The organism is Streptococcus alactolyticus, assembly GCF_042649785.1.
Taxonomy (GTDB): domain Bacteria; phylum Bacillota; class Bacilli; order Lactobacillales; family Streptococcaceae; genus Streptococcus; species Streptococcus alactolyticus.
In genome coordinates this window covers 1-42,624 of sequence record NZ_JBHRZX010000038.1, presented here as the reverse complement: position 1 = coordinate 42,624, position 42,624 = coordinate 1, and the positions used below count along the sequence as shown (strand labels likewise).

General features: G+C 40.5%; 52 protein-coding genes. All 52 read left to right on the top strand.

Features of this window, described 5'->3' with window-relative positions; translation table 11 throughout:
- Positions 1–187: 187 nt before the first annotated feature.
- Positions 188–1,156, top strand: a complete 969-nt coding sequence (locus ACFORE_RS08110; RefSeq protein ID WP_154454863.1) for a ribose-phosphate diphosphokinase — start codon at positions 188–190, stop codon at positions 1,154–1,156.
- Between the two features lie 120 nt (positions 1,157–1,276).
- The gene (locus ACFORE_RS08105; protein ID WP_154454864.1) at positions 1,277–2,452 is read left to right on the top strand and encodes a pyridoxal phosphate-dependent aminotransferase; all 1,176 of its coding nucleotides are present in this window, start codon (positions 1,277–1,279) and stop codon (positions 2,450–2,452) included.
- Complete coding sequence (gene recO / locus ACFORE_RS08100) at positions 2,442–3,197, top strand: DNA repair protein RecO (protein WP_154454865.1); 756 nt, start codon at positions 2,442–2,444, stop codon at positions 3,195–3,197. Before ACFORE_RS08105 ends, recO begins: the two co-directional genes overlap by 11 nt.
- A 141-nt stretch (positions 3,198–3,338) precedes the next feature.
- Positions 3,339–4,334, top strand: a complete 996-nt coding sequence (gene plsX / locus ACFORE_RS08095) for a phosphate acyltransferase PlsX (RefSeq protein ID WP_154454866.1) — start codon at positions 3,339–3,341, stop codon at positions 4,332–4,334.
- Between the two features lie 17 nt (positions 4,335–4,351).
- Entirely contained in the window at positions 4,352–4,582 is a 231-nt protein-coding gene (locus ACFORE_RS08090; protein ID WP_167510361.1) for a phosphopantetheine-binding protein, read from the top strand.
- A 124-nt stretch (positions 4,583–4,706) separates the two neighbouring features.
- Positions 4,707–5,417 carry a phosphoribosylaminoimidazolesuccinocarboxamide synthase gene (purC, locus tag ACFORE_RS08085; RefSeq protein WP_154454868.1) on the top strand — a complete coding sequence of 237 codons (711 nt, stop codon included), beginning with the start codon at positions 4,707–4,709 and terminating at the stop codon, positions 5,415–5,417.
- 60 nt (positions 5,418–5,477) lie between these two features.
- Positions 5,478–9,203: a phosphoribosylformylglycinamidine synthase gene (locus ACFORE_RS08080; protein WP_154454869.1), complete on the top strand. Its 3,726-nt coding sequence runs from the start codon at positions 5,478–5,480 to the stop codon at positions 9,201–9,203.
- A gap of 106 nt (positions 9,204–9,309) precedes the next feature.
- Positions 9,310–10,758, top strand: a complete 1,449-nt coding sequence (purF, locus tag ACFORE_RS08075) for an amidophosphoribosyltransferase (RefSeq protein ID WP_154454870.1) — start codon at positions 9,310–9,312, stop codon at positions 10,756–10,758.
- Between the two features lie 60 nt (positions 10,759–10,818).
- Positions 10,819–11,838 carry a phosphoribosylformylglycinamidine cyclo-ligase gene (gene purM, locus ACFORE_RS08070; RefSeq protein WP_154454871.1) on the top strand — a complete coding sequence of 340 codons (1,020 nt, stop codon included), beginning with the start codon at positions 10,819–10,821 and terminating at the stop codon, positions 11,836–11,838.
- Positions 11,838–12,389: a phosphoribosylglycinamide formyltransferase gene (gene purN, locus ACFORE_RS08065; RefSeq protein WP_380435088.1), complete on the top strand. Its 552-nt coding sequence runs from the start codon at positions 11,838–11,840 to the stop codon at positions 12,387–12,389. Before purM ends, purN begins: the two co-directional genes overlap by 1 nt.
- A 34-nt stretch (positions 12,390–12,423) precedes the next feature.
- The gene (purH, locus tag ACFORE_RS08060) at positions 12,424–13,971 is read left to right on the top strand and encodes a bifunctional phosphoribosylaminoimidazolecarboxamide formyltransferase/IMP cyclohydrolase (RefSeq protein ID WP_154454873.1); all 1,548 of its coding nucleotides are present in this window, start codon (positions 12,424–12,426) and stop codon (positions 13,969–13,971) included.
- A gap of 376 nt (positions 13,972–14,347) precedes the next feature.
- A complete protein-coding gene (gene purD, locus ACFORE_RS08055) occupies positions 14,348–15,610 on the top strand; it encodes a phosphoribosylamine--glycine ligase (RefSeq protein WP_154454874.1) in 1,263 nt (420 codons plus the stop codon).
- On the top strand, positions 15,579–16,052 hold the full coding sequence (locus ACFORE_RS08050; RefSeq protein WP_167510362.1) for a 2-thiouracil desulfurase family protein: 474 nt from the start codon (positions 15,579–15,581) through the stop codon (positions 16,050–16,052). The genes purD and ACFORE_RS08050 overlap by 32 nt, the downstream gene beginning before the upstream one ends.
- On the top strand, positions 16,049–16,537 hold the full coding sequence (gene purE / locus ACFORE_RS08045; RefSeq protein ID WP_154454876.1) for a 5-(carboxyamino)imidazole ribonucleotide mutase: 489 nt from the start codon (positions 16,049–16,051) through the stop codon (positions 16,535–16,537). The genes ACFORE_RS08050 and purE overlap by 4 nt, the downstream gene beginning before the upstream one ends.
- Positions 16,524–17,621, top strand: coding sequence for a 5-(carboxyamino)imidazole ribonucleotide synthase (purK, locus tag ACFORE_RS08040; protein ID WP_154454877.1), 1,098 nt, complete (start codon positions 16,524–16,526; stop codon positions 17,619–17,621). The genes purE and purK overlap by 14 nt, the downstream gene beginning before the upstream one ends.
- A 19-nt stretch (positions 17,622–17,640) precedes the next feature.
- On the top strand, positions 17,641–17,865 hold the full coding sequence (locus ACFORE_RS08035) for a phosphoribosylaminoimidazole carboxylase (RefSeq protein ID WP_154454878.1): 225 nt from the start codon (positions 17,641–17,643) through the stop codon (positions 17,863–17,865).
- Between the two features lie 89 nt (positions 17,866–17,954).
- Entirely contained in the window at positions 17,955–19,253 is a 1,299-nt protein-coding gene (gene purB / locus ACFORE_RS08030) for an adenylosuccinate lyase (RefSeq protein ID WP_154454879.1), read from the top strand.
- Between the two features lie 143 nt (positions 19,254–19,396).
- Complete coding sequence (locus ACFORE_RS08025) at positions 19,397–20,308, top strand: helix-turn-helix domain-containing protein (RefSeq protein WP_235280823.1); 912 nt, start codon at positions 19,397–19,399, stop codon at positions 20,306–20,308.
- 206 nt (positions 20,309–20,514) lie between these two features.
- Positions 20,515–21,513 carry a Holliday junction branch migration DNA helicase RuvB gene (ruvB, locus tag ACFORE_RS08020; protein WP_154454881.1) on the top strand — a complete coding sequence of 333 codons (999 nt, stop codon included), beginning with the start codon at positions 20,515–20,517 and terminating at the stop codon, positions 21,511–21,513.
- Between the two features lie 250 nt (positions 21,514–21,763).
- Positions 21,764–22,144, top strand: a complete 381-nt coding sequence (locus tag ACFORE_RS08015) for an MORN repeat-containing protein (RefSeq protein ID WP_154454882.1) — start codon at positions 21,764–21,766, stop codon at positions 22,142–22,144.
- Complete coding sequence (locus ACFORE_RS08010; protein ID WP_264879687.1) at positions 22,141–23,922, top strand: acyltransferase family protein; 1,782 nt, start codon at positions 22,141–22,143, stop codon at positions 23,920–23,922. Before ACFORE_RS08015 ends, ACFORE_RS08010 begins: the two co-directional genes overlap by 4 nt.
- 384 nt (positions 23,923–24,306) lie before the next feature.
- The gene (thrC, locus tag ACFORE_RS08005) at positions 24,307–25,791 is read left to right on the top strand and encodes a threonine synthase (RefSeq protein ID WP_154454884.1); all 1,485 of its coding nucleotides are present in this window, start codon (positions 24,307–24,309) and stop codon (positions 25,789–25,791) included.
- Between the two features lie 54 nt (positions 25,792–25,845).
- A complete protein-coding gene (locus ACFORE_RS08000; RefSeq protein ID WP_154454885.1) occupies positions 25,846–27,144 on the top strand; it encodes an MATE family efflux transporter in 1,299 nt (432 codons plus the stop codon).
- A gap of 254 nt (positions 27,145–27,398) precedes the next feature.
- Entirely contained in the window at positions 27,399–27,707 is a 309-nt protein-coding gene (gene rpsJ, locus ACFORE_RS07995) for a 30S ribosomal protein S10 (protein ID WP_002885653.1), read from the top strand.
- A gap of 76 nt (positions 27,708–27,783) precedes the next feature.
- A complete protein-coding gene (gene rplC, locus ACFORE_RS07990) occupies positions 27,784–28,410 on the top strand; it encodes a 50S ribosomal protein L3 (protein ID WP_154454886.1) in 627 nt (208 codons plus the stop codon).
- Positions 28,411–28,432: 22 nt separating this feature from the next.
- A complete protein-coding gene (gene rplD / locus ACFORE_RS07985) occupies positions 28,433–29,056 on the top strand; it encodes a 50S ribosomal protein L4 (RefSeq protein ID WP_154454887.1) in 624 nt (207 codons plus the stop codon).
- Positions 29,056–29,352, top strand: a complete 297-nt coding sequence (locus tag ACFORE_RS07980) for a 50S ribosomal protein L23 (RefSeq protein WP_154454888.1) — start codon at positions 29,056–29,058, stop codon at positions 29,350–29,352. Before rplD ends, ACFORE_RS07980 begins: the two co-directional genes overlap by 1 nt.
- A gap of 17 nt (positions 29,353–29,369) precedes the next feature.
- Complete coding sequence (gene rplB, locus ACFORE_RS07975; RefSeq protein WP_003062844.1) at positions 29,370–30,203, top strand: 50S ribosomal protein L2; 834 nt, start codon at positions 29,370–29,372, stop codon at positions 30,201–30,203.
- 104 nt (positions 30,204–30,307) lie between these two features.
- Positions 30,308–30,586 carry a 30S ribosomal protein S19 gene (rpsS, locus tag ACFORE_RS07970; protein WP_000533765.1) on the top strand — a complete coding sequence of 93 codons (279 nt, stop codon included), beginning with the start codon at positions 30,308–30,310 and terminating at the stop codon, positions 30,584–30,586.
- A 16-nt stretch (positions 30,587–30,602) separates the two neighbouring features.
- Positions 30,603–30,947 carry a 50S ribosomal protein L22 gene (gene rplV / locus ACFORE_RS07965; protein WP_003062848.1) on the top strand — a complete coding sequence of 115 codons (345 nt, stop codon included), beginning with the start codon at positions 30,603–30,605 and terminating at the stop codon, positions 30,945–30,947.
- 12 nt (positions 30,948–30,959) lie between these two features.
- Positions 30,960–31,613, top strand: a complete 654-nt coding sequence (gene rpsC / locus ACFORE_RS07960) for a 30S ribosomal protein S3 (protein WP_167829287.1) — start codon at positions 30,960–30,962, stop codon at positions 31,611–31,613.
- Positions 31,614–31,616: 3 nt separating this feature from the next.
- Positions 31,617–32,030 carry a 50S ribosomal protein L16 gene (rplP, locus tag ACFORE_RS07955; RefSeq protein ID WP_003062852.1) on the top strand — a complete coding sequence of 138 codons (414 nt, stop codon included), beginning with the start codon at positions 31,617–31,619 and terminating at the stop codon, positions 32,028–32,030.
- Positions 32,031–32,039: 9 nt separating this feature from the next.
- Entirely contained in the window at positions 32,040–32,246 is a 207-nt protein-coding gene (gene rpmC, locus ACFORE_RS07950) for a 50S ribosomal protein L29 (RefSeq protein ID WP_003062854.1), read from the top strand.
- 27 nt (positions 32,247–32,273) lie between these two features.
- The gene (rpsQ, locus tag ACFORE_RS07945; protein ID WP_027972220.1) at positions 32,274–32,534 is read left to right on the top strand and encodes a 30S ribosomal protein S17; all 261 of its coding nucleotides are present in this window, start codon (positions 32,274–32,276) and stop codon (positions 32,532–32,534) included.
- Between the two features lie 24 nt (positions 32,535–32,558).
- Positions 32,559–32,927 (top strand): 50S ribosomal protein L14, encoded by a 369-nt coding sequence (gene rplN / locus ACFORE_RS07940; protein WP_154454889.1) that lies wholly within the window; start codon positions 32,559–32,561, stop codon positions 32,925–32,927.
- 79 nt (positions 32,928–33,006) lie between these two features.
- A complete protein-coding gene (rplX, locus tag ACFORE_RS07935) occupies positions 33,007–33,312 on the top strand; it encodes a 50S ribosomal protein L24 (RefSeq protein ID WP_154454890.1) in 306 nt (101 codons plus the stop codon).
- 27 nt (positions 33,313–33,339) lie between these two features.
- Positions 33,340–33,882, top strand: a complete 543-nt coding sequence (rplE, locus tag ACFORE_RS07930; protein ID WP_154454891.1) for a 50S ribosomal protein L5 — start codon at positions 33,340–33,342, stop codon at positions 33,880–33,882.
- A 17-nt stretch (positions 33,883–33,899) separates the two neighbouring features.
- The gene (locus ACFORE_RS07925) at positions 33,900–34,085 is read left to right on the top strand and encodes a type Z 30S ribosomal protein S14 (protein ID WP_003062863.1); all 186 of its coding nucleotides are present in this window, start codon (positions 33,900–33,902) and stop codon (positions 34,083–34,085) included.
- Positions 34,086–34,184: 99 nt separating this feature from the next.
- On the top strand, positions 34,185–34,583 hold the full coding sequence (rpsH, locus tag ACFORE_RS07920; protein ID WP_154454892.1) for a 30S ribosomal protein S8: 399 nt from the start codon (positions 34,185–34,187) through the stop codon (positions 34,581–34,583).
- A 113-nt stretch (positions 34,584–34,696) separates the two neighbouring features.
- A complete protein-coding gene (rplF, locus tag ACFORE_RS07915) occupies positions 34,697–35,233 on the top strand; it encodes a 50S ribosomal protein L6 (RefSeq protein WP_154454893.1) in 537 nt (178 codons plus the stop codon).
- Between the two features lie 103 nt (positions 35,234–35,336).
- The gene (gene rplR, locus ACFORE_RS07910) at positions 35,337–35,693 is read left to right on the top strand and encodes a 50S ribosomal protein L18 (protein ID WP_167829288.1); all 357 of its coding nucleotides are present in this window, start codon (positions 35,337–35,339) and stop codon (positions 35,691–35,693) included.
- Between the two features lie 18 nt (positions 35,694–35,711).
- Positions 35,712–36,206 (top strand): 30S ribosomal protein S5, encoded by a 495-nt coding sequence (rpsE, locus tag ACFORE_RS07905; protein WP_154454894.1) that lies wholly within the window; start codon positions 35,712–35,714, stop codon positions 36,204–36,206.
- A gap of 14 nt (positions 36,207–36,220) precedes the next feature.
- Positions 36,221–36,403 (top strand): 50S ribosomal protein L30, encoded by a 183-nt coding sequence (rpmD, locus tag ACFORE_RS07900; protein WP_154454895.1) that lies wholly within the window; start codon positions 36,221–36,223, stop codon positions 36,401–36,403.
- Positions 36,404–36,546: 143 nt separating this feature from the next.
- Positions 36,547–36,987 carry a 50S ribosomal protein L15 gene (gene rplO, locus ACFORE_RS07895; RefSeq protein ID WP_168261044.1) on the top strand — a complete coding sequence of 147 codons (441 nt, stop codon included), beginning with the start codon at positions 36,547–36,549 and terminating at the stop codon, positions 36,985–36,987.
- Positions 36,988–37,003: 16 nt separating this feature from the next.
- Positions 37,004–38,308: a preprotein translocase subunit SecY gene (gene secY / locus ACFORE_RS07890; protein ID WP_154454897.1), complete on the top strand. Its 1,305-nt coding sequence runs from the start codon at positions 37,004–37,006 to the stop codon at positions 38,306–38,308.
- 96 nt (positions 38,309–38,404) lie between these two features.
- Positions 38,405–39,046: an adenylate kinase gene (locus tag ACFORE_RS07885; protein WP_154454898.1), complete on the top strand. Its 642-nt coding sequence runs from the start codon at positions 38,405–38,407 to the stop codon at positions 39,044–39,046.
- A 117-nt stretch (positions 39,047–39,163) separates the two neighbouring features.
- A complete protein-coding gene (infA, locus tag ACFORE_RS07880; protein ID WP_001040189.1) occupies positions 39,164–39,382 on the top strand; it encodes a translation initiation factor IF-1 in 219 nt (72 codons plus the stop codon).
- A gap of 25 nt (positions 39,383–39,407) precedes the next feature.
- Entirely contained in the window at positions 39,408–39,524 is a 117-nt protein-coding gene (gene rpmJ, locus ACFORE_RS07875; RefSeq protein WP_002959355.1) for a 50S ribosomal protein L36, read from the top strand.
- Between the two features lie 17 nt (positions 39,525–39,541).
- Positions 39,542–39,907: a 30S ribosomal protein S13 gene (gene rpsM, locus ACFORE_RS07870; RefSeq protein WP_003062883.1), complete on the top strand. Its 366-nt coding sequence runs from the start codon at positions 39,542–39,544 to the stop codon at positions 39,905–39,907.
- A gap of 17 nt (positions 39,908–39,924) precedes the next feature.
- Positions 39,925–40,308, top strand: coding sequence for a 30S ribosomal protein S11 (rpsK, locus tag ACFORE_RS07865; RefSeq protein ID WP_003062885.1), 384 nt, complete (start codon positions 39,925–39,927; stop codon positions 40,306–40,308).
- A 48-nt stretch (positions 40,309–40,356) separates the two neighbouring features.
- Positions 40,357–41,295 (top strand): DNA-directed RNA polymerase subunit alpha, encoded by a 939-nt coding sequence (locus tag ACFORE_RS07860; protein WP_154454900.1) that lies wholly within the window; start codon positions 40,357–40,359, stop codon positions 41,293–41,295.
- A 22-nt stretch (positions 41,296–41,317) separates the two neighbouring features.
- Entirely contained in the window at positions 41,318–41,704 is a 387-nt protein-coding gene (gene rplQ, locus ACFORE_RS07855) for a 50S ribosomal protein L17 (RefSeq protein WP_154454901.1), read from the top strand.
- Positions 41,705–42,624 lie beyond the last annotated feature (920 nt).

The window sequence follows — 42,624 nt, the reverse complement described above, 5'->3', positions numbered from 1 at the left end:
GACACCACTACTTTAACATAAAAGAAAAAGTAGAGAGTACTTTCTCCCGTCGGAGATTTTCTCGCTACTAATCTTAGTATGTTTTTGATGCTTCCTTTTTAAAGGCAAGGTAATCCTTTCTTTTATTTGTTGAAAAATAGAGAGAAAAACGGTAAAATATTAGAGGATAAAAACTTTGGAGGAAATCATGTCTTATTCTGATTTAAAACTGTTTGCATTATCGTCAAACAAGGAATTGGCAGAAAAAGTGGCTTCGGCTATGGGAATTGAGCTTGGAAAATCATCAGTTCGTCAGTTCTCTGATGGTGAGATTCAAGTTAATATCGAAGAGTCAATTCGTGGGCGTCATGTCTTTATTTTACAATCAACAAGTTCACCTGTTAATGACAATTTGATGGAAATCTTGATTATGGTTGACGCATTGAAACGAGCTAGTGCTGAAACCATCAGTGTTGTCATGCCTTATTATGGCTACGCACGTCAAGACCGCAAAGCAAGATCACGTGAACCAATTACGTCTAAATTGGTTGCAGATATGCTTGAAGTAGCAGGAGTTGATCGTTTGTTGACGGTTGATTTGCACGCTGCTCAGATCCAAGGTTTCTTTGATATTCCAGTGGATCACTTGATGGGTGCACCTCTTATTGCGGATTACTTTGACCGTCATGGTTTAGTTGGTGAAGATGTCGTTGTTGTTAGTCCTGACCATGGTGGTGTGACACGAGCTCGTAAGTTGGCACAATTCCTCCAAACACCGATTGCTATTATTGATAAACGTCGTAGTGTCACTAAAATGAACACAAGTGAAGTGATGAATATCATTGGTAACGTTAAAGGTAAGAAATGTATCTTGATTGATGACATGATTGATACTGCGGGTACCATTTGTCATGCGGCTGATGCACTTGCTGAAGCGGGTGCGACTGCTGTGTATGCGTCATGTACTCACCCTGTCTTATCTGGTCCTGCACTTGAAAATATCGAAAAATCAGCGATTGAAAAACTCGTTGTTTTAGACACGATTTACCTTCCAGAAGAACGTTTAATTGATAAGATTGAGCAAATTTCAATTGCTGAACTAATTGGTGAAGCTATTACTCGTATTCATGAAAAACGTCCGTTATCGCCTTTATTTGGAATGGACACGGCAAAATAAGTCGAAATGTGGAGAGAACACTTTGGTTCTCTCTTTTTATGTTGGTCTAGTCTGAAAGGTTCTGGCTTTTATTAGAATTTTATGTATAATAGATATAATTAAACATAAAGGGAGATTGTTATGGGCTTGACTAATCGTTTTAATAAGTATTTAGATAAAATCGAAGTATCTTTGATTCGTCAGTTTGACCAATCCATTTCGGATGTGCCAGGGATTATGAAGTTGACTCTGGGGGAACCAGATTTTACAACGCCTGAGCATGTTAAAGAGGCTGCTAAGGCGGCTATTGATGCCAACCAATCCCATTATACAGGAATGGCTGGTTTGATGGCTCTGCGTCAAGCTGCGGCTGATTTTGTTAAAGACAAGTACCATTTGACCTATAATCCAGATAATGAAATCTTGGTGACTATCGGGGCAACGGAAGCCTTGTCTGCGACTTTGACTGCTATTTTAGAGCCTGGGGATACGGTTCTTTTGCCAGCACCAGCTTATCCTGGATACGAACCAATTGTCAATCTTGTTGGGGCTGATATTGTGGAGATTGATACAACAGGGAATGACTTTGTGTTGACGCCAGAGGTATTGGAACAAGCTATTTTAGAGCAAGGAGATTCGCTCAAGGCTGTTTTGCTTAATTATCCAACCAATCCAACTGGTGTGACGTATTCGCGTGAGCAAATTAAGGCTTTGGCGGATGTTCTTAGAAAATACGATGTTTTTGTTATTTCAGATGAGGTGTACTCAGAATTGACCTACACGGATGAGCCACACGTTTCAATTGCAGAATATTTGCCAGAACAAACCATTTTAATCAATGGCTTGTCAAAATCGCACGCCATGACAGGTTGGCGAATTGGTTTGATTTTTGCACCTGCTGTTTTTACGGCACAATTGATTAAGAGTCACCAATATTTGGTGACAGCTGCGACAACGATGGCACAATTTGCAGCTATTGAAGCTCTTTCTGCCGGCAAGGACGATGCGCTACCAATGAAAGCTGAGTACGTGAAACGTCGTGATTACATTATAGACAAGATGTCTGCACTTGGCTTTAAGATTATCAAACCTGATGGGGCATTCTACATTTTTGCTAAGATTCCAGAGGGTTATGAGCAAGATTCGTTTAAATTTTGTCAGGATTTTGCTCGTGAAAAAGCTGTTGCCTTTATCCCAGGGGTTGCTTTTGGAAAATACGGTGAAGGTTACCTTCGTTTGTCTTATGCTGCTAGCATGGAAACCATCACAACTGCGATGGAGCGCTTGAAAGAATTTATGGAAGAACATGCAAACTAAGGAAACTTATGGGCTTGTTCTCTACAACCGCAATTATCGTGAGGATGACAAGCTGGTCAAACTCTTTACCGAAACGGATGGCAAGTATATGTTTTTTGTCAGACATGCTAGCAAGTCTAAGTTAGCAGCGGTTCTCCAGCCTTTGACCATTGCAAAATTCATTTTAAAATTGAATGATGAGGGCTTGTCTTTCATCGAGGATTATAAGGAAGTGGAAACCTTTAAGGCCATCAACGCAGATTTGTTTAAACTGTCTTATGCGTCCTATGTCACAGCTTTGGCAGATGCGGCTTTGAGCGACCATGTGGCAGATGCTCCTTTATTTGCCTTTTTACAAAAGACTCTTTCTTTAATGGAAGAAGGTCTTGATTACGCTATTTTGACCAATATCTTTGAAATTCAGATTTTAGAGCGATTTGGTGTACGCCTTAATTTTCATGAATGTATTTTTTGTCATCGTGTGGGTTTGCCTTTTGATTTTTCGCATCGGTATTCGGGCTTGCTTTGCCCAGAGCATTACCACAAAGATAATCATCGTAGCCACCTCGACCCCAATATGCTTTATTTGGTGGACCGTTTTCAAGCTATTCATTTTGATGATTTAAGAACCATTTCCATTAAACCTGAGATGAAGCAAAAATTGCGTTTGTTCATTGATGACCTGTATCAGACTTATGTGGGTTTACATTTGAAAAGTAAGCAATTTATCGATGATTTGGGAACGTGGGGAGATATTATGACCTAAAAGTTGTTGGTGGTACCTTGTTTTCAAGGATTGCCGACAGTTTTTTATTTTTTTCTGAAAATCCCTTGTTGTTTTTATAAAACTGAAAAAAATGCTAAATCGTGTTATAATGGGGTGATTATATTTTGTGAGGAGATGACTATGAAAACAATTGCAATTGATGCTATGGGTGGTGATAACGCCCCTGAAGCTATTGTCGAAGGAGTGAATCAAGCTCTCGCTGAATTTTCAGATATTGAAGTGCAACTTTATGGTGATGAAAGCAAGATAAAACAATATTTGAAAGCAACTGAACGTGTGACAATCGTGCATACGGAAGAAAAGATTAATTCAGATGATGAGCCTGTCAAAGCCATTCGCCGTAAGAAAAAAGCGAGCATGGTACTAGCTGCTCAGGCAGTTAAAGACACGAAAGCAGATGCCGTGATTTCTGCGGGAAATACAGGGGCGCTTTTAGCGGCTGGTTTGTTTGTGATTGGTCGCATTAAAGGCGTTGATCGTCCAGGTTTGATGTCTACGCTACCAACGACTGATGGCAAGGGCTATGATATGTTGGATTTGGGAGCAAATGCGGAGAATACGCCAAAACATTTGCATCAGTATGCAACGCTTGGTTCTTTTTATGCTAAAAATGTGCGTGGCATTGCCAATCCGCGTGTAGGCTTGCTCAATAACGGTACGGAAGCGACTAAGGGTGACCCACTTCATAAGGACACTTATGCCTTGTTAGAAGAAGATAAAAGCTTGCATTTTGTTGGCAATGTGGAAGCGCGTGATTTGATGAATGGCGTAGCTGACGTTGTGGTGACCGATGGTTTCACGGGAAACGCTGTGCTTAAAACCATGGAAGGAACAGCTCTTAACATCATGGGTAGCTTGAAATCATCTATTCAATCAGGTGGTTTCAGAGCAAAATTAGGTGCCCTTTTATTGAAAAATAGCTTGTACCAATTGAAAGATACGATGGATTATACGCGTGCAGGCGGTGCGGTTCTCTTTGGTTTGAAAGCTCCTGTGGTTAAATGCCACGGTTCAAGTGATGCCCAAGCTGTTTTCTACACCATCAAACAAGTACGCACCATGCTAGAAACAAAAGTTGTTGAGCAGCTGGTCGATGCTTTTACTGTTAAGGATTAAAGCATATGACAAGAGAAATGATTTTTAATAAAATGGCGGAAGTGGTTCGAGGACAAGTGAAAAATCCAGACCTAACCTTAACCACTTCAATGGATATTCAAAAAGACCTGGGGCTTGATTCTATCGAGTTAGTGGAACTTATTATTGATTTGGAAGAAGCTTTTCAACTCAGTATTCCCGATGAAGATGTGGAAGATTTGGCCTCTCTTGGTGAATTGTCAGATTATTTAAATAATCGGATAAATTAGAAAGAAACGTTCGCGTAAGGTGAACGTTTTTGTTTTTGAATTCTCAAAAAGTCTGTTAAATGTTGAAAAAAATGACATCGTATGTTAAAATCTAGTTGAATAAAGGTGAAAGGCGAACAAATAAATGTCAAGAAAACTGATTTATACGGGAAAAGCCAAAGATATCTACACAACTTCAGATGATGAAGATGTGATTATTTCAGTTTATAAAGATCAAGCAACCATGCTTAATGGTGCTCGTAAGGAAACCATCAAAGGGAAAGGGGTGCTTAACAACCAGATTTCGTCTTTAATTTTCACGAAATTAAATGAAGCAGGTATTGCAACCCACTTTGTTAAACAATTGTCAGAAAACGAACAATTGAACAAAAAAGTTGATATTATTCCGCTTGAAGTTGTTTTGCGTAATGTGACTGCAGGATCATTTTCAAAACGATTTGGTGTGGAAGAAGGCATTCAGCTAGAAACACCGATTGTTGAATTTTACTATAAAAACGATGACTTGGACGACCCATTCATCAACGATGAACACGTGAAATTCCTTGGTATTGCAAGTGATGAGGGTATTGCTTACATCAAGGCTGAAACACGTCGTATCAACGAATTGTTGAAAGATTGGTTCAACCAAATTGGACTTCAATTGATTGATTTTAAATTGGAATTTGGTAAGGATAAGGATGGTCATATCATCCTTGCGGACGAATTTTCACCTGATAACTGCCGTCTTTGGGATGCGGAAGGTCACCATATGGATAAAGATGTTTTCCGTCGTGACTTGGGTAACCTAACAGATGTTTACGAAGTGGTTCTTGAAAAATTGCAAGGACTTGGATAAAAAAGCTCGGTACGGTGTACTGGTAAGCTACTAGAAAGAAAATTCTTAAAAGGATAGGGAATGGATAAACGCATTTTTGTTGAGAAAAAATCACATTTTAACGTTAAAGCGCAAGCACTTATCAAAGAGCTTAAGCACAATCTTCAGTTAAACAGTTTGACTGATTTACGCATCATTCAAGTGTATGATGTTTTTCAGCTAGACGAAGCGCTTTTTGCGCGTGCAGAAAAGCATATTTTTTCTGAACCAGTAACGGATAATATTTTGGCAGAAAGTGATGTGGTTGCGGCCTTGTCAGACTATGCTTTCTTTGCGATTGAATCACTTCCAGGCCAATTTGACCAACGTGCGGCGTCATCTCAAGAAGCCTTGCTTTTATTGGGTAGTGGCAACGATGTAACGGTTAATACCGCTCAACTTTACTTGGTAAATAAAGATATCGAAGCGTCTGAATTGGAAGCTGTTAAGCATTATTTGTTGAATCCAGTAGATTCTCGCTTCAAAGATATCACGACAGGAATTGCTCCACAAGCATTCTCAGAATCTGATAAAACTATTCCGAACCTTGACTTTTTCAAGACTTATACAGCAGCTGATTTTGCCAAATATAAGGCAGAGCAAGGCTTGGCAATGGAAGTGGATGACCTTGTCTTTATCCAAGATTACTTCAAATCAATTGGACGTGTGCCAACTGAAACAGAATTGAAAGTTTTGGATACTTATTGGTCAGACCACTGCCGTCACACTACTTTTGAAACCGAACTAAAACACCTTGATTTTTCAGCTTCTAAATTCCAAGAGCAATTGCAAGCAACTTATGATAAATACCTTGCGATGCGCGATGAATTGGGGCGTTCTGAAAAACCACAAACGCTTATGGACATGGCGACTATTTTTGGACGCTATGAGCGTGCCAATGGCCGTTTGGACGACATGGAAGTATCTGACGAAATCAACGCTTGCTCTGTCGAGATTGAAGTGGACGTTGATGGTGTCAAAGAACCATGGTTGTTGATGTTCAAAAATGAAACTCATAACCACCCAACTGAAATTGAACCGTTTGGTGGCGCTGCGACCTGTATCGGTGGGGCTATCCGTGACCCATTGTCAGGGCGTTCTTATGTTTACCAAGCCATGCGTATCTCAGGTGCTGGTGATATTACCATGCCAATTGCTGACACACGCGTTGGGAAATTGCCCCAACAAGTGATTTCAAAAACAGCGGCTCATGGTTATTCATCATACGGTAACCAAATTGGCCTTGCAACGACTTATGTTAAAGAATATTTCCACCCTGGATTTGTAGCCAAACGCATGGAACTTGGTGCGGTTGTCGGTGCAGCACCTAAGGAAAATGTGGTGCGTGAAAAACCAGAAGCAGGTGACGTGGTTATCCTTCTTGGTGGTAAAACAGGGCGTGATGGTGTCGGTGGTGCGACAGGTTCTTCTAAGGTTCAAACCGTTGAATCTGTTGAAACAGCTGGTGCTGAAGTTCAAAAAGGGAATGCCATTGAAGAACGTAAAATCCAACGTCTTTTCCGTAATGGCGATGTGACACGCCTTATCAAGAAATCAAATGACTTTGGTGCTGGTGGTGTCTGTGTTGCGATTGGTGAATTGGCTGATGGTCTTGAAATTGACTTGAACAAAGTGCCATTGAAATACCAAGGGCTTAACGGAACAGAAATTGCCATTTCAGAATCGCAAGAACGTATGGCCGTTGTGGTGCGTCCAAAAGACATCGATGCTTTTGTTGCTGCTTGTCATAAGGAAAATATCGATGCGGTTGTAGTGGCAACTGTGACTGAAAAACCAAATCTTGTTATGACATGGAATGGGCAAACGATTGTAGATATTGAGCGCCGTTTCCTTGATACAAACGGTGTGCGCGTGGTTGTCGATGCTAACGTGGTTGATAGCCAAGTTGATGTGCCAGAACAACGCACAACTTCAGCTGAAACCTTGGAAGCTGATACTGTAACAGTTCTTTCAGACCTTAACCATGCCAGCCAAAAAGGGCTTCAAACTATTTTTGATAGCTCAGTTGGTCGCTCAACCGTTAACCACCCAATCGGTGGTCGTTATCAAATCACACCAACAGAAAGTTCTGTTCAAAAATTACCTGTTCAAAATGGTGTGACAACAACAGCTTCTGTCATGGCACAAGGTTTCAACCCTTACATTGCAGAATGGTCACCGTATCACGGTGCTGCCTATGCCGTTATCGAAGCGACAGCACGTTTGGTGGCGACAGGTGCAAACTGGTCTAAAGCACGTTTCTCTTACCAAGAATACTTCCAACGTATGGACAAACAAGCTGACCGCTTTGGTCAACCTGTTTCAGCCCTTCTTGGTTCTATCGAAGCACAGTTACAACTTAGCTTGCCATCAATTGGTGGTAAGGACTCAATGTCAGGGACATTTGAAGAATTAACAGTACCGCCAACATTGGTTGCCTTTGGTGTGACAACGGCAGATAGTCGCAAAGTGCTTTCGCCAGAATTTAAGGCAGCTGGTGAGTACGTTTATTACCTTCCTGGTCAAGCTATTTCACAAGATATTGATTTTGATTTGATTAAGTCAAACTTTACAAGGTTTGAAGCGATTCAAAAAGCACACCATATCACATCAGCATCTGCTGTTAAATACGGTGGTGTGATGGAAAGCTTGGCTTTGGCTACATTTGGAAATCACATCGGTGCGACAGTTGAATTAGCTGATCTTGACACAAGCTTGACAGCTCAACTCGGTGGCTTTATCTTTACATCTGCTGAAGAAATTGCTGACGCTGTGAAAATTGGTAAGACAAGTGCTGACTTTACGTTGACAGTCAACGGCGTTGCCCTTTCTGGAGAAACCTTGTTAGCAGCCTTTGAAGGTACGCTTGAAGAGGTTTATCCAACAGAATTTGAGCAAAGCCAAGTTATCGAAGATGTGCCAGCTGTGGCTTCAGATGCCGTTATCAAAGCCAGCGAAAAAGTGGCTGAACCATTGGTTTACATCCCTGTTTTCCCAGGAACAAACTCAGAGTACGATTCGGCTAAGGCCTTTGAACAAGCAGGTGCCAAAGTGAACTTGGTTCCGTTTGTAACGCTTGACGAAGCAGCTATTGAAGCTTCTGTTGACACGATGGTTGACAATATCGCAAAAGCAAACATCATCTTCTTTGCAGGTGGTTTCTCAGCAGCGGACGAGCCAGACGGTTCTGCAAAATTCATCGTGAACATCTTGTTGAACCAAAAAGTTCGTGCGGCTATTGACAGTTTTATCGAAAAAGGTGGGCTTATCATTGGTATCTGTAATGGATTCCAAGCCTTGGTTAAATCAGGATTGCTTCCATACGGTAACTTTGAAGATGCCACAGAAACAAGTCCAACCTTGTTCTACAACGATGCTAACCAACACATGGCGAAAATGGTTGAAACACGTATCGCCAACACAAATTCACCATGGCTTGCTGGTGTTGAAGTGGGAGATATCCACGCTATTCCAGTATCACACGGTGAAGGGAAATTCGTTGTCAATGCTGCTGAATTTGAAGAACTCCGTGATAACGGTCAAATCTTTAGCCAATACGTTGATTTCAACGGTCAACCAAGCATGGATTCTAAATACAATCCAAATGGTTCTGTCAACGCTATTGAAGGTATTACAAGTAAAAATGGTCAAATCATTGGTAAAATGGGACACTCAGAACGTTACGAAGATGGTCTTTTCCAAAATATTCCAGGAAACAAGGACCAACACTTATTCCGTAGCGCCGTTGAGTATTTTACAAAAGGTTAGACCTTGCTAAATAAACAACAAGAGGACAAGATAAGGTACAAGGGTGCCTTATCTTGTCAACTAATCAAGAAAATTTCTTATTAACAAGAATCTAGGTAAAAAAATAATGACATATGAAGTAAAATCTCTTAATGAAGAATGTGGCGTTTTTGGCATTTGGGGCCACCCTCAAGCAGCTCATGTTGCTTACTTTGGCCTTCATAGCCTCCAACACCGCGGTCAAGAAGGGGCTGGTATCGTCACAAATGATAACGGTAAGTTGCTTCAACACCGTGATACAGGTCTTCTTTCAGAAGTGTTTAAAAATCCTGCTGATTTGGAAAAATTAACAGGGACCGCTGCTATTGGTCACGTGCGTTACGCGACAGCAGGTTCAGCTTCTATCAATAATATCCAACCGTTTCTTTACAACTTCACTGACGAGCAATTTGGTTTGTGCCACAATGGGAATTTGACAAATGCTTTGTCATTGAAAAAAGAGTTGGAGGACCAAGGTGCTATCTTTAACGCCTCATCAGATACTGAAATCTTGATGCACTTGATTCGCCGTAGTCACAATCCTGAATTTATCGGAAAAGTCAAAGAAGCACTCAATACTGTAAAAGGTGGTTTTGCTTACCTTTTGATGACAGAAGATAAATTGATTGCAGCGCTTGACCCAAATGGTTTCCGTCCTTTGTCAATCGGTCAAATGAAAAATGGAGCTTGGGTAGTTTCAAGTGAAACATGTGCCTTTGAAGTTATCGGTGCCAAATGGGTTCGTGATGTGAAGCCAGGTGAAATCGTGATTATCGATGACAACGGTATCCAGTACGACACTTACACAACAGATACGCAATTGGCTATTTGTTCAATGGAATACGTGTATTTTGCACGTCCAGATAGTGATATCTACGGTGTCAATGTCCACACTGCTCGTAAGAATATGGGGAAACGTTTGGCACAAGAATTCCAACACGAAGCAGATATCGTAGTTGGGGTGCCTAATTCATCGCTTTCAGCAGCTATGGGATTTGCGGAAGAATCAGGCCTTCCAAATGAAATGGGATTGGTCAAAAACCAATACACTCAACGTACCTTTATCCAACCGACACAGGAATTGCGTGAAGAAGGGGTTCGTATGAAACTTTCGGCGGTTTCAGGGGTTGTTAAAGGCAAGCGCGTGGTGATGGTTGACGATTCTATCGTGCGTGGAACCACTTCTCGTCGTATCGTGAATCTCTTGCGTGAAGCTGGTGCCACAGAAGTTCACGTGGCTATTGGTAGCCCTGAATTGAAATACCCATGTTTCTACGGTATTGACATTCAAAATCGTCGTGAGTTGATTTCAGCTAACCATACGAAAGAAGAAGTTTGTGAGATTATTGGTGCGGACAGTTTGACTTACTTGTCGATTGATGGCTTGATTGAGTCTATCGGTATTGACACAGATGCTCCAAATGGTGGTCTTTGTGTTGCTTACTTTGACGGCAAATACCCAACACCACTGTACGATTACGAAGAACCTTACCTCAAGAGTTTAGAGGAAAAAACCAGCTTTTATTTGGAAAAATAAGGCTTTTAGAGAATTAGTTTTATAATAGCTCAGCTATTTCCCAAAAAGGAGAATTTATTTATGACAAAAAATGCTTACGCTCAATCTGGTGTTGATGTTGAAGCGGGTTATGAAGTTGTTGCTCGTATCAAAAAACACGTTGCACGTACAGAACGTGCGGGCGTTATGGGCGCTCTTGGTGGTTTTGGTGGGATGTTTGACCTGTCTAAAACTGGTGTGAAAGAACCTGTCTTGATTTCAGGAACGGACGGTGTGGGAACAAAACTCATGCTTGCCATCAAATACGACAAACACGATACGATTGGTCAAGACTGTGTTGCCATGTGTGTCAACGACATCATCGCAGCGGGTGCAGAGCCACTTTACTTTCTAGATTACATTGCGACTGGTAAAAACGAACCAGCTAAATTGGAACAAGTGGTTGCGGGTGTTGCGGAAGGTTGTGTGCAATCTGGTGCAGCGCTTATTGGTGGTGAAACCGCTGAAATGCCTGGTATGTACGGTGAAGACGACTATGACTTGGCTGGTTTTGCCGTAGGTGTTGCGGAAAAATCACAAATTATCGACGGTTCAAAAGTATCTGAAGGTGATGTTCTTCTTGGACTTGCTTCAAGCGGTATCCACTCAAACGGTTACTCACTTGTGCGTCGTGTCTTTGCTGATTATACAGGTGATGAAGTGCTTCCAGAACTTGAAGGCAAACCGTTGAAAGAAGTGCTTCTTGAACCAACTCGTATCTATGTTAAAGCGGTACTACCCCTTATCAAAGAAGAATTGGTAAACGGTATTGCCCACATCACAGGTGGTGGTTTCATCGAAAATGTGCCACGTATGTTCTCAGATGACTTGGCTGCTGAAATTGAAGAGGATAAAGTGCCTGTTCTTCCTATCTTCAAAGCCCTTGAAAAATACGGAGAGCTCAAACACGATGAAATGTTTGAAATCTTCAACATGGGGATTGGTTTGATGTTGGCAGTTAGTCCTGACAAGGTTGAGCGCGTGAAAGAATTGTTCGATGAACCTGTTTATGAACTTGGTCGTATTGTCAAAAAAGCAGATGCAAGTGTGGTGATTAAATAATGAAAAAGATCGCCGTTTTTGCGAGTGGTAACGGGTCAAATTTTCAAGTTATTGCAGAGCAATTTCCCGTTGCCTTTGTCTTTTCAGACCACCGAGATGCTTATGTTTTAGAGCGTGCTGAAAAGCTTGGTGTGCCTGCCCATGCTTTTGAATTAAAGGAATTTGACAATAAAGCTGCTTACGAAGATGCTATTGTTGCCTTGCTGGAGCAATATGACATTGATTTGGTGTGCTTGGCAGGCTACATGAAAATTGTTGGCCCAACTTTGCTAAAAGCTTACGAGGGACGTATCATCAACATTCATCCAGCTTATTTGCCTGAATTTCCAGGGGCTCATGGCATTGAGGATGCTTGGGAAGCTGGTGTCAGCCAGTCAGGTGTGACCATTCACTGGGTTGATAGTGGTGTTGACACAGGAAAAGTCATCAAGCAAGTCCGTGTGCCACGTCTAGCTGATGATACCATTGACAGTTTTGAAGCTCGCATTCATGACCATGAATACCAACTCTATCCAGAAGTTTTGGAGAGTTTGGGTGTTGAGAGAAAATAAGGATAAGCGAAAATTCGTTTTAAAAGGAGAAAAAATGACAAAACGTGCACTGATTAGTGTTTCTGATAAAGCGGGTATTGTAGAATTTGCCCAAGAATTGAAACAATTAGGTTGGGATATCATCTCAACTGGGGGAACAAAAGTAGCACTTGATAAAGCAGGTGTTGACACAATCGCAATTGACGATGTGACTGGTTTTCCTGAAATGATGGATGGACGTGTGAAGACCCTTCACCCAAACATTCACGGTGGTCTTTTGGCTCGTCGTGACCTTGACAGCCACCTTGAAGCAGCTAAGAAAAATCACATTGAGCTGATTGACCTTGTTGTGGTAAACCTTTACCCATTTAAAGAAACGATTCTGAAACCAGACGTGACTTACGCAGATGCCGTTGAAAACATTGACATCGGTGGTCCGTCAATGCTTCGTTCAGCAGCGAAAAATCATGCCAGCGTGACCGTTCTTGTTGACCCAGCAGACTACGCTGTTGTGTTAGATGAATTGAAAGCTACTGGTGAAACAAGTGTGGAAACACGTAAACGTTTGGCAGCTAAAGTCTTCCGTCACACAGCAGCTTACGATGCTTTGATTGCGGATTACTTTACTAAACAAGTGGGTGAAGAAAAACCTGAAAAACTCACTTTGACTTATGACTTGAAACAACCAATGCGTTACGGGGAAAATCCTCAACAAGACGCTGATTTCTATCAAAATGCCTTGCCTACGGCTTATTCAATTGCGTCAGCGAAACAATTGAACGGTAAAGAATTGTCATTTAACAATATCCGTGATGCTGATGCGGCTATCCGCATTATCCGTGATTTCAAAGACCGTCCAACTGTTGTGGCGCTTAAACACATGAACCCATGTGGTATTGGGCAAGCAGACGACATTGAAACAGCTTGGGATTATGCTTACGAATCAGACCCAGTGTCAATCTTTGGTGGTATTGTCGTGCTTAACCGTGAAGTGGACGCAGCAACAGCTAAGAAAATGCACGCTATTTTCCTTGAAATTATCATCGCACCAAGCTATTCAGAAGAAGCGCTTGAAATCTTGACAACGAAGAAGAAAAACTTGCGTATTCTTCAATTGCCATTTGAAGCGCAAGAAGCGAGCGAAGTGGAAAAAGAATACACTGGTGTTGTAGGTGGCCTTTTGGTGCAAAACCAAGACGTTATCAAAGAAAATCCAGCTGACTGGAAAGTCGTGACAAAACGTCAACCAAGCGAACAAGAACAAACAGCCCTTGAATTTGCTTGGAAAGCGATCAAGTATGTCAAATCAAATGGTATTATCGTGACAAATGACCACATGACGCTTGGTGTTGGTCCTGGTCAAACCAACCGTGTGGCATCTGTTCGTATCGCTCTTGACCAAGCTAAAGACCGCTTTGACGGTGCGGTACTTGCTAGTGACGCTTTCTTCCCATTTGCAGACAACGTGGAAGAAATTGCTGCCGCTGGTGTTAAAGCCATTATCCAACCTGGTGGTTCTGTTCGTGACCAAGAATCAATTGATATGGCTGATAAATACGGACTTACTATGATCTTTACAGGTGTCCGTCACTTCCGTCACTAAGATCATATAACTACCTCCCTTTTATTTAAATAACATAGTAACAATAATAGCCTCAACCTCAGGGTTGAGGTTTTTAAGTTTTCTGAAAGGCTTTTTTTAGTTTTCATTAAGTCACCCCAACTATACTAAAGACACTCCTAAAAAAACTTTTTTCATGACCAAGCAAATCCCAATCCCCCAGATTGGGATTTTTGGTTGTGGTCTGAATGGTTGCCAAAAGGAAAATGTTATAAAGTTGTTACATGAATCGTTATAATTTCCGAACAAATATGGTATAATATTTTTGTATAATTCGTTAAAACGTGTAGTGTTTGACGAAAGTTTTGATTCTGGAGCTTAGGCTCTGTTAATGGTTTGTATTGAGGTATAGTAACTTATGAAACTTTTAGTTGTTGGATCAGGCGGGCGTGAACACGCTATTGCTAAGAAATTGTTAGAATCTCCTCAAGTTAGTCAGGTTTTTGTTGCTCCTGGAAATGATGGCATGACGCTTGACGGACTTGAATTGGTAAATATCGGTATTTCCGAACATTCTGAACTGATTGCATTTGCAAAGGAGAATGGCATTGATTGGACTTTCATCGGACCTGATGATGCTTTAGCAGCCGGGATTGTGGATGATTTCAATGCAGCTGGTCTGAAAGCCTTTGGTCCAAGTAAAGCAGCAGCGGAGCTTGAGTGGTCTAAAGATTTTGCCAAATCAATCATGGCTAAATATAAGGTTCCAACAGCAGCTTATCGCACGTTTTCAGATTTTGAAGAAGCAAAACGCTACATCGAAGAACAAGGTGCTCCAATCGTTGTCAAAGCAGATGGTTTAGCGCTTGGAAAAGGCGTTGTGGTGGCAGAAACAGTTGAGCAAGCTATCGAAGCAGCTCAAGATATGTTGTTGGACAATAAATTTGGTGATTCTGGTGCGCGTGTGGTTATTGAAGAATTTCTTGACGGCGAAGAATTTTCATTGTTTGCTTTCGTGAATGGGGATACTTTTTACATTATGCCAACGGCTCAAGACCACAAACGTGCATTTGATGGTGACAAAGGTCCAAACACAGGCGGTATGGGAGCTTATGCACCAGTCCCTCATTTGCCTCAGAGTGTTGTGGATACGGCTGTTGAAACCATTGTTAAACCAGTCCTTAACGGCATGATTGCAGAAGGTCATCCTTACCTTGGTGTGCTTTACGCTGGTTTGATTTTGACAGCAGATGGTCCAAAGGTCATCGAGTTTAACTCTCGTTTTGGTGACCCTGAAACTCAGGTTATCTTGCCACGTTTGACCTCTGATTTTGCTCAAAATATCACGGATATTTTAGATGGGAAAAAGGCAGAGTTGACTTGGACAGATGAGGGTGTAACCTTGGGCGTGGTTGTTGCTTCAGAAGGTTACCCATTGGCTTATGAAAAAGGCGTTCGCTTACCTGAAAAAACAAGTGGCGATATTATCACTTATTATGCAGGTGCAGCATTTGCCAAAGACGGAGCTCTTTTGTCAAATGGTGGCCGTGTCTATATGCTAGTCACAACAAAAGAAGATGTGAAAACAGCAAAAGACACCATCTACGCTCAATTATCAAAACAAGATACCAGCGGTCTTTTCTACCGACATGACATTGGAAGTAAGGCCATTGGACGCTAAAACTCGATGTGTGTTAGTGAGCGCCTGCCTCTTGGGTGAACGTTGTAAATACAACGGTGGTCACAATTACAATCAAGCTCTTGTGGATTATGTGGCTGATAAAGAAGTAATTGCCGTTTGCCCTGAGGTGCTCGCTGGCTTGCCTGTGCCTAGACCGCCAGTCGAATTAGCCGCGGGTCATGTTGTGGATGCGACAGGTCAACGTTACGATGCTCTTTTTGAAAAAGGAATCGAGCGTTCTTTGGCAGCTATTTCTGGCAAAAAAGTTGATTTAGCCATTTTGCAATCACGTAGCCCTTCATGTGGGGTCAATCAAGTTTACGACGGTAGTTTTTCAGGCCGAAAAATAGCTGGTAGCGGGCGTTTTGCTCAAAAACTCAAAACATTAGGTTATCGCGTTCTTGATGTTGAAGATATCAATCAATTGGAAGGAAAATCATGAAACCATTAATTTCAGTAATCATGGGAAGCAAATCAGATTGGGCTACCATGAAAAAAACAGCAGAAGTACTTGACCAATTTGGTGTGGCATATGAAAAGAAAGTCGTGTCTGCTCACCGTACGCCAGATTTGATGTTCAAACACGCTGAAGAAGCCAAAGGTCGTGGCATCAAGGTCATTATTGCTGGTGCGGGTGGAGCTGCGCATTTACCTGGTATGGTTGCCGCTAAGACGACACTTCCTGTTATCGGTGTGCCAGTCAAATCACGAGCTCTTAGCGGACTTGACTCTCTTTATTCAATCGTTCAAATGCCTGGTGGCGTGCCTGTTGCAACCATGGCAATTGGTGAAGCAGGAGCAACCAATGCGGCTTTGACAGCTCTTCGTATTTTGGCAATTGAAGATGCGACATTAGCAGAAAAATTAGAAAACTTTGCTTTAGAACAAGGCAAGGTAGCAGAGGAATCAACAGATGAGCTCGACTAAAGCAAAAATGATTGGGATTATTGGCGGAGGTCAATTGGGGCAAATGATGGCTATCTCAGCTATTTATATGGGGCACAAAGTGGTTACTTTGGACCCAACAGCAGATTGCCCAGCGTCGCGCGTGAGTGACATGATTGTGGCGGCTTATGATGATGTGGAAGCCTTGCGCGAATTAGCAGAACGTTGCGATGTCTTGACCTATGAGTTTGAAAATGTTGACGCAGATGGCTTGGATGCCGTTGTCAAAGACCATCAATTGCCTCAAGGGACAGACTTGTTACGCATTTCGCAAAACCGTATTTTTGAGAAAAACTTTTTGGCTAAAAAAGCTGGCGTACAAGTGGCACCTTATAAAGTGGTTACATCAAGCCTTGATATTGAGAACCTTGATTTTAGCAAGACCCACGTTTTAAAAACGGCAACAGGCGGCTATGATGGGCACGGTCAAGTGGTCATTACCTCTGCTGCTGACTTAGAAAAAGCCAACCAACTGGCAAATTCTTGTGAATGTGTTTTGGAAGAATTTGTGGATTTTGACCTTGAAATTTCAGTCATTGTTTCAGGAAATGGTCAAGATATCACAGTATTCCCAGTTCAAGAAAACATTCACCGCAATAACATTCTTTCAAAAACCATCGTCCCAGCCCGTATTTCAGACGAATTAGCCAAAAAAGCACAAACCATGGCCGTTCAAATTGCGAAAAAGCTAGACCTATCTGGTACGCTTTGTGTGGAAATGTTTGCGACAGCTGATGATATTATCGTCAATGAAATTGCGCCACGCCCACACAATTCAGGACACTATTCTATCGAAGCTTGTGATTTCTCACAATTTGATACGCATATTTTGGGCATTCTTGGCTTGCCCCTGCCTGATATTCACCTGCACCAACCTGCCGTTATGCTAAATGTCCTCGGACAACACATGGAAAAAGCGCAGGCTTATATGCAAGAAAACCCTAGCGCGCACCTCCACCTTTATGGTAAACTAGAGGCAAAACATAACCGTAAAATGGGACACATTACTTTGTTTAGTGATGAACCAGATACCATTGCGGAAATGGGGGAAGGAATGGATTTTTAAAGTGTTAATCGGAGGAAATATGCTGAAAATCATTGTTCATGCTTATATTGATAATACTAAGAAAGCTATCGTTGAAGTCGTTTTTGCTTCTTCTGATAAGTCTCGTATTTCTGAAAAAATGGCAGAACTGACAAATAAGTACCCCAATGATTACCTTGCTGTTTATGATTTACCACTCGATACAGATTTAACAACTTTACCTCACTATCCATCTGTTGAAATTGGTAAGGAAGATTTTAATTAATTGTGTTAGTTGTTTTATTGATATAACTAAAAAAAGGAAAGGAGTTAGGGTGTTAACCGTATTCGCTTAACGCCCTTAATATCTTAAACATGATCGATCGTTATTCACGCCCTGAAATGGCGGCAATTTGGAGTGAAGAAAATAAATACCGTGCTTGGCTTGAAGTGGAAATCTTAGCCGATGAAGCATGGGCAGAATTAGGTGAAATTCCTAAAGAAGATGTGGCTAAAATCCGTGAAAATGCGGACTTTGACATTGACCGTATTCTTGAAATTGAACAAGAAACACGTCACGATGTGGTGGCTTTCACGCGTGCCGTTTCTGAAACACTTGGCGAAGAACGCAAATGGGTTCACTACGGTTTGACATCAACTGACGTCGTTGATACAGCTTACGGTTACCTTTACAAACAAGCCAACGACATTATTCGCAAAGATTTGAACAATTTCCTTGAAATCATTGCCAACAAAGCAAAAGAACACAAGTTTACTATCATGATGGGACGTACTCACGGTGTCCATGCTGAGCCAACTACTTTTGGTTTGAAATTAGCAACTTGGTACAGTGAAATGAAACGTAACATCGAACGTTTCGAACATGCTGCCGCAGGTGTCGAAGCTGGTAAAATTTCAGGTGCCGTTGGTAACTTTGCTAACATCCCACCATTTGTTGAAGCTTATGTGTGCGATAAATTAGGCATCCGTGCTCAAGAGATCTCAACACAAGTTCTTCCACGTGACCTTCACGCTGAATACTTTGCTGTTCTTGCTAGCATCGCAACATCAATTGAACGCATGGCAACTGAAATCCGTGGTTTGCAAAAATCTGAACAACGTGAAGTTGAAGAATACTTTGCTAAAGGCCAAAAAGGTAGCTCAGCAATGCCACACAAACGCAACCCAATCGGTTCAGAAAACATGACTGGTCTTGCGCGTGTGATTCGTGGACACATGGTAACAGCTTACGAAAACGTTGCTCTTTGGCATGAACGTGATATCTCACACTCATCAGCAGAACGTATCATCACACCAGATACAACGATTTTGATTGATTACATGCTAAACCGTTTTGGCAATATCGTGAAAAACTTGACCGTTTTCCCAGAAAATATGCTTCGCAACATGGGTTCTACATTTGGTCTTATCTTCAGCCAACGTGTGATGCTTAAACTGATCGAAAAAGGCATGACGCGTGAGCAAGCTTATGACCTTGTTCAACCTAAGACAGCTTATTCTTGGGATAACCAAGTCGATTTCAAACCACTTCTTGAAGCTGATGAAGAAGTGACATCACGTTTGACACAAGATGAAATCGATGAGTTGTTTAACCCAGCTTATTACACAAAACGTGTTGATGAAATCTTTGAACGTATTGGTTTAGGGGACTAAGATTTATCAACTTGATGATTTAAATACAACCATTATCGAACACTATTTTTCTAAGAAGGCAGGATAACTAGTTGGGAGAGTATTATCCTGTCTTTCTTTTTCTATCGGAGAGATCGTTAGTTTTAGGGGATTTAAGGAGATTGATTATGAAAGCATTTGGGGAAAAGGTGCGCCAGTTAAGAGAAGAGCGTGGGATTTCACGTGAGGCTTTTTGTGGCGATGAAACGGAATTGTCTATTCGGCAGTTGTATCGGGTTGAAACAGGGCAGTCCATTCCAACACTAAACAAGGTAACCTATATCGCGCAGATTTTGGGAGTGAGCATTGGTGAGCTAACCGATGGCAAGACCTTTGAACTTCCAGCTAGATACAAGGAATTAAAGTATTTGCTGCTGAGAACACCGACTTATGGGGACCAAGAACGCCTGCAAAAAAAGAGCCATTATTTTGATGAAATTGCGGAGCAGTATTACGAAGTCATTCCAGAAGAAGAACGCTTGATGATGGATTGCTTGCAGTCTAAGATAGATGTGCACTTCAGCGATGATGTTAATTTTGGAGAGGGCATTTTGCACGAGTATTTTGACCAAGTTCTAAAAAAGCAGGTTTTTTCCTTAAATGACCTGATTGTGATTGATTTGTACTTGGCTTGTTTGGCCTCAGCTCCCGTTTTAGAAGGCATTTACAGTTTGGATTTGTATAAGACTTTGATGGAACGCTTGTTGGACCAAGACATTGCTGACCCTGAAACGGCACTGATTTTGAATAATGTTTTGCTAAATAACGTTGACTTGGCTTTTCGTTTTCAAAAGGACACTTTTGTGGAGGCTATCATGTCAAAAAGCAGTGACATCATGACGGCGATTCACGATTTTCAAAAACGCCCCATTTTAAGCTTGGTAGAGTGGAAATATCAGCTGCATTTCAAAAATGATTTGGCTACTGCACAAGAATCTTATACCAAAGCCATTTTATTTGCCAGTTTGATAGGAGATACCCATCTAGAAGAGCAGTTGGTCACGGAATGGCAAAAGGATACCCAAAACTATCCCTAGATTTTTTCTAGGGATTTTTTTTGCAGAACAGGACATATATGTCCTGTTGTTTTTCTGAAAAATCCAGTAAACTAAATGTAATCATTTGGAAAGGATGGAAAGAGATGAAATCAATGGTTTTCTTTTTTCTGCTAACAGGTTGGTGGGGTTTATAAGCTCTTGTTCAAAAAATTCCCTGACCTTTTTAGTTTTGGTATAATAATGATATGAGTAGAATTTTAGATAATGACGTGATGGGTGATGAGGAGTTCGTAGAGCGAACCTTGCGTCCCCAATATTTGCAAGAATACATTGGTCAAGATAAGGTCAAAAATCAATTACGCATTTTTATCGAAGCAGCAAAATTGCGAGATGAGTCTTTGGACCACGTTTTGTTGTTTGGACCGCCAGGTCTTGGTAAGACTACCATGGCTTTTGTCATCGCCAACGAATTAGGCGTGAATTTGAAACAAACCTCAGGGCCAGCTATTGAAAAGGCGGGAGATTTGGTGGCCATCTTAAATGATTTAGAACCAGGTGACGTGCTTTTTATTGATGAAATTCATCGAATGCCTATGGCTGTCGAAGAAGTGCTTTACAGTGCTATGGAAGATTTTTACATTGACATCATGATTGGTGCTGGTGAAACTAGCCGTAGTGTGCATCTGGAATTGCCACCGTTTACCTTAATTGGTGCAACCACCCGAGCAGGTATGCTATCAAACCCTTTGCGAGCGCGCTTTGGTATTACAGGACACATGGAATACTATGATGTGGATGATTTGACGGAAATCATTGAGCGGACGGCAGATATTTTTGAGATGAGCATTGTTTATGAAGCAGCACAAGAATTAGCCAGACGCAGCCGTGGCACACCACGTATTGCTAACCGTCTGTTAAAACGTGTGAGGGACTACGCTCAAATCATGGGAGATGGTGTGATTACAAAAGATATCACCGACAAGGCTTTGACAATGTTGGATGTCGATGCTGAAGGGCTTGATTACATTGACCAAAAAATCTTGCGGACGATGATTGAACTGTATAATGGAGGTCCAGTGGGACTAGGCACCTTGTCTGTCAATATTGCTGAGGAACGCGATACGGTGGAGGATATGTACGAGCCTTATTTGATTCAAAAAGGTTTTATCATGCGAACGCGGACAGGGCGCGTGGCGACTGCCAAGGCTTACGAACACCTAGGTTACCCGTTTAAGGAAAATTAAAGTTAATGTTAAGTTAATTTTAAGCTAATCTTTCTATACTGTAGACAATCCTAAAACTTTTCTTTTTCATAATCTCCTAGGAAGAAGCTTACTTCGTTAAGTTTCTTCCTTTTTTAGTGTTAGAATTCGGTTGGCTTAACCAGAAACGAAACATTTAAAAGAGATATCATGCGTTAAGCTCTATTTTTTTGTTATAATAGTAAAAGAAATTTTTTAGACAATCGTTTAAAGTTTTAGAAGTTGTGTGAACATGAAAAAAATAAATATAAGTAGAGGCCGTATAGAGATAATTGTTGTCCTATTTCTTGTTATTTGTGGCCTATCCGTTTTTTCGGTGTCAAAAAGTTCCAAGACAACCTTGGTTTACGATAATGGCAAAATAACCTATACAGGCTATGTGGTCAATCATCGCATGAATGGTCAGGGACAGTTGACTTATCAAAATGGGGATGTTTATAAAGGGCACTTTGTCAATGGTATTTTTGATGGCGAAGGTACCTATACCGCTAAATCAGGTTGGAGTTATAGCGGCGAATTTAAAGATGGTCAACCAAACGGACAAGGAACCTTGAAGGCTCAAAATGGTAAAGTCTATACAGGAACCTTTAAACAGGGGATTTTTCAAAAATGAGAATAAAATGGTTTTCAATGGTTAGGGTAACAGGGCTTTTGTTAGTCTTGCTCTATCATTTCTATAAAACAATCTTTCCAGGAGGCTTTGTTGGTGTTGATGTCTTCTTCACCTTTTCAGGCTACTTAATCACTGCTTTGTTAATTGATGAGTATTCTAAGCACAGAAAGATAGACCTTCTTGGTTTTTATAGGAGGCGATTCTATCGGATTGTGCCTCCTTTGGTATTGATGGTTCTGATGGTTATCCCATTTACTTACTTGGTGCGCCGAGATTATGTTGCCAATATAGGCACACAAATCGCAGCGGCACTGGGATTTACCACCAATTTTTATGAAATCATGACCGGTGGTAATTACGAATCGCAATTTGTTCCCCACCTTTTCCTACAAACGTGGAGTTTGGCGATTGAGATGCATTTCTACTTGATTTGGGGTTGGTTGATTTGGTTCTTAGGACGTCGCCGACACAGTTTAGCCCAATTCCGTAGCATGATTTTTGGAATTTCGGGACTTTTCTTTTTGGGAAGCTTCCTATCAATGTTTATCCGAGTCTTTTTCGTGGACAATGTGTCAACCATCTACTTTTCATCGCTATCGCATAGTTTCCCATTCTTCCTAGGAGCAATGGTAGCAACGATGACTGGGGTCAGAGAAACCACTGTCCGATTTAAGAAAAATGTCCGTTTGTGGACGACAAAACGCAGTATCATCACCATGGCAACCAGCTTTGCCTTGCTAATGGTTTTGGGATTGACTTTGAATTTCAACCATCGCATCACTTATTGGTTTGGTTTCTTACTAGCTAGTTTGTTTGCTGTTGTTATGATTTACGGGGCGCGTGTTTTAAATGACCAGTTGCCAAATGCAAAAGAGCCCGTGGTGATTAACTATTTATCAGATATTAGTTACGGGATTTACCTCTTCCACTGGCCATTTTATGTGATCTTTACCCAATTGATGCCTCATTTCTTGGCAGTTCTGTTGACTGTGTTCTTCTCCATTGTCTTGTCAACCTTGTCTTACTATCTCCTTGAGCCTTTTATTGCTGGAAAATCACCAAGCTTATTGGGAGTAGAGTTTGATTTGACGCCTTATAAGAAATGGATTTATGGAGGAACGGCAGCACTTGGCCTTGTGACCCTTGTAACGGTTCTGATGGCCCCAAGCATGGGGAATTTTGAATCCAGCTTGTTGGTCAATTCCTTAAATCAAGAGCAAAGTAATGTGACTAGGACTCATACCCTGACCGCTGGTGATGCTGCTGCGCTCAGTGATGTGACTATTATTGGTGACTCTGTTGCCCTTCGTTCAAGCAGCGCCTTTTCAAGTTTGTTGCCTGATGCTCAACTTGATGCCGCTGTTAGTCGTAATTTCAACGAAGCTTTTGATATTTACAAAAATGCTATTGACAGTGGTACCTTGTCCAAAACAACGGTTCTTGCTGTCGGTGTTAATTCCTTAGATAATTATCGCGAAGATTTGCAACGTTTTATTGACGCTTTGCCAAATGGCTACCGTTTGATTATCGTTACGCCTTACAATGCTAATAATGAAACGCAAGTCAAAGAAGTTCGTGATTACGAATTGACCTTGCCAGATACCTATCCTTATGTGACTATTGCGGATTGGTATAAGGCTGCCTCAACTCACCCAGATATCTGGAAGGGAACAGACGGCGTCCATTACAGCGACAGCGATTCAACAGGTGCAGACCTTTACGTTAAAACCATTCAAAAAGCTATCGATAAATCTGCTAAAGGCCCTGCCAAAGAATAAAGTATTTAAGTCAACGCTCCGACTGAGTAACAGTTGCATCATTGACTTTTTTTAGTGGAAAGCCGACTCGTAAAAAAATCTCAAAAAAGTTTATGAAAGCCCTTTACAGATTGAATGGCTAGCGTTATTATACCAATGGATTAAACGTGAGTAGGAAGGAGGGAAGTTAGTGGCTGCTTTATTCTATAACGTTTTGGCAAGCGTTTGGATTTCAATTGCTGGTGTAGATTCACGTTGGACTGGTAAGTAAAATAGTAAAAATATGTTGAGGGGGCGAGCCAAAAAAGTCGTCCCCTTTTTACAATTATGGTAAAATTTGTATAAATTTTCTGATAATTATGATAGAATGGACATATAGTCTCTATTTAAGATAAGGAGTTTGTGATGACGTTAATTTACCAATCAACGCGCGATGAAAATAATAAAGTAACTGCTAGTCAAGCAATTTTACAAGGACTAGCAAGTGACGGTGGTTTGTTTACCCCTGTTACCATGCCATCTGTCAACTTGGATTTTGATACGTTAAAAGATGCCTCTTACCAAGAAGTTGCCAAATTAGTCTTGTCAGCTTTCTTGGATGATTTCACAGAAGAAGAGTTGGACCACTGCATTGCTTCAGCTTACGATGCCAAATTTGACACACCAGCTATTGCACCATTGGTATCATTAGAAGGGCAATACAATCTAGAGCTTTTCCACGGGGCAACTATCGCCTTTAAAGACATGGCTTTGTCAATCCTGCCTCACCTTTTGACGACTTCTGTAAAAAAACAAGGGGTAGATCGTAAAATTGTGATTTTGACAGCGACTTCAGGGGATACTGGAAAAGCTGCTATGGCTGGATTTGCGGACGTTCCAGGAACTGAGATTATTGTTTTCTATCCAAAAGATGGGGTTAGCAAGATTCAAGAATTGCAAATGACGACTCAAACTGGCGACAACACTCATGTCGTTGCCATTACAGGTAATTTTGATGATGCTCAAACGGCTGTTAAACAGATGTTCAACGACGATGCCCTACGCCAAAAATTGGCCGATCAAAATCTGCAATTCTCATCAGCCAACTCAATGAATATCGGTCGCTTGGTGCCACAAATTGTATACTATGTTTATGCCTACGCTCAATTGGTGAAAAATGGTCACATTCGCGTTGGAGATAAGATTAATGTTACCGTTCCAACAGGTAATTTCGGGAATATCCTAGCGGCTTATTATGCTAGTCAAATCGGTGTTCCAATTGGTAAGTTGATTTGTGCGTCAAATGAAAACAAGGTATTGACAGACTTCTTTGTAACTGGAACTTACGACAAAAAACGTGATTTCAAAGTGACAACCAGCCCATCAATGGATATCTTGGTGTCATCTAACTTGGAACGTTTGATTTTCCATTTGTTAGGAAATGATGCTGCTAAAACCAAAACTTTAATGGAAGAATTAGTGGCAGACGGTGAGTACACCCTTCCTGAGGTGGACCATACTATTTTAGATTTGTTTGCAGCAGATTACGCAACTGAGGCAGAAACATCAGCCGAAATCAAACGCGTGTACGAAACATCACATTATATTGAAGACCCACATACAGCGGTTGCTTCAGCAGTTTATCACAAATACCTTTACCGTACGAAAGACACAACTCCAACGGTCATTGCCTCAACAGCCAGCCCTTATAAATTCCCACGAGTTGTGGTTGATGCCGTCAGAGAGCAAGCTGCAGCAGATGATTTTGCAGCGGTTAATGACTTGGAAAAATTATCAGGAGTGGCTATTCCAAAAGCCGTTAAAAGCCTTGATAAATTACCTGTTCGTCATGATACCGTTGTTTCAACAGACGGCATGCAAGCCATTGTTGAAAGCATTTTAGGGATATAGTTTCTAAGAGCCGAGATTTGTCCTCGGCTTTTATTTGTGCTATAATGTCACATTATGAAACAATCAAAAGAAATTATTCGATTAGCTTTTCCGTCTATGATGGAAAATCTCTTGCAGATGCTCATGGGAGTCGTGGATAATTATCTAGTGGCTCAAGTGGGTCTAGTAGCTGTTTCGGGAGTTTCTGTTGCGAATAATATTATTACGATTTATCAAGCCGTTTTTATCGCTCTTGGAGCTGCGATTTCTAGTCTAGTCGCCAAGAGTATTGGTGAGAAGAATGCTCAAAAAACCGTACAATATCAATCAGATGCTCTCTTAATTACCATCGTGCTGAGCCTGTTTCTTGGTCTTATCTCCGTGACACTTGGCAAGCAGATGCTTCAATTATTAGGGACAGCGACGGCGGTTACCCAAACAGGTGGGCTTTATCTAGCACTGGTCGGTGGTTTGATTATTAGCCTCGGCTTGATTACAACTTTTGGTGCTATTTTAAGGTCAACAGGTAAGCCTCGTTTGCCGATGTACGTCAGTTTGGTTGCAAATATTCTAAACGCTCTGTTCTCAGCAGTAGCTGTTTTTATTTGCCATTGGGGCGTGGCTGGGGTCGCTTGCTCAACTGTTTTAGCGCGTTTTATTTCAGTAGGTATTTTAGCTTATTACTTGCCGATAAAACGCATGGTTAAGCACATGAGGTGGCGTTTGAGTGATGATTTAATCAAACTTGCTCTTCCAGCTGCAGGTGAACGCCTGATGATGCGAGCAGGAGATGTGGTTATCATAGCCATTATTGTTAAATTCGGAACTAAGGTTGTCGCAGGTAATGCCATTGGTGAAACCTTAATCCAATTTAACTTTATGCCAGGTTTTGGTGTGGCAACGGCGACGGTTATTCTTGTGGCGCGTTGTTTAGGTCAGAGAAATCCGCAAGCCATTCGTCGTCTGGTGAGAATGTCCTACGTCATATCAGTCTTGCCAATGTTTGCTATCGGTCTTTTTTCTTGGTATTTCCACACCGAATTGTCCCAACTCTTTACGACCGATTCAGTTGCCCTTCAAGCTAGTGCCACAGTTCTTTTCTATTCCTTTATTGGTGGACCTGCCACGGCTGGTACTTTGATTTACACAGCGACTTGGCAAGGTTTAGGAAATGCTCGCCTACCATTTTATGCAACAACTATTGGGATGTGGCTCATCCGTATCGTTTTGGGATACGTTCTTGGTATCACCTTTAATTTAGGTTTACAAGGGGTTTGGTTAGCCACATTGGCGGACAATATCTTCCGTTGGTTCTTATTAAAATTCCTATATCATAGGCACCTAAAAACACTGGAGCCAGCTCCAGCAACCTAATAATCTATGAAAAAGCAAGAGCAGTAGCTTCTTGCTTTTTATGATAGATAAACTGAAAACGAATTCTTTAAAAAATAGAGCAAAACCCTTGCGAACTCAGTTCAAATTTGCTATTATATACTGGTGCTGTAAAACAGTAACTTTAGCTATGATACAAGAGGTTGCGACACGCTCGGTTGCATTGCCACGCAAAGAGGTGTTGGTTTTCTTGAGGAGCTAGCCTATTATCTTAAATAGACGAGAAGGAGAAAAAGATGGCAAATAAGAAAATCCGTATCCGTTTGAAAGCATACGAACATCGTACACTTGATACAGCGGCAGAAAAAATTGTTGAAACTGCAACACGTACAGGTGCTACAGTAGCTGGACCAGTTCCACTTCCAACAGAACGTAGCTTGTACACAATTATTCGTGCGACTCACAAATACAAAGATTCACGCGAACAATTTGAAATGCGTACTCACAAACGCTTGATCGACATCATCAACCCAACTCAAAAAACAGTTGACGCTTTGATGAAATTAGATCTTCCAAGTGGCGTTAACGTAGAAATCAAACTTTAATAAGGATTTCGTTATTGAGCATAAAAAACGCTCGTTAAAAACTTTTTAAAATAATAAAGTAAAGGAATATTCTCTCATGACAAAAGGAATCTTAGGGAAAAAAGTGGGAATGACTCAAATCTTCACTGAATCTGGTGAATTCATCCCAGTAACAGTCATTGAAGCAACTCCAAACGTTGTTCTTCAAGTTAAAACTGTTGAAACAGACGGTTATGAAGCTGTTCAAGTTGGTTTTGATGACAAACGTGAAGTATTGAGTAACAAACCTGCCAAAGGCCATGTAGCAAAAGCTAACACTGCTCCTAAGCGCTTCATTCGTGAATTCAAAAACATTGAAGGTTTAGAAGTAGGTCAAGAAATTACAGTTGACACTTTCTCAGCTGGAGATGTTGTTGATGTAACTGGTACATCAAAAGGTAAAGGTTTCCAAGGTGTTATCAAACGCCACGGTCAATCTCGCGGACCTATGGCTCACGGTTCTCGTTATCACCGTCGTCCAGGTTCAATGGGACCTGTTGCGCCTAACCGTGTTTTCAAAAACAAACACTTGGCAGGACGTATGGGTGGTAACCGTGTAACAATCCAAAACCTTGAAATTGTACAAGTTATCCCAGAGAAAAACGTTATTTTGATTAAAGGTAACGTACCAGGTGCTAAGAAATCTCTTATCACTATCAAATCAGCAGTTAAGGCTGCTAAATAATAAGAAAGGAGAAAACAGTTAAATGGCAAACGTAAAACTATTTGACCAAACTGGGAAAGAAGTTAGCTCAGTTGAATTGAATGATGCTATTTTCGGTATCGAACCAAACGAATCAGTAGTATTTGACGTTATCATCAGTCAACGTGCTAGCCTTCGTCAAGGTACTCACGCGGTTAAAAACCGTTCAGCAGTATCTGGTGGTGGTCGTAAACCATGGCGTCAAAAAGGAACTGGACGTGCTCGTCAAGGTTCTATTCGTTCACCACAATGGCGTGGTGGTGGTGTTGTCTTTGGACCAACTCCACGTTCATACGGCTACAAACTTCCACAAAAAGTTCGTCGCCTTGCTTTGAAATCAGTTTACTCAGCAAAAGTAGCTGAAGACAAATTTGTAGCTGTAGAAAGCCTTTCATTTGCAGCTCCAAAAACAGCTGAATTTGCAAATGTACTTTCAGCACTTAATGTTGATTCAAAAGTACTTGTAATCCTTGAAGAAGGTAATGAATTTGCAGCACTTTCTGCACGTAACCTTCCAAACGTTAAAGTTGCAACTGCAACAACTGCAAGTGTTCTTGATATCGTAAACAGCGACAAACTTCTTGTTACTAAAGAAGCAATCTCTAAAATCGAGGAGGTTCTTGCATAATGAATTTGTACGACGTAATCAAAAAGCCAGTAATCACTGAAAAATCTATGTACGACCTCGAAGCAGGTAAATATACATTTGAAGTTGACTCTCGTGCGCACAAACTTTTGATTAAACAAGCTGTTGAAGCTGCTTTTGACGGAGTTAAAGTTGCAAACGTGAATACTGTAACTGTAAAACCAAAACAAAAACGTGTTGGTCGTTACACTGGTTTCACTTCAAAAACTAAAAAAGCTATCATCACTCTTACAGCTGATTCTAAAGCAATCGAGTTGTTTGCAGCTGAAGCTGAATAATCTAAGGAGGAAATAACGTGGGTATTAAAGCTTATAAACCAACGACAAATGGTCGTCGTAATATGACTTCTTTGGATTTTGCTGAAATCACTACAAGCACTCCTGAGAAATCATTGCTTGTTTCACTTAAAAACAAAGCTGGTCGTAACAACAACGGTCGCATCACTGTACGTCACCAAGGTGGCGGTCACAAACGTCACTACCGTTTAATTGACTTCAAACGTAACAAAGACGGTGTTGAAGCAGTTGTTAAAACTATCGAGTATGATCCAAACCGTACAGCTAACATCGCTCTTGTACACTACACTGACGGTGTGAAAGCTTACATCCTTGCACCAAAAGGTCTTGAAGTTGGTCAACGTATCGTTTCAGGTCCGGATGCAGATATCAAAGTTGGTAATGCTCTTCCACTTGCTAACATCCCTGTTGGTACAGTTATTCACAACATCGAACTTCAACCAGGTAAAGGTGCTGAATTGATTCGTGCTGCTGGTGCATCTGCACAAGTTCTTGGTCAAGAAGGTAAATACGTTCTTGTTCGTCTTCAATCAGGCGAAGTTCGTATGATTCTTGGTACTTGCCGTGCAACAATCGGTACAGTTGGTAACGAACAACAATCACTTGTAAACCTTGGTAAAGCTGGTCGTAGCCGTTGGATGGGTATCCGTCCTACAGTTCGTGGTTCTGTAATGAACCCTAATGATCACCCACACGGTGGTGGTGAAGGTAAAGCACCAGTTGGACGTAAAGCGCCATCTACTCCTTGGGGTAAACCTGCGCTTGGTCTTAAAACTCGTAACAAAAAAGCGAAATCTGACAAACTTATCGTTCGTCGTCGTAACGACAAATAATCGTTTAGTCGCTTAGTTTATAATAATCATCCGCCAGCTCGGTAGTGTGCAATTTTTGCACACAGGCCGCTGTGGTACTACATTTTAAAGGAGAAAACTACAAAATGGGACGTAGTCTTAAAAAAGGACCTTTCGTCGATGAGCATTTGATGAAAAAAGTTGAAGCTCAAGCAAATGACGAAAAGAAAAAAGTAATTAAAACTTGGTCACGTCGTTCAACGATCTTCCCAAGTTTCATCGGTTATACAATCGCAGTTTATGATGGACGTAAACACGTACCAGTTTACATCCAAGAAGACATGGTAGGTCACAAACTTGGTGAATTCGCACCAACTCGTACTTACAAAGGTCACGCAGCTGACGATAAGAAAACACGTCGTTAATTAGGAGGAGGACACAATGGCAGAAATTACTTCAGCTAAAGCAATGGCTCGTACAGTCCGTGTTTCACCTCGTAAAACACGTCTTGTACTTGATCTTATCCGTGGTAAGAATGTTGCTGACGCAATCGCAATCTTGAAATTCACTCCAAACAAAGCAGCTCGTGTAGTTGAAAAAGTTCTTAACTCTGCTATCGCTAACGCAGAAAACAACTTTGGTTTGGAAAAAGCTAACTTGGTAGTATCTGAAACTTTCGCAAACGAAGGACCAACAATGAAACGTTTCCGTCCACGTGCTAAAGGTTCAGCTTCACCAATCAACAAACGCACAACTCACGTTACAGTAGTTGTGTCAGAAAAATAAGGAGGTAAAATCGTGGGTCAAAAAGTACATCCAATTGGTATGCGTGTCGGAATCATCCGTGACTGGGATGCGAAATGGTATGCTGAAAAAGAATACGCGGATTACCTTCATGAAGATCTTGCAATCCGCTCATTCATCCAAAAAGAATTGGCAGATGCTTCAGTTTCTCGTATTGAAATTGAACGTGCTGTAAATAAAGTAATTGTTTCACTTCACACTGCAAAACCAGGTATGGTTATCGGTAAAGGTGGAGCTAATGTTGATGCGCTTCGCGCTAAACTTAACAAATTGACTGGAAAACAAGTTCACATCAACATCGTTGAAATCAAACAACCTGATTTGGACGCACACCTTGTTGGTGAAAACATCGCACGTCAACTTGAACAACGTGTTGCTTTCCGTCGTGCTCAAAAACAAGCTATCCAACGTACAATGCGTGCAGGTGCTAAAGGAATCAAAACTCAAGTATCTGGTCGTTTGAACGGTGCGGATATCGCTCGTAGCGAAGGTTACTCAGAAGGAACAGTTCCACTTCACACACTTCGTGCTGATATCGATTATGCTTGGGAAGAAGCTGATACTACTTACGGTAAACTTGGTGTTAAAGTTTGGATCTACCGTGGTGAAGTTCTTCCAGCTCGTAAAAACACTAAAGGAGGCAAATAACAAATGTTAGTACCTAAACGTGTTAAACACCGTCGTGAATTCCGTGGAAAAATGCGCGGTGAAGCTAAAGGTGGTAAAGAAGTTGCATTTGGTGAATACGGTCTTCAAGCAACAACTAGCCACTGGATTACAAACCGCCAAATCGAAGCTGCCCGTATTGCAATGACTCGTTACATGAAGCGTGGTGGTAAAGTTTGGATTAAAATCTTCCCACACAAATCATACACTGCTAAAGCTATCGGTGTACGTATGGGTTCTGGTAAAGGGGCTCCAGAAGGTTGGGTAGCACCAGTTAAACGTGGTAAAGTGATGTTCGAAATCGCAGGTGTTTCTGAAGAAGTTGCACGCGAAGCGCTTCGTCTTGCAAGCCACAAATTACCAGTTAAAACGAAATTCGTGAAACGTGAAGCAGAATAAGGAGAAAACATGAAACTTCAAGAAATTAAAGATTTTGTTAAAGAGCTTCGTGGTCTTTCTCAAGAAGAACTTGCTAAGAAAGAAAACGAACTTAAGAAAGAACTTTTCGACCTTCGTTTCCAAGCTGCAGCAGGTCAACTTGATCAAACTGCTCGTTTGAACGAAGTTAAAAAACAAATTGCACGTGTTAAAACTGTGCAATCAGAAAAGAAATAATAGATTGGGAAAGGAGAAATTCTAATAATGGAACGTAATCAACGTAAAACACTTGTTGGACGTGTTGTATCTGACAAAATGGATAAAACAATCACTGTTATAGTTGAAACAAAACGTAACCACCCAGTCTATGGTAAACGTATCAACTATTCTAAAAAATACAAAGCACATGATGAAAACAACGTTGCTAAAGAAGGCGATATCGTTCGTATCATGGAAACTCGTCCACTTTCAGCTACAAAACGTTTCCGTCTTGTAGAAGTTGTGGAAGAAGCTGTTATTATCTAATCAAACTAAAAGGAGAAATTTGAAATGATTCAACAAGAAACTCGCTTGAAAGTTGCTGATAATAGCGGTGCTCGTGAGATCTTGACTATCAAAGTTCTTGGTGGTTCAGGACGTAAATTCGCTAACATCGGTGACGTAATCGTTGCTTCTGTAAAACAAGCTACTCCTGGTGGCGCTGTTAAAAAAGGTGATGTTGTTAAAGCCGTAGTTGTTCGTACTAAATCAGGTGCGCGCCGTCCAGACGGTTCATACATCAAATTTGATGACAATGCTGCAGTAATCATCCGCGAAGACAAAACACCTCGTGGAACTCGTATCTTCGGCCCTGTTGCACGTGAATTGCGTGAAGGTGGCTTCATGAAGATCGTGTCACTTGCACCAGAAGTACTTTAATTCATACATAACACAAACTAAGTCCCCTGCTTTTGCAGGGTGCCCATTAGGGCGTAAGAAATAATAGGAGAAAAACCAAATGTTTGTAAAAAAAGGCGATAAAGTTCGCGTTATTGCTGGTAAGGACAAAGGCGTTGAAGCTGTAGTTCTTAAAGCCCTTCCTAAAGTCAACAAAGTTGTTGTTGAAGGTGTTGCTATCGTTAAAAAACATCAAAAACCAAACAACGAAAACCCTCAAGGTGCTATCGTGGAAAAAGAAGCACCAATCCATGTGTCTAATGTTCAAGTTCTTGACAAAAATGGTGTAGTAGGACGTGTTGGTTACAAAGTTGTTGACGGCAAAAAAGTTCGTTACAACAAAAAATCAGGCGAAGTGCTTGATTAATCACGAAGGAAAGGAGAAAAGTATATAATGGCAAATCGCTTAAAAGAAAAATACACTAACGAAGTTGTTCCTGCTTTGACTGAAAAATTTAACTATTCTTCAGTTATGGCTGTCCCAAAAGTTGAGAAAATCGTTCTTAACATGGGTGTTGGTGATGCTGTAAATAACGCTAAAAACCTTGAAAAAGCTGCTGCTGAATTGGCACTTATTTCAGGTCAAAAACCATTGATTACTAAAGCTAAGAAATCAATCGCTGGCTTCCGTCTTCGTGAAGGTGTAGCGATCGGTGCAAAAGTTACCCTTCGTGGTGAACGTATGTACGAATTCTTAGATAAATTGGTTACTGTTTCACTTCCACGTGTGCGTGACTTCCACGGTGTTCCAACAAAATCTTTTGACGGACGTGGTAACTACACACTTGGTGTGAAAGAACAATTGATTTTCCCAGAAATCAACTTTGATGATGTTGATAAAGTACGTGGTCTTGATATTGTTATCGTAACTACAGCTAACACTGACGAAGAAGGTCGTGAATTGCTTAAAGGCCTTGGAATGCCTTTCGCAAAATAATTTTGGAGGTAAATTAATTGGCTAAAAAATCTATGATTGCTAAGAATCATCGCCCTGCGAAATTCTCTACGCAAGCTTACACTCGTTGCGAACGTTGTGGCCGTCCACATTCAGTTTACCGCAAATTCAAACTTTGCCGTGTTTGCTTCCGTGAGTTAGCTTACAAAGGACAAATCCCAGGGGTTACCAAAGCTTCTTGGTAAGTCGATGAGATAAGAATAGGAAGGCAACGACTGTTGCTTTCCCATGACATTAACTAGCAAGTGAGTAATTCAAACTACTAGTAAGAGGAGAATATAAAAATGGTTATGACTGACCCAATTGCAGATTTTCTAACACGCATCCGTAATGCTAACCAAGCAAAACATGAAGTGTTAGAAGTACCTGCTTCAAACATTAAAAAAGGAATTGCTGAAATTCTTAAACGCGAAGGTTTCGTGAAAAACGTTGAAATCATCGAAGATGACAAACAAGGAATCATCCGTGTTTTCCTTAAATATGGACAAAACGGAGAACGCGTTATCACTAACTTGAAACGTGTTTCTAAACCAGGTCTTCGTGTTTACGCAAAACGTGAAGATGTTCCTAAAGTTCTTAACGGACTTGGAATTGCAATTATCTCTACATCAGAAGGTCTTTTGACTGACAAAGAAGCACGTCAAAAGAACGTTGGTGGAGAAGTTATTGCTTACGTTTGGTAAGATAAGTACAACACATTTCTTACTAACAAATGGACTACTAAGCATATAGTAGTCGCCCCGTGAAAACTCGTCGCATTAAGCGGCTTGACAATTTAACAGGAGAATATAAAACTATGTCACGTATTGGTAATAAAGTTATCAACTTGCCTGCTGGTGTAGAAGTTACTAACAATAACAATGTAGTAACTGTTAAAGGACCTAAAGGCGAACTCACTCGTGAGTTTAACAAAAATATTGAAATCAAAGTTGAAGGCAATGAAGTTTCACTTCACCGTCCAAATGACTCAAAAGAAATGAAAACAATTCATGGTACAACTCGTGCTAACTTGAACAACATGGTTGTTGGTGTTTCTGAAGGTTTCAAAAAAGAACTTGAAATGCGTGGGGTTGGATACCGTGCACAACTTCAAGGTTCAAAACTTGTACTTTCTGTCGGTAAATCTCACCAAGACGAAGTAGAAGCTCCAGAAGGCATTTCATTTGAAGTACCATCTGCAACTAACATCGTCGTTAACGGTATCAACAAAGAAGTTGTTGGTCAAACAGCAGCTTACATTCGTAGCCTTCGTGCTCCAGAACCTTATAAAGGTAAAGGTATCCGTTACGTTGGTGAATACGTTCGTCGTAAAGAAGGTAAAACTGGTAAATAATAGATTATGGGAGTTTTTGCGAGAGTTCTTCTTGCAAAATCCCTATTCTAGTATTTATAACGTGTCATTTTGACATCATTTAAAAAATTAAGAGGTGAAAATTGTGATTTCGAAACCAGATAAAAATAAAATCCGTCAAAAACGCCATCGTCGCGTTCGCGGTAAACTCTCTGGAACTGCTGATCGCCCACGTTTGAACGTTTTCCGTTCTAATACAGGCATCTACGCTCAAGTAATTGATGACGTAGCGGGTGTAACGCTCGCAAGTGCATCAACTCTTGATAAAGAAGTTTCAAAAGGAACTAAAACAGAACAAGCCATTGTTGTCGGTAGACTTGTTGCTGAACGCGCAGTAGCTAAAGGTATTTCTGAAGTGGTGTTTGACCGCGGTGGATATCTCTATCACGGACGTGTTAAAGCTTTGGCTGACTCAGCTCGTGAAAACGGATTGAAATTCTAATAGGGAGGACACTTAATAATGGCATTTAAAGATAATGCAGTTGAACTTGAAGAGCGCGTTGTTGCCATCAACCGTGTTACAAAAGTTGTAAAAGGTGGACGTCGTCTTCGCTTTGCTGCTCTTGTAGTTGTTGGTGACCGTAATGGTCGTGTAGGTTTTGGTACTGGTAAAGCTCAAGAAGTACCAGAAGCTATCCGTAAAGCTGTCGAAAGCGCTAAAAAGAACATGATCGAAGTACCAATGGTTGGTACAACTATTCCTCACGAAGTTCGTTCAGAATTTGGTGGAGCAAAAGTATTATTGAAACCTGCTGTTGAAGGTGCGGGGGTTGCCGCTGGTGGTGCTGTTCGTGCCGTCATCGAATTGGCTGGTGTAGCGGATGTTACATCTAAATCACTTGGTTCAAACACTCCAATCAACATCGTTCGTGCAACTGTTGAAGGTTTGAAACAACTTAAACGTGCTGAAGATGTCGCTGCTCTTCGCGGTGTTTCAGTTTCTGATTTAGCTTAAGAAAGGAGATCATCATGGCTCAAATTAAAATTACTTTGACTAAGTCTCCAATCGGACGCATCCCTGCTCAACGTAAAACAGTTGCCGCACTTGGACTTGGTAAATTGAATAGCTCAGTTGTCAAAGAAGACACTCCAGCTATCCGTGGAATGATTACTGCAGTTTCACATTTAGTAACTGTTGAAGATGTTAAATAATTAACATCAATATGAGTGTTCGTTTAAGTCGCAGAGGAAACTCTTGCGGCTTAAACTAGATAATGGTATAGGCGAGTTTCTATAGGGAGTCCTTTCCCCCTATAGGGGCGCTAGCATTTTACAAATAAAGGAGAAATTAAATAATGAAACTTCATGAACTTAAACCAGCAGAAGGTTCACGTAAAGTACGTAATCGTGTAGGTCGTGGTACATCATCTGGTAATGGTAAAACTGCCGGACGTGGTCAAAAAGGTCAAAAAGCACGTAGCGGTGGAAAAGTACGTCTTGGTTTTGAAGGTGGACAAACACCATTGTTCCGTCGTATGCCAAAACGTGGTTTTTCAAACGTTAACGCAAAAGAATACGCACTTGTAAACCTTGATCAACTTAATGTTTTTGAAGATGGTACAGAAGTAACTCCAGTTGTTCTTAAAGAAGCTGGAATCGTTCGTGCTGAAAAATCAGGTGTTAAAGTCCTTGGTAACGGTGAATTGACTAAAAAATTGACTGTTAAAGCAGCTAAATTCTCTAAATCTGCTGAAGCAGCGATCACAGCTAAAGGTGGTTCAGTCGAAGTCATCTAATTGAGGGGGACATAGAATGTTCTTTAAGCTACTTAAGGATGCGCTAAAAGTAAAAAATGTTAGAAATAAGATTTTCTTTACACTTTTTATTATTTTCGTTTTCCGTGTTGGAACACATATTACAGTTCCTGGAATTAATGCGAAAAGCCTAGGACAATTAGGAGAACTTCCCTTTTTGAACATGTTGAACCTTGTTTCAGGGAATGCTATGAGTAACTTCTCTGTATTTTCAATGGGGGTCAGCCCTTATATCACAGCATCCATCATTGTTCAACTTCTACAAATGGACATTCTACCTAAGTTTGTCGAATGGAGTAAGCAAGGTGAAGTAGGGCGTCGTAAGTTAAATCAGGCAACGCGCTATATTTCTCTTGCTTTAGCATTTGTTCAATCTATTGGGATTACCGCAGGATTTAATACCTTATCAAGCATAGCATTGGTTTCTACCCCAAATGTCAAAACCTATCTTTTGATTGGCGCTCTTTTAACAACAGGTAGCATGATTGTTACTTGGTTGGGTGAGCAAATCACGGATAAAGGTTTTGGGAATGGTGTATCAATGATTATCTTCGCGGGTATTATCTCATCAATTCCAAGTGCAATCTCAACGATTTATGAAGACTTCTTCGTGAACGTTCGTTCAAGTGATTTAATGTCTTCATACATCTTTGTTGCTTTGTTGATCTTAGCAGTGTTGGTTATTGTTTTCTTTACCACATTTGTTCAACAAGCAGAATATAAAATTCCAATTCAATATACAAAACTTGAAAAGGGAGCTCCAACAAGTTCGTACCTTCCTTTAAAAATTAATCCAGCTGGCGTTATTCCCGTTATCTTTGCGAGCTCGATTACAACTATTCCAAGTACGATTATCCCGTTGATTTCAAATGGTCGAGATATTCCTTGGCTAACGAACCTTGAAAAACTATTAAACTACCAAACCCCAACAGGAATGGTTGTTTATGCAGTGCTAATTATCCTATTCTCTTTCTTCTATACTTTTGTGCAAGTCAATCCCGAAAAAACAGCCGAGAACTTGCAAAAGGGAGCGTCTTATATTCCTAGTGTTCGACCTGGACGCGAAACGGAAGATTATTTGTCTTCATTATTGAAGAAATTAGCCACTGTTGGATCTGTTTTTCTAGCATTCATTTCTCTAACACCAATTGTTGCTCAACAAATGATGGATTTGTCTAGCAGCATTGCTTTAGGGGGAACAAGTTTGTTGATCTTGATCTCAACAGGAATTGAAGGAATGAAACAACTTGAAGGTTATCTCTTAAAGAGAAAGTATGTTGGTTTCATGAATATAGCAGAATAGAATATAGGTTGACTTTGTCAACCTTCTATTTTGTTATTAAATAAATCTAACTGCTATCAGGTTAGATTTATTTAATAACAAAATAAGGAGACGATTATGAATCTTTTGATTATGGGCTTGCCAGGTGCTGGTAAAGGGACTCAAGCAGCCAAAATTGTTGAAAAATTTGGTTTAGTACATATTTCTACTGGAGATATGTTCCGTGCAGCAATGGCAAACAAAACCGAAATGGGTGTATTGGCAAAATCATTCATCGATAAAGGTGAATTGGTTCCTGATGAAGTGACAAACGGTATTGTTAAAGAACGCTTAGCACAAGCTGATATTGCAGAAAAAGGTTTCTTGCTTGATGGTTACCCACGTACTATCGAACAAGCACATGCTTTGGACGAAACTCTTAACAACTTGAATTTGACATTAGATGGTGTGATTAACATCGATGTTAACCCAGATTCACTTGTTGAACGTTTGAGTGGTCGTATCATTAACCGCAAAACAGGAGAAACATTCCACAAAGTATTCAATCCACCAGTTGGTGATTACAATGAAGATGATTTCTACCAACGCGAAGATGACAAACCTGAAACTGTAAAACGCCGTCTTGATGTTAATATCGCTCAAGGAGCACCAATTCTTTCACATTATCGTCAATCAGGTCTTGTTTACGATATTCAAGGTAACCAAGATATTGATGCTGTTTTTGCTGACATTGCAGATGTTGTAGCAAAATTAAAATAATGAGATTTTAATACTTGCGTAAGCATTAATTTGATGCTATAATAGGTTAGTCTGACTTATAATTGTTACCTCTGTATCCAGAGGACATCAAATCGAAATTTAGAGGGGGGCTTTTGCGTGGCAAAAGAAGATGTGATTGAAATCGAAGGTAAAGTTGTTGAGACGATGCCTAATGCTATGTTTACTGTTGAGTTAGAAAATGGACACCAAATCTTGGCAACTGTATCAGGAAAAATCCGTAAGAACTATATCCGTATCTTGGTAGGTGATCGTGTTACTGTTGAAATGAGTCCTTACGACTTAACTCGTGGCCGTATCACATACCGCTTTAAATAATCGAAATAATTGGAGGGATAAAAAAATGAAGGTAAGACCATCAGTCAAACCAATTTGCGAATACTGTAAAGTTATTCGTCGTAACGGTCGTGTTATGGTAATTTGTCCATCAAATCCAAAACACAAACAACGTCAAGGATAATATAGAAAGGAGAAAAAATGGCTCGTATTGCTGGAGTTGATATTCCAAATGAAAAACGTGTAGTAATTTCACTTACTTATGTGTATGGTATCGGACTTGCGACTTCTAAGAAAATCTTAGCTGCAGCTGGTGTTTCAGAAGACATCCGTGTTAAAGATTTAACATCAGACCAAGAAGATGCTATCCGTCGTGAAGTTGATGCAATTAAAGTTGAAGGTGACCTTCGTCGTGAAGTAAACTTGAACATCAAACGTTTGATGGAAATCGGTTCATATCGTGGAATCCGTCACCGTCGTGGACTTCCTGTCCGTGGACAAAACACTAAAAATAACGCTCGCACTCGTAAAGGTAAAGCTGTTGCGATTGCAGGTAAGAAAAAATAAAATAGGAGGTAAAAAAATTGGCTAAACCAACACGTAAACGTCGTGTGAAAAAGAACATCGAATCTGGTGTTGCTCATATTCACGCTACATTTAATAACACTATTGTTATGATTACAGATGTGCATGGTAACGCAATTGCATGGTCATCAGCTGGTGCTCTTGGATTTAAAGGTTCTCGTAAATCTACTCCATTCGCTGCACAAATGGCTGCAGAAGCTGCTGCTAAATCTGCACAAGAACATGGTCTTAAAACCGTTGAAGTTACTGTAAAAGGTCCTGGTTCAGGTCGTGAGTCTGCTATTCGTGCTCTTGCCGCTGCTGGTCTTGAAGTGACTTCAATCCGTGACGTTACTCCTGTGCCACACAATGGTGCTCGTCCTCCAAAACGTCGTCGTGTGTAATCATAATTGTTAATAGTACACAAGATTCGTTTCGAGGGAGTATAATAAATGATTGAGTTTGAAAAACCAATAATAACAAAAATTGATGAAAATAAAGATTACGGTAGATTTGTTATTGAACCACTTGAACGTGGTTATGGGACAACTCTAGGTAATTCTCTTCGTCGTGTACTCTTGTCTTCACTCCCAGGTGCGGCAGTAACATCAATCAAAATTGATGGAGTACTCCACGAATTTGACACTATTCCAGGTGTACGCGAAGATGTTATGCAAATCATCCTTAATATTAAGGGACTTGCAGTAAAATCTTATGTCGATGATGAAAAAATCATTGAACTCGATGTTGAAGGTCCGGCAGAAGTAACTGCAGGGGATATCTTAACAGACAGTGACGTTGAAATTGTCAATTCTGATCATTATCTTTTCACCATCGCTGAAGGACATAGTTTGAAAGCAACTATGACAGTAGCTAAAAAACGTGGTTATGTTCCAGCTGAAGGTAACAAAAAAGATGATGCTCCGGTGGGCACTCTTGCTGTAGATTCTATCTATACACCGGTGAAAAAAGTTAATTATCAAGTAGAACCAGCTCGTGTAGGTAGCAATGATGGTTTTGATAAATTGACTATTGAAATCATGACAAACGGAACAATCATTCCTGAAGACGCACTAGGTCTTTCTGCACGTGTTTTAATCGAACACTTAAATCTATTTACTGACTTGACAGAAGTAGCTAAAAATACAGATGTCATGAAGGAAGTAGAAAAAGTTAACGATGAAAAAGTCTTAGATCGTACTATTGAAGAACTTGATTTGTCAGTTCGTTCATACAACTGTCTAAAACGTGCAGGTATCAATACTGTGTTTGATTTAACTGAAAAAACCGAACCTGAAATGATGAAAGTCCGCAATCTAGGTCGTAAAAGCCTTGAAGAAGTTAAGGTTAAACTTGTTGATCTTGGACTTGGACTTAAAAACGATAAATAATAAAATAATATAGGAGGAAAAAATGGCTTACCGTAAATTAGGACGTACTAGTTCACAACGTAAAGCAATGCTTCGTGATTTGACAACTGATCTTTTGATCAACGAATCTATTGTAACAACTGAAGCTCGCGCTAAAGAAATCCGAAAAACAGTAGAAAAGATGATTACTTTAGGTAAACGTGGTGATCTTCATGCTCGCCGTCAAGCTGCTGCTTTTGTTCGTAATGAAATTGCATCTGAAAACTTTGACGAAGCAACTGAAACATACACTTCACAAACTGCGCTTCAAAAACTTTTCGATGATATTGCACCTCGTTACGCAGAACGCAACGGTGGATACACTCGTATTCTAAAAACTGAACCACGCCGTGGTGACGCTGCTCCAATGGCTATCATTGAGTTAGTATAATTTTTATCAATTTTGTTGAGTGTTATGATGATGGAATGTTCGCATTCTTAGTCTAGCTCTGGTCTACCGCTAGGATTTTTCCTAGCGGGAACACTCATCATATTGTCATATAGGAACACTTGTTTACGAAATATCTCTAGCTTAGAAATATTTCGCAAGCAGGTGTTTTTGTATATCGCTTACGATTTAATAAATGTAAGAAGCTCAATAGGGCTCTCTAGCATATAGACGGGCTTATATGTCGTTTTAAAGCTATAATATACTTAGGTTCTATTTAAGGCTATCAAACCCTTTATATGGGCGTTTAATCACGTTAATAGGAAAATTGTGTTGTAATTCATAGAAATGGTTTAAATAGCTCATTTGACGTTAATTTAGTATTGTGAATCATCTTTTTCGATATATCAGGAAATGATGGAGATTCTAATTGATAACTGTCTAAAAGTTAGCTAAATCTCCTCAAACTATTAATAGCAATGTTAATGGTTGATAAGTCATACAACTTTGTATAAAGAAATGTTTAAAATGTGTTATTCACCTGATACGCCATAAGAAATCCATGAAATAATAGTAATTTTCTGTTAAGTAGATTTTCACATCAATAAGTTAAAAAAATAGTTCTCTATATCAAGTAGTATTGTTTCCTCGAAGAAATGCTTAAGAAGCTAATTTAAGGCCGACAGAAGCCCTATTAAGCAAGTAATGGAAAAAACCAATATAGGGATATATCGTACTCATATGGGCTAAAATGGTCCCTTACTCACCTCTAACTGATAAAACAACAGCTTCGTCGATTCAGCCGTGAATATCATTCTATCGATTTACTATTTTTTTCAAAAAAATCTCAAATTCCCTTGACAATAGATTTAGTATTTAGTATACTGAATAAGCTGTCAACGAGGGACGGTTGATAACTTAAA

Coding starts and splice junctions, on each gene's coding strand:
- rplD (WP_154454887.1), top strand. CDS start 28,433: ATGGCAAACGTAAAACTATTTGACCAAACTGGGAAAGAAGTTAGCTCA.
- purD (WP_154454874.1), top strand. CDS start 14,348: ATGAAACTTTTAGTTGTTGGATCAGGCGGGCGTGAACACGCTATTGCT.
- ACFORE_RS08000 (WP_154454885.1), top strand. CDS start 25,846: ATGAAACAATCAAAAGAAATTATTCGATTAGCTTTTCCGTCTATGATG.
- rplX (WP_154454890.1), top strand. CDS start 33,007: ATGTTTGTAAAAAAAGGCGATAAAGTTCGCGTTATTGCTGGTAAGGAC.
- ACFORE_RS08050 (WP_167510362.1), top strand. CDS start 15,579: ATGACATTGGAAGTAAGGCCATTGGACGCTAAAACTCGATGTGTGTTA.
- rpmJ (WP_002959355.1), top strand. CDS start 39,408: ATGAAGGTAAGACCATCAGTCAAACCAATTTGCGAATACTGTAAAGTT.
- rpsE (WP_154454894.1), top strand. CDS start 35,712: ATGGCATTTAAAGATAATGCAGTTGAACTTGAAGAGCGCGTTGTTGCC.
- secY (WP_154454897.1), top strand. CDS start 37,004: ATGTTCTTTAAGCTACTTAAGGATGCGCTAAAAGTAAAAAATGTTAGA.
- ACFORE_RS07885 (WP_154454898.1), top strand. CDS start 38,405: ATGAATCTTTTGATTATGGGCTTGCCAGGTGCTGGTAAAGGGACTCAA.
- thrC (WP_154454884.1), top strand. CDS start 24,307: ATGACGTTAATTTACCAATCAACGCGCGATGAAAATAATAAAGTAACT.
- rplN (WP_154454889.1), top strand. CDS start 32,559: ATGATTCAACAAGAAACTCGCTTGAAAGTTGCTGATAATAGCGGTGCT.
- rplQ (WP_154454901.1), top strand. CDS start 41,318: ATGGCTTACCGTAAATTAGGACGTACTAGTTCACAACGTAAAGCAATG.
- purE (WP_154454876.1), top strand. CDS start 16,049: ATGAAACCATTAATTTCAGTAATCATGGGAAGCAAATCAGATTGGGCT.
- purM (WP_154454871.1), top strand. CDS start 10,819: ATGACAAAAAATGCTTACGCTCAATCTGGTGTTGATGTTGAAGCGGGT.
- ACFORE_RS08105 (WP_154454864.1), top strand. CDS start 1,277: ATGGGCTTGACTAATCGTTTTAATAAGTATTTAGATAAAATCGAAGTA.
- rpsM (WP_003062883.1), top strand. CDS start 39,542: ATGGCTCGTATTGCTGGAGTTGATATTCCAAATGAAAAACGTGTAGTA.
- purB (WP_154454879.1), top strand. CDS start 17,955: ATGATCGATCGTTATTCACGCCCTGAAATGGCGGCAATTTGGAGTGAA.
- recO (WP_154454865.1), top strand. CDS start 2,442: ATGCAAACTAAGGAAACTTATGGGCTTGTTCTCTACAACCGCAATTAT.
- ACFORE_RS08015 (WP_154454882.1), top strand. CDS start 21,764: ATGAAAAAAATAAATATAAGTAGAGGCCGTATAGAGATAATTGTTGTC.
- ACFORE_RS08110 (WP_154454863.1), top strand. CDS start 188: ATGTCTTATTCTGATTTAAAACTGTTTGCATTATCGTCAAACAAGGAA.
- purC (WP_154454868.1), top strand. CDS start 4,707: ATGTCAAGAAAACTGATTTATACGGGAAAAGCCAAAGATATCTACACA.
- ACFORE_RS08090 (WP_167510361.1), top strand. CDS start 4,352: ATGATTTTTAATAAAATGGCGGAAGTGGTTCGAGGACAAGTGAAAAAT.
- ACFORE_RS07980 (WP_154454888.1), top strand. CDS start 29,056: ATGAATTTGTACGACGTAATCAAAAAGCCAGTAATCACTGAAAAATCT.
- plsX (WP_154454866.1), top strand. CDS start 3,339: ATGAAAACAATTGCAATTGATGCTATGGGTGGTGATAACGCCCCTGAA.
- ACFORE_RS08080 (WP_154454869.1), top strand. CDS start 5,478: ATGGATAAACGCATTTTTGTTGAGAAAAAATCACATTTTAACGTTAAA.
- rpsJ (WP_002885653.1), top strand. CDS start 27,399: ATGGCAAATAAGAAAATCCGTATCCGTTTGAAAGCATACGAACATCGT.
- rpsH (WP_154454892.1), top strand. CDS start 34,185: ATGGTTATGACTGACCCAATTGCAGATTTTCTAACACGCATCCGTAAT.
- rpsS (WP_000533765.1), top strand. CDS start 30,308: ATGGGACGTAGTCTTAAAAAAGGACCTTTCGTCGATGAGCATTTGATG.
- ACFORE_RS08010 (WP_264879687.1), top strand. CDS start 22,141: ATGAGAATAAAATGGTTTTCAATGGTTAGGGTAACAGGGCTTTTGTTA.
- purN (WP_380435088.1), top strand. CDS start 11,838: ATGAAAAAGATCGCCGTTTTTGCGAGTGGTAACGGGTCAAATTTTCAA.
- rplV (WP_003062848.1), top strand. CDS start 30,603: ATGGCAGAAATTACTTCAGCTAAAGCAATGGCTCGTACAGTCCGTGTT.
- rplC (WP_154454886.1), top strand. CDS start 27,784: ATGACAAAAGGAATCTTAGGGAAAAAAGTGGGAATGACTCAAATCTTC.
- purK (WP_154454877.1), top strand. CDS start 16,524: ATGAGCTCGACTAAAGCAAAAATGATTGGGATTATTGGCGGAGGTCAA.
- rplE (WP_154454891.1), top strand. CDS start 33,340: ATGGCAAATCGCTTAAAAGAAAAATACACTAACGAAGTTGTTCCTGCT.
- ACFORE_RS07860 (WP_154454900.1), top strand. CDS start 40,357: ATGATTGAGTTTGAAAAACCAATAATAACAAAAATTGATGAAAATAAA.
- purH (WP_154454873.1), top strand. CDS start 12,424: ATGACAAAACGTGCACTGATTAGTGTTTCTGATAAAGCGGGTATTGTA.
- rpsQ (WP_027972220.1), top strand. CDS start 32,274: ATGGAACGTAATCAACGTAAAACACTTGTTGGACGTGTTGTATCTGAC.
- purF (WP_154454870.1), top strand. CDS start 9,310: ATGACATATGAAGTAAAATCTCTTAATGAAGAATGTGGCGTTTTTGGC.
- rplO (WP_168261044.1), top strand. CDS start 36,547: ATGAAACTTCATGAACTTAAACCAGCAGAAGGTTCACGTAAAGTACGT.
- rpmD (WP_154454895.1), top strand. CDS start 36,221: ATGGCTCAAATTAAAATTACTTTGACTAAGTCTCCAATCGGACGCATC.
- ruvB (WP_154454881.1), top strand. CDS start 20,515: ATGAGTAGAATTTTAGATAATGACGTGATGGGTGATGAGGAGTTCGTA.
- ACFORE_RS08035 (WP_154454878.1), top strand. CDS start 17,641: ATGCTGAAAATCATTGTTCATGCTTATATTGATAATACTAAGAAAGCT.
- rplP (WP_003062852.1), top strand. CDS start 31,617: ATGTTAGTACCTAAACGTGTTAAACACCGTCGTGAATTCCGTGGAAAA.
- rpmC (WP_003062854.1), top strand. CDS start 32,040: ATGAAACTTCAAGAAATTAAAGATTTTGTTAAAGAGCTTCGTGGTCTT.
- rplF (WP_154454893.1), top strand. CDS start 34,697: ATGTCACGTATTGGTAATAAAGTTATCAACTTGCCTGCTGGTGTAGAA.